Source organism: Micromonospora sp. NPDC051543, assembly GCF_044454415.1.
Classification (GTDB): Bacteria; Actinomycetota; Actinomycetes; order Mycobacteriales; family Micromonosporaceae; genus Micromonospora.
This window is the reverse complement of sequence record NZ_JBITDT010000009.1, coordinates 99,882-155,504: the sequence shown is the minus strand read 5'-3', so window position 1 is coordinate 155,504 and position 55,623 is coordinate 99,882. Positions and strand designations below refer to the sequence as shown.

General features: G+C 72.5%; 55 protein-coding genes and 1 riboswitch (2 of these 56 running past the window's edge). Of the genes, 44 read left to right on the top strand and 11 right to left on the bottom strand.

The features are described 5' to 3' along the window. The 5 genes from rpoZ to ACIA3K_RS18110 all read left to right on the top strand — a co-directional run. On the top strand, nucleotides 1–167 hold the 3' portion of the coding sequence (rpoZ, locus tag ACIA3K_RS18130) for a DNA-directed RNA polymerase subunit omega (RefSeq protein ID WP_074318577.1). It extends 97 nt beyond the left edge of the window; only the last 167 of its 264 coding nucleotides appear in the window; the start codon falls outside the window, past its left edge; the stop codon is at nucleotides 165–167. Nucleotides 168–181: 14 nt separating this feature from the next. Next, on the top strand, nucleotides 182–1,390 hold the full coding sequence (coaBC, locus tag ACIA3K_RS18125; RefSeq protein WP_396802325.1) for a bifunctional phosphopantothenoylcysteine decarboxylase/phosphopantothenate--cysteine ligase CoaBC: 1,209 nt from the start codon (nucleotides 182–184) through the stop codon (nucleotides 1,388–1,390). Between the two features lie 87 nt (nucleotides 1,391–1,477). Then, complete coding sequence (gene metK, locus ACIA3K_RS18120) at nucleotides 1,478–2,671, top strand: methionine adenosyltransferase (protein WP_396802323.1); 1,194 nt, start codon at nucleotides 1,478–1,480, stop codon at nucleotides 2,669–2,671. Nucleotides 2,672–2,730: 59 nt separating this feature from the next. Continuing rightward, a complete protein-coding gene (locus ACIA3K_RS18115; protein WP_396802321.1) occupies nucleotides 2,731–4,644 on the top strand; it encodes a primosomal protein N' in 1,914 nt (637 codons plus the stop codon). A gap of 147 nt (nucleotides 4,645–4,791) precedes the next feature. Further along, complete coding sequence (locus ACIA3K_RS18110) at nucleotides 4,792–5,775, top strand: AAA family ATPase (protein ID WP_357133425.1); 984 nt, start codon at nucleotides 4,792–4,794, stop codon at nucleotides 5,773–5,775. An 84-nt stretch (nucleotides 5,776–5,859) separates the two neighbouring features. Here the strand turns inward: ACIA3K_RS18110 and ACIA3K_RS18105 are convergent, their stop codons facing one another. Beyond that, nucleotides 5,860–7,140 (bottom strand): hypothetical protein, encoded by a 1,281-nt coding sequence (locus ACIA3K_RS18105; protein WP_396802319.1) that lies wholly within the window; start codon nucleotides 7,138–7,140, stop codon nucleotides 5,860–5,862. A 244-nt stretch (nucleotides 7,141–7,384) separates the two neighbouring features. Between ACIA3K_RS18105 and ACIA3K_RS18100 the strand changes: the two genes are divergently transcribed. The 4 genes from ACIA3K_RS18100 (at nucleotide 7,385) to ACIA3K_RS18085 (ending at nucleotide 12,907) form a co-directional block, all read left to right on the top strand. After that, nucleotides 7,385–9,874 (top strand): ATP-binding protein, encoded by a 2,490-nt coding sequence (locus ACIA3K_RS18100; protein WP_396802317.1) that lies wholly within the window; start codon nucleotides 7,385–7,387, stop codon nucleotides 9,872–9,874. 110 nt (nucleotides 9,875–9,984) lie between these two features. Next, nucleotides 9,985–10,542: a peptide deformylase gene (gene def, locus ACIA3K_RS18095; RefSeq protein WP_355243190.1), complete on the top strand. Its 558-nt coding sequence runs from the start codon at nucleotides 9,985–9,987 to the stop codon at nucleotides 10,540–10,542. Between the two features lie 5 nt (nucleotides 10,543–10,547). After that, nucleotides 10,548–11,474, top strand: coding sequence for a methionyl-tRNA formyltransferase (gene fmt, locus ACIA3K_RS18090; protein ID WP_396802315.1), 927 nt, complete (start codon nucleotides 10,548–10,550; stop codon nucleotides 11,472–11,474). After that, entirely contained in the window at nucleotides 11,429–12,907 is a 1,479-nt protein-coding gene (locus ACIA3K_RS18085) for an RsmB/NOP family class I SAM-dependent RNA methyltransferase (RefSeq protein WP_396802519.1), read from the top strand. The genes fmt and ACIA3K_RS18085 overlap by 46 nt, the downstream gene beginning before the upstream one ends. A 54-nt stretch (nucleotides 12,908–12,961) precedes the next feature. Here the strand turns inward: ACIA3K_RS18085 and ACIA3K_RS18080 are convergent, their stop codons facing one another. Continuing rightward, nucleotides 12,962–13,852 (bottom strand): septum formation family protein, encoded by an 891-nt coding sequence (locus ACIA3K_RS18080; protein ID WP_396802314.1) that lies wholly within the window; start codon nucleotides 13,850–13,852, stop codon nucleotides 12,962–12,964. An 84-nt stretch (nucleotides 13,853–13,936) separates the two neighbouring features. After that, a complete protein-coding gene (locus ACIA3K_RS18075) occupies nucleotides 13,937–14,827 on the bottom strand; it encodes a septum formation family protein (RefSeq protein WP_396802313.1) in 891 nt (296 codons plus the stop codon). A 254-nt stretch (nucleotides 14,828–15,081) separates the two neighbouring features. Here ACIA3K_RS18075 and rpe point away from each other — a divergent pair, with 254 nt between their 5' ends. The 7 genes from rpe to ribH all read left to right on the top strand — a co-directional run bounded on the left by rpe (nucleotide 15,082) and on the right by ribH (nucleotide 21,260). Then, on the top strand, nucleotides 15,082–15,762 hold the full coding sequence (rpe, locus tag ACIA3K_RS18070) for a ribulose-phosphate 3-epimerase (RefSeq protein WP_396802311.1): 681 nt from the start codon (nucleotides 15,082–15,084) through the stop codon (nucleotides 15,760–15,762). Between the two features lies 1 nt (nucleotide 15,763). After that, nucleotides 15,764–16,720, top strand: a complete 957-nt coding sequence (locus ACIA3K_RS18065; RefSeq protein ID WP_355053099.1) for a response regulator — start codon at nucleotides 15,764–15,766, stop codon at nucleotides 16,718–16,720. Between the two features lie 78 nt (nucleotides 16,721–16,798). After that, nucleotides 16,799–16,969: riboswitch (FMN riboswitch) on the top strand. Between the two features lie 159 nt (nucleotides 16,970–17,128). Continuing rightward, nucleotides 17,129–18,190 carry a bifunctional diaminohydroxyphosphoribosylaminopyrimidine deaminase/5-amino-6-(5-phosphoribosylamino)uracil reductase RibD gene (gene ribD, locus ACIA3K_RS18060; RefSeq protein WP_396802310.1) on the top strand — a complete coding sequence of 354 codons (1,062 nt, stop codon included), beginning with the start codon at nucleotides 17,129–17,131 and terminating at the stop codon, nucleotides 18,188–18,190. A gap of 1 nt (nucleotide 18,191) precedes the next feature. Next, nucleotides 18,192–18,809, top strand: coding sequence for a riboflavin synthase (locus tag ACIA3K_RS18055; RefSeq protein ID WP_396802309.1), 618 nt, complete (start codon nucleotides 18,192–18,194; stop codon nucleotides 18,807–18,809). Next, entirely contained in the window at nucleotides 18,809–19,498 is a 690-nt protein-coding gene (gene pnuC / locus ACIA3K_RS18050) for a nicotinamide riboside transporter PnuC (protein WP_396802308.1), read from the top strand. Before ACIA3K_RS18055 ends, pnuC begins: the two co-directional genes overlap by 1 nt. Further along, nucleotides 19,495–20,757: a bifunctional 3,4-dihydroxy-2-butanone-4-phosphate synthase/GTP cyclohydrolase II gene (locus ACIA3K_RS18045; RefSeq protein ID WP_396802307.1), complete on the top strand. Its 1,263-nt coding sequence runs from the start codon at nucleotides 19,495–19,497 to the stop codon at nucleotides 20,755–20,757. The genes pnuC and ACIA3K_RS18045 overlap by 4 nt, the downstream gene beginning before the upstream one ends. 2 nt (nucleotides 20,758–20,759) lie before the next feature. Then, nucleotides 20,760–21,260, top strand: a complete 501-nt coding sequence (gene ribH / locus ACIA3K_RS18040) for a 6,7-dimethyl-8-ribityllumazine synthase (RefSeq protein ID WP_355053145.1) — start codon at nucleotides 20,760–20,762, stop codon at nucleotides 21,258–21,260. Between the two features lie 87 nt (nucleotides 21,261–21,347). On the opposite strand, the gene ACIA3K_RS18035 is transcribed toward ribH, so the two are convergent. From ACIA3K_RS18035 to ACIA3K_RS18025, 3 genes are read right to left on the bottom strand one after another with little or no spacing between them, the layout of a single operon-like run. Further along, entirely contained in the window at nucleotides 21,348–22,091 is a 744-nt protein-coding gene (locus ACIA3K_RS18035; protein ID WP_396802306.1) for an amino acid ABC transporter ATP-binding protein, read from the bottom strand. Between the two features lie 2 nt (nucleotides 22,092–22,093). Next, nucleotides 22,094–22,966, bottom strand: a complete 873-nt coding sequence (locus ACIA3K_RS18030; RefSeq protein ID WP_396802304.1) for an amino acid ABC transporter permease — start codon at nucleotides 22,964–22,966, stop codon at nucleotides 22,094–22,096. Then, nucleotides 22,963–23,823, bottom strand: coding sequence for an ABC transporter substrate-binding protein (locus tag ACIA3K_RS18025; RefSeq protein ID WP_396802302.1), 861 nt, complete (start codon nucleotides 23,821–23,823; stop codon nucleotides 22,963–22,965). The genes ACIA3K_RS18030 and ACIA3K_RS18025 overlap by 4 nt, the downstream gene beginning before the upstream one ends. A 133-nt stretch (nucleotides 23,824–23,956) precedes the next feature. Here ACIA3K_RS18025 and ACIA3K_RS18020 point away from each other — a divergent pair, with 133 nt between their 5' ends. The 9 genes from ACIA3K_RS18020 to pheT all read left to right on the top strand — a co-directional run bounded on the left by ACIA3K_RS18020 (nucleotide 23,957) and on the right by pheT (nucleotide 32,700). After that, on the top strand, nucleotides 23,957–24,220 hold the full coding sequence (locus ACIA3K_RS18020) for a phosphoribosyl-ATP diphosphatase (protein WP_089016570.1): 264 nt from the start codon (nucleotides 23,957–23,959) through the stop codon (nucleotides 24,218–24,220). Between the two features lie 45 nt (nucleotides 24,221–24,265). Next, nucleotides 24,266–25,111 (top strand): ATP phosphoribosyltransferase, encoded by an 846-nt coding sequence (gene hisG, locus ACIA3K_RS18015; RefSeq protein ID WP_357133389.1) that lies wholly within the window; start codon nucleotides 24,266–24,268, stop codon nucleotides 25,109–25,111. Between the two features lie 297 nt (nucleotides 25,112–25,408). After that, a complete protein-coding gene (locus ACIA3K_RS18010) occupies nucleotides 25,409–25,882 on the top strand; it encodes a PH domain-containing protein (protein WP_396802300.1) in 474 nt (157 codons plus the stop codon). A gap of 774 nt (nucleotides 25,883–26,656) precedes the next feature. After that, on the top strand, nucleotides 26,657–27,304 hold the full coding sequence (gene infC, locus ACIA3K_RS18005; RefSeq protein WP_355053109.1) for a translation initiation factor IF-3: 648 nt from the start codon (nucleotides 26,657–26,659) through the stop codon (nucleotides 27,302–27,304). A gap of 20 nt (nucleotides 27,305–27,324) precedes the next feature. Continuing rightward, nucleotides 27,325–27,519, top strand: coding sequence for a 50S ribosomal protein L35 (rpmI, locus tag ACIA3K_RS18000; protein ID WP_355053110.1), 195 nt, complete (start codon nucleotides 27,325–27,327; stop codon nucleotides 27,517–27,519). 32 nt (nucleotides 27,520–27,551) lie between these two features. Further along, nucleotides 27,552–27,944: a 50S ribosomal protein L20 gene (gene rplT / locus ACIA3K_RS17995; protein ID WP_007458417.1), complete on the top strand. Its 393-nt coding sequence runs from the start codon at nucleotides 27,552–27,554 to the stop codon at nucleotides 27,942–27,944. A gap of 83 nt (nucleotides 27,945–28,027) precedes the next feature. Further along, complete coding sequence (locus ACIA3K_RS17990) at nucleotides 28,028–28,825, top strand: TrmH family RNA methyltransferase (protein WP_396802298.1); 798 nt, start codon at nucleotides 28,028–28,030, stop codon at nucleotides 28,823–28,825. 216 nt (nucleotides 28,826–29,041) lie between these two features. Then, complete coding sequence (gene pheS, locus ACIA3K_RS17985) at nucleotides 29,042–30,109, top strand: phenylalanine--tRNA ligase subunit alpha (RefSeq protein WP_355053112.1); 1,068 nt, start codon at nucleotides 29,042–29,044, stop codon at nucleotides 30,107–30,109. Between the two features lie 41 nt (nucleotides 30,110–30,150). Further along, entirely contained in the window at nucleotides 30,151–32,700 is a 2,550-nt protein-coding gene (pheT, locus tag ACIA3K_RS17980) for a phenylalanine--tRNA ligase subunit beta (RefSeq protein WP_396802296.1), read from the top strand. A gap of 45 nt (nucleotides 32,701–32,745) precedes the next feature. Here pheT and ACIA3K_RS17975 read toward each other — a convergent pair whose 3' ends face one another. Continuing rightward, complete coding sequence (locus tag ACIA3K_RS17975) at nucleotides 32,746–33,630, bottom strand: Crp/Fnr family transcriptional regulator (RefSeq protein WP_396802295.1); 885 nt, start codon at nucleotides 33,628–33,630, stop codon at nucleotides 32,746–32,748. Between the two features lie 175 nt (nucleotides 33,631–33,805). Between ACIA3K_RS17975 and ACIA3K_RS17970 the strand changes: the two genes are divergently transcribed. The 10 genes from ACIA3K_RS17970 (at nucleotide 33,806) to argH (ending at nucleotide 45,229) form a co-directional block, all read left to right on the top strand. Next, the gene (locus ACIA3K_RS17970; RefSeq protein WP_396802293.1) at nucleotides 33,806–34,591 is read left to right on the top strand and encodes a hypothetical protein; all 786 of its coding nucleotides are present in this window, start codon (nucleotides 33,806–33,808) and stop codon (nucleotides 34,589–34,591) included. Continuing rightward, nucleotides 34,588–36,891 carry a hypothetical protein gene (locus tag ACIA3K_RS17965; protein WP_396802291.1) on the top strand — a complete coding sequence of 768 codons (2,304 nt, stop codon included), beginning with the start codon at nucleotides 34,588–34,590 and terminating at the stop codon, nucleotides 36,889–36,891. The genes ACIA3K_RS17970 and ACIA3K_RS17965 overlap by 4 nt, the downstream gene beginning before the upstream one ends. Before the next feature lie 50 nt (nucleotides 36,892–36,941). Continuing rightward, nucleotides 36,942–37,715, top strand: a complete 774-nt coding sequence (locus tag ACIA3K_RS17960; protein WP_396802290.1) for a hypothetical protein — start codon at nucleotides 36,942–36,944, stop codon at nucleotides 37,713–37,715. A gap of 151 nt (nucleotides 37,716–37,866) precedes the next feature. After that, nucleotides 37,867–38,868: an N-acetyl-gamma-glutamyl-phosphate reductase gene (gene argC / locus ACIA3K_RS17955; RefSeq protein ID WP_396802288.1), complete on the top strand. Its 1,002-nt coding sequence runs from the start codon at nucleotides 37,867–37,869 to the stop codon at nucleotides 38,866–38,868. Next, nucleotides 38,865–40,037 (top strand): bifunctional glutamate N-acetyltransferase/amino-acid acetyltransferase ArgJ, encoded by a 1,173-nt coding sequence (gene argJ / locus ACIA3K_RS17950; RefSeq protein WP_396802287.1) that lies wholly within the window; start codon nucleotides 38,865–38,867, stop codon nucleotides 40,035–40,037. The genes argC and argJ overlap by 4 nt, the downstream gene beginning before the upstream one ends. 55 nt (nucleotides 40,038–40,092) lie before the next feature. Next, nucleotides 40,093–40,998 (top strand): acetylglutamate kinase, encoded by a 906-nt coding sequence (gene argB / locus ACIA3K_RS17945; protein WP_396802286.1) that lies wholly within the window; start codon nucleotides 40,093–40,095, stop codon nucleotides 40,996–40,998. After that, nucleotides 40,995–42,239 carry an acetylornithine transaminase gene (locus tag ACIA3K_RS17940; protein ID WP_396802285.1) on the top strand — a complete coding sequence of 415 codons (1,245 nt, stop codon included), beginning with the start codon at nucleotides 40,995–40,997 and terminating at the stop codon, nucleotides 42,237–42,239. The genes argB and ACIA3K_RS17940 overlap by 4 nt, the downstream gene beginning before the upstream one ends. Further along, entirely contained in the window at nucleotides 42,236–43,171 is a 936-nt protein-coding gene (gene argF, locus ACIA3K_RS17935; protein ID WP_396802284.1) for an ornithine carbamoyltransferase, read from the top strand. Before ACIA3K_RS17940 ends, argF begins: the two co-directional genes overlap by 4 nt. Further along, nucleotides 43,168–43,683 carry an arginine repressor gene (locus ACIA3K_RS17930; RefSeq protein ID WP_396802283.1) on the top strand — a complete coding sequence of 172 codons (516 nt, stop codon included), beginning with the start codon at nucleotides 43,168–43,170 and terminating at the stop codon, nucleotides 43,681–43,683. Before argF ends, ACIA3K_RS17930 begins: the two co-directional genes overlap by 4 nt. Before the next feature lie 82 nt (nucleotides 43,684–43,765). Next, the gene (gene argH / locus ACIA3K_RS17925; RefSeq protein WP_396802517.1) at nucleotides 43,766–45,229 is read left to right on the top strand and encodes an argininosuccinate lyase; all 1,464 of its coding nucleotides are present in this window, start codon (nucleotides 43,766–43,768) and stop codon (nucleotides 45,227–45,229) included. Between the two features lie 42 nt (nucleotides 45,230–45,271). On the opposite strand, the gene ACIA3K_RS17920 is transcribed toward argH, so the two are convergent. Next, nucleotides 45,272–45,625, bottom strand: coding sequence for an MmcQ/YjbR family DNA-binding protein (locus ACIA3K_RS17920; RefSeq protein ID WP_396802282.1), 354 nt, complete (start codon nucleotides 45,623–45,625; stop codon nucleotides 45,272–45,274). Nucleotides 45,626–45,823: 198 nt separating this feature from the next. Continuing rightward, the gene (locus ACIA3K_RS17915; protein WP_396802280.1) at nucleotides 45,824–46,249 is read right to left on the bottom strand and encodes a DNA-binding protein; all 426 of its coding nucleotides are present in this window, start codon (nucleotides 46,247–46,249) and stop codon (nucleotides 45,824–45,826) included. A 75-nt stretch (nucleotides 46,250–46,324) separates the two neighbouring features. On the opposite strand from ACIA3K_RS17915, the gene ACIA3K_RS17910 reads away from it, so the two are divergent. From ACIA3K_RS17910 to ACIA3K_RS17890, 5 genes are all read left to right on the top strand, one after another. Continuing rightward, nucleotides 46,325–46,966, top strand: a complete 642-nt coding sequence (locus ACIA3K_RS17910; RefSeq protein WP_396802279.1) for a DNA-3-methyladenine glycosylase — start codon at nucleotides 46,325–46,327, stop codon at nucleotides 46,964–46,966. Between the two features lie 75 nt (nucleotides 46,967–47,041). Beyond that, nucleotides 47,042–48,127, top strand: coding sequence for a WD40/YVTN/BNR-like repeat-containing protein (locus tag ACIA3K_RS17905; protein ID WP_396802278.1), 1,086 nt, complete (start codon nucleotides 47,042–47,044; stop codon nucleotides 48,125–48,127). 2 nt (nucleotides 48,128–48,129) lie between these two features. Then, nucleotides 48,130–48,405: a ubiquitin-like small modifier protein 1 gene (locus ACIA3K_RS17900; RefSeq protein ID WP_396802277.1), complete on the top strand. Its 276-nt coding sequence runs from the start codon at nucleotides 48,130–48,132 to the stop codon at nucleotides 48,403–48,405. Nucleotides 48,406–48,568: 163 nt separating this feature from the next. Further along, nucleotides 48,569–49,711, top strand: coding sequence for an LLM class flavin-dependent oxidoreductase (locus tag ACIA3K_RS17895; RefSeq protein ID WP_396802276.1), 1,143 nt, complete (start codon nucleotides 48,569–48,571; stop codon nucleotides 49,709–49,711). Then, a complete protein-coding gene (locus ACIA3K_RS17890; RefSeq protein WP_396802274.1) occupies nucleotides 49,708–50,343 on the top strand; it encodes an FMN reductase in 636 nt (211 codons plus the stop codon). The genes ACIA3K_RS17895 and ACIA3K_RS17890 overlap by 4 nt, the downstream gene beginning before the upstream one ends. On the opposite strand, the gene ACIA3K_RS17885 is transcribed toward ACIA3K_RS17890, so the two are convergent. Next, nucleotides 50,336–51,193 carry a universal stress protein gene (locus tag ACIA3K_RS17885; protein ID WP_396802272.1) on the bottom strand — a complete coding sequence of 286 codons (858 nt, stop codon included), beginning with the start codon at nucleotides 51,191–51,193 and terminating at the stop codon, nucleotides 50,336–50,338. The two genes, ACIA3K_RS17890 and ACIA3K_RS17885, sit on opposite strands and share 8 nt — an antisense overlap. A gap of 215 nt (nucleotides 51,194–51,408) precedes the next feature. On the opposite strand from ACIA3K_RS17885, the gene ACIA3K_RS17880 reads away from it, so the two are divergent. From ACIA3K_RS17880 to ACIA3K_RS17870, 3 genes are all read left to right on the top strand, one after another. Next, nucleotides 51,409–51,903 (top strand): GNAT family N-acetyltransferase, encoded by a 495-nt coding sequence (locus ACIA3K_RS17880; protein ID WP_396802270.1) that lies wholly within the window; start codon nucleotides 51,409–51,411, stop codon nucleotides 51,901–51,903. 15 nt (nucleotides 51,904–51,918) lie between these two features. Further along, the gene (locus ACIA3K_RS17875; RefSeq protein ID WP_396802269.1) at nucleotides 51,919–52,560 is read left to right on the top strand and encodes a hypothetical protein; all 642 of its coding nucleotides are present in this window, start codon (nucleotides 51,919–51,921) and stop codon (nucleotides 52,558–52,560) included. A 127-nt stretch (nucleotides 52,561–52,687) separates the two neighbouring features. Further along, nucleotides 52,688–54,031, top strand: coding sequence for a hemolysin family protein (locus tag ACIA3K_RS17870; protein WP_396802268.1), 1,344 nt, complete (start codon nucleotides 52,688–52,690; stop codon nucleotides 54,029–54,031). A 13-nt stretch (nucleotides 54,032–54,044) separates the two neighbouring features. On the opposite strand, the gene ACIA3K_RS17865 is transcribed toward ACIA3K_RS17870, so the two are convergent. Beyond that, the gene (locus ACIA3K_RS17865) at nucleotides 54,045–54,428 is read right to left on the bottom strand and encodes a PaaI family thioesterase (protein ID WP_396802516.1); all 384 of its coding nucleotides are present in this window, start codon (nucleotides 54,426–54,428) and stop codon (nucleotides 54,045–54,047) included. 106 nt (nucleotides 54,429–54,534) lie between these two features. On the opposite strand from ACIA3K_RS17865, the gene tyrS reads away from it, so the two are divergent. Beyond that, on the top strand, nucleotides 54,535–55,623 hold the 5' portion of the coding sequence (tyrS, locus tag ACIA3K_RS17860) for a tyrosine--tRNA ligase (RefSeq protein ID WP_396802515.1). The gene runs 204 nt beyond the window's last position; only the first 1,089 of its 1,293 coding nucleotides appear in the window; it begins with the start codon at nucleotides 54,535–54,537; the stop codon falls past the right edge of the window.

The following is a 55,623-nucleotide window of genomic DNA, read 5'->3' as shown; positions in this document are numbered from 1 at the left end:
CCAAGCGCGCGCGCCAGGTCAACGCCTACTACAGCCAGCTCGGTGAGGGCCTCCTGGAGTACGTCGGCCCGCTCGTCGAGACCACCCCGCAGGAGAAGCCGCTCTCCATCGCCATGCGCGAGATCAACGGTGGCCTGCTCACCGCCGAGCCGACCGACCAGCCGTAGGCCCGTCCCCGTCGATGTCCGCCTCGATCGTCCTCGGGGTCGGCGGCGGCATCGCTGCCTACAAGGCATGTGAGCTGCTGCGACTCTTCACCGAGTCGGGCCACCGGGTCCGAGTCGTGCCGACCGCGTCGGCGCTGAGATTCGTCGGCGCGCCGACCTGGGCGGCGCTCTCCGGCCAGCCGGTCGCCGACGACGTCTGGTCCGACGTGCACGAGGTGCCGCACGTCCGCCTCGGCAAGCAGGCCGACCTGGTGGTGGTCGCGCCGACCACGACCGACCTGCTCGCCAAGGCCGCCCACGGGCTCGCCGACGACCTGCTGACCAACACGTTGCTGACCGCCCGCTGCCCGGTGGTGCTGGCCCCGGCCATGCACACCGAGATGTGGGAGCACCCGGCCACCGTCGCCAACGTCGCCACGCTGCGCTCCCGGGGCGTCCGGGTGATCGAGCCGGCCGTCGGGCGGCTCACCGGCGCCGACACCGGCAAGGGCCGGCTGCCCGACCCGGCGGAGATCTTCGCGGTCGCCCGCCAGGTCCTCGCTCGAGGCGCCTCCGCCCCGGCGGACCTGACGGGTCGCCGGCTGGTCGTCACCGCCGGGGGCACCCGCGAGCCGCTGGACCCGGTCCGTTTCCTCGGCAACCGCTCCTCGGGCAAACAGGGCTACGCCTTCGCGCGTTCGGCGGTCGCCCGAGGCGCGCAGGTCACGCTGATCGCGGCCAACGTCTCGCTCGCCGACCCCGCCGGGGTCGACCTCGTCCGGGTCGGCACGACCGCCGAGCTGCGCGAGGCGACCCTGAAGGCCGCCGACGAGGCCGACGCGGTCGTGATGGCGGCGGCTCCGGCCGATTTCCGACCGGCGACGTACGCGCCTGGCAAAATCAAGAAGTCGGACGACGGTGTCGCTCCCACCATCGAGCTCGTCACGAATCCCGATATCGCGGCGGAGCTCGGCCAGCGCAAGCGACCGGGGCAGGTGCTGGTGGTGTTCGCCGCCGAGACCGGCGACGCGGAGGCCAACGGCCGGGCGAAGCTGGCCCGCAAGCGGGCTGACCTCATCGTGGTCAACGAGGTCGGTCCGGACCGGGTCTTCGGCGCCGACACCAACACGGTGACGGTCATCGGCGCGGACGGCTCGGTGAGTCGTCTGCCGGAGCAGGCCAAGGAAGCGGTGGCCGACACCGTGTGGGACCTCGTCGTGGCGCGGCTGGCCAATCGCTCCTGACGGGTGGAACAGGGCGCGACCGACCCCGACACCGACCGCAGCGGTGACTAGACTGCCGCGGAACGACCTCACACGCTTAGGAGTGCCGTGACACGCCGCCTCTTCACGTCCGAATCGGTCACGGAAGGCCACCCGGACAAGATCGCCGACCAGATCAGCGACGGCATCCTCGACGCGCTGCTCGCCGAGGACCCGCACAGCCGGGTCGCCGTCGAGACCATGATCACCACCGGCCAGGTGCACATCGCCGGCGAGGTCACCACCAAGGCGTACGCCGACATCCCCACCATCGTCCGCCGGACCATCCTCGACATCGGGTACGACTCGTCGAAGAAGGGTTTCGACGGCGCCTCCTGCGGGGTCAGCGTCTCGATCGGCGCGCAGTCCGAGGACATCGCGCAGGGCGTCGACAACGCCTTCGAGCTGCGGACCGGGGCTTCGGAGAGCGCGTTGGACGCCCAGGGCGCCGGCGACCAGGGCATGATGTTCGGCTTCGCCTGCTCCGAGACGCCGGAGCTGATGCCGCTGCCGATCGCCCTGGCCCACCGGCTGGCGCGTCGGCTCGCCGCGGTCCGTAAGGACGGCACGATTCCGTACCTGCGGCCGGACGGCAAGACCCAGGTCACCATCGAGTACGAGGGGCTGCGCCCGGTCCGGCTGAACACCGTCGTGGTGTCCAGCCAGCACGCCGCGGACATCTCGCTGGAGTCGCTGCTCACCCCCGACGTGCGCGACTCCGTCATCGCGCCCGAGCTGGAGAGCCTCGGCCTGGACACCGACGGCTACCGGCTGCTGGTCAACCCGACCGGCCGGTTCGAGATCGGCGGCCCGATGGGTGACGCCGGCCTGACCGGCCGCAAGATCATCGTCGACACCTACGGCGGGTACGCCCGGCACGGCGGCGGCGCGTTCTCCGGCAAGGACCCGTCCAAGGTGGACCGGTCGGCCGCGTACGCGATGCGCTGGGTGGCCAAGAACGTGGTCGCCGCCGGCCTCGCCGAGCGGTGCGAGGCGCAGGTCGCCTACGCCATCGGCAAGGCGCACCCGGTGAGCCTCTTCATCGAGACGTTCGGCACCGAGACCGTGCCGGTCGCCTCGATCGAGAGCGCCGTCTCCGAGGTGTTCGACCTGCGCCCGGCCGCGATCATCCGGGACCTCAACCTGCTCCGCCCGATCTACCAGCAGACCGCCGCGTACGGCCACTTCGGCCGGGAGCTGCCGGACCTGACCTGGGAGAACACCGACCGGGCCGCCGACCTCAAGTCGGCTGCGGGAGCCTGACCGCCACCAGGCCTAGCGACCGGCGACCCGCACCGGGGTCGCCGGTCGCGCGCGTCTGCGTGGACGTGCCGCTGGCGCATCTGGACCGCCCGTTCGACTACCTCGTGCCGGCCGAGCTGGACGACGTGGCGGTGCCCGGCACCCGGGTCAAGGTGCGTTTCGCGGGGCAGTTGGTCGACGGATGGCTGCTGTCCCGGGCGGACGACTCCGGGCACACCGGCCGCCTCGCCTACCTGGAGAAGGTCGTCTCGCCCGAGCCGGTGCTGACCCCCGAGGTCGCCCGTCTGGCCCGCGCGGTCGCCGACCGGTACGCGGGCAATCTCGCCGACGTCCTCCGGCTCGCCGTGCCACCCCGACACGCCCGTGTCGAGAAGGAGCCCCACGACGAGGAGTCCACGCCGGAGGCCGCGCCGGGGGAGCCGGTCGACCCGAGGGGATGGCGGGACTATCCGGCCGGGCCGGCGCTGTTGCGGGCGCTCACCGACGGCCGGCCCGCCCGTGCGGTCTGGTCCGCGCTGCCCGGCGAGGACTGGGCCGCCCGCTACGCCGACGCTGTGGCCGCCACCGTCGCCGGTGGCCGCGGCGGGGTGGTCGTCGTGCCGGACGCGCGCGACCTCGACCGTCTCGACGCGGCGCTGACCGACGTGCTGGGCCCGGGGCGGCACGTCGCTCTCTCCGCCGCCCTCGGGCCGGCCCGGCGCTACCGGGCGTTCCTCGCCGCCCGTCGCGGGCAGGTGCCGGTGGTCATCGGTACCCGGGCGGCGATGTTCGCCCCGGTGCGCCGGCTCGGTCTCGTCGCCGTCTGGGACGACGGGGACGACCTGCACTCCGAACCCCGCGCGCCCTACCCGCACGCCCGGGACGTGCTGCTCACCCGGGCGCGGCTCGGCGAGGCCGCAGCGCTGGTCGGCGGGTACGCGCGTACGGCCGAGGCGCAGTTGCTGGTGGAGACCGGCTGGGCCCGCGAGGTGGTCGCCGACCGGGCGACGGTGCGGGCGCGGATACCGGCCATCGCGCCGACCGGGGACGACCCGCAGCTCGCCCGTGATCCCGGTGCGGCCACCGCCCGGCTGCCCAGCCTGGCCTGGACGGCCGCCCGCGACGCGCTCCGGGCGGGTCTGCCGGTGCTCGTGCAGGTGCCCCGCCGCGGCTACCTGCCCTCGGTCTCCTGCGCCGACTGCCGCACCCCGGCCCGCTGCGCGCACTGCGCCGGCCCGCTCGCCCTGCCGTCGGCCGGCGGCACCCCGGTCTGTCGGTGGTGCGCCCGGGTCGCCGCCGCGTACGCCTGTCCCCAGTGTGGCGGTCGGCGGTTGCGGGCGGCGGTCACCGGCGCCCGGCGTACCGCCGAGGAGCTGGGCCGGGCGTTCCCCGACGTGCCGGTGCGGACCTCGGGACGCGAGGAGGTGTTGACCGACGTGCCCGGCACGGCCGCCCTGGTCGTCGCCACGCCCGGTGCCGAGCCGGTCGCGGCGGGCGGCTACGGCGCGGTGCTGCTGCTCGACTCGTGGGCCCTGCTGACCCGGGCCGACCTGCGTGCCGGCGAGGAGGCGCTGCGCCGCTGGCTGGCCGCGGCGGCTCTGGCCCGCCCGGCGCCGGCCGGCCGCGTGGTGGTCGTCGCCGACGGCGCGCTCGCCCCGGTGCAGGCGCTGCTGCGCTGGGACGCCGCCTGGTTCGCCGACCGGGAGCTGGCCGAGCGCCGCGAGCTGGGCTTCCCGCCGGCCGTCCGGATGGCGAGCGTCACCGGCCCGGCCGAGGCGGTGGCCGACCTGCTCGCCGAGGCCCGACTGCCCGCCGACGCCGAGGTGCTCGGGCCCGTGCCGGCCGACGAGGGGCGCGAGCGGATGCTGCTGCGGGTGCCCCGGGCGCGGGCCGCCGCGCTCGCCGAGGCCCTGCACTCGGCCGCCGGGGTGCGCGCCGCCCGCAAGGCCGCCGAGCCGGTTCGTCTCCAGGTCGATCCGCTGAGCCTGTTCTGACCGTTTTGCCGGCGGTGGCAGGCGGGCGCGGCGACCGGTGCCCGCACACCGCGTCCGGCAGAAGGCTGGTGACGAGGTGGTAGCATCGCCCGTCATGCTCGGGCTGTCGATGATGTCAGGAAGCCGGTTATCAGGGGTGGACCAGTCGTGACCGTTCGACAATCGATCGTCTTCAACGGCGACCTCGGCAGCGGCAAGAGCACCGTGTCGGTGGAGATCGCCAAGCGGCTCGGTATGCGCCGGGTCAGCGTGGGTGACCTCTATCGGGAGATGGCGCAGCAGCGGCAGATGACCGCCCTGCAACTCAACCTGCACGCCGAGCTGGACCAGGCTGTCGACGGGTACGTCGACCAGCTCCAGCGCGACATCGCCGCCTCCGGCGAACACCTGATCATGGATTCGCGGCTGGCCTGGCACTTCTTCACCGACGCGCTCAAGGTGCACATGATCACCGAGCCGGGTGAGGCGGCCCGCCGGGTGCTGGCCCGTCCGTCCGGCCCGGCGGAGAGCTACGCCTCGCACGAGGAGGCCAAGGCCAAGCTCCGCGAGCGCAGCGCCAGCGAGCGCAGCCGGTTCATCCTCCGCTACGGGGTGGACAAGGCGCGGTTGCGCAACTACGACCTGATCTGTGACACCACCCGGGCCTCCGCCGCCGAGGTGGTCGAGCACATCGTCGCCGCGTACGAGGGCACGCTCGGCGCCGAGGTGCTGCGCGACGGCCCGCCGCTGCTGCTGCTGGATCCGGCGCGGGTCTACCCGACCGAGGACATCGCCACCCTGCGTGGCCTCTGGGACAGCGAGTTCGTCGGCGACGTGGCCGAGGCCGGCGACGAGTCGTTGGAGCCGCTCAAGATCGGCTTCACGGGGGAGTACTTCTTCGTCGTCGACGGTCACCGGCGGCTCAGCGCCGCCCTGCAGAACGGCTTCTCCCTGGTGCCGGCCCAACTGGTCGCCGAGGTCGACGAGCCGGTGGTCGGCGGGATGAGCGCCGTGGACTACTTCGCCGCGCAGGTGCGGCCGGGCCTGGTCTACGACTGGGAGGCCGCTCACAAGATCCACCTGCCGTTGCCGGAGCCGGCGCTGCTCCGCGGCGACGCCGTGCTCGCCGCGGACACGGGCGTCGGCGCCTAGGCGCAGTCTGAGCGCGACGCCGGACCGGCGCGCGGGATGCGCGCCGGCCCGGGTGTCGGGTTGGACGATCGTGGTGCGAAGGCGTCAGCCCAGGACGACCCCGGAGGCGCCCACGCCGGCCATGCCGGAGAAGATGTCCTCGTAGTAGAACCGCCAGGCGCACACCCGGCCGTTGGGAACGTAGCCGGTGCACGCCGTCGACGTGTTGGTGTCGTCGATGGCGGTGTTGGTGCCGGTCGCCCAGACCTGGAGGGTGTTCGCCGCGTTCACGATCTCCACTGGGCCGCCGCTGTCACCCTGGCCGACCGCGTTGGTGTGGGCGGTGTTCTCCGCCTGCACCTGACCGCAGACCGTGCCGAAGTTGCGCACGTTGATGCACAGGTTGCGGGCCTTGACCTGGATCGAGCACCGGGTGCCGGAGTACGCGCCCGAGCTGCACACCCAGTTGCCGACCTGGCTGGCCTGCGCGCCGATCACCTGGTTGCTGAACTCGCTGACCACCGCGCCGGCCGCGTCCGTGCTGTTGTTGAAGACCCGCCCGCCGCCGCTGCCCGCGATGAGCAGGGTGTCGCTGCTGACGTTGCGGCTGATGACGGTGCCGATGGTCTGCCCGGTCGGGTCGGCCGCCACGACGTTGAGGTTGGCGCAGTGCGCGGCGGAGAGCACCCGCGACACCCCGCCCGCAAAGACGCCGAAGCCGGTCGAGCAGCCGCCACCGGTGGAGGTGTTGCGCCACGCGGCGCCACCCCACCAGGGCGGGCTGTCGTCCCACCGGGTGGCGGGAGCGGCGGCGACGCCGGTCTGGACGGTCACCGGAACGCCAGCGAGAGCCGTCGCCCCGAGCAGACCGCTCTGCGTACCGACCAACAGGCCCGCGCCGTCGGCGCGCGGCCCCACCGTCGTGATCTTGTCGCCGGCCGTGGCGCGCAGCTTGTCGGCCGCGACCATGAGTTCCCGCTGCGAGTACGCCGCGGGCAGCACCGTCGTCGCGACGGTGGCCCGGGCGTTGGCCACCAGTCGGGCCGGCGGCTCGCCCTTCCAGTAGACCTGGAGATGACGGGTGGCGGGATCGGCGACGATGCCGGCGAAGCCGGAGTTCGCGCTGCGCTGCGCGGCGTTGGTGATCTGGGTGGCGGCGGTGTTCATCCGCTGCTGCAACTGGAGCAGCTCCGACCAGGAGGCGAAGCCGCCCGGCACTGCGGTGCTGTCGACGAACGATCCGGTGGTGGTGGCCTTGCCCTTCGGCGCGGCGGTGGCCGACGTGGCGGTCACGCCCGTGACGAGCAGCGTGAGGCCGCAGGCGGCCACGGCGATGCGACGCAGCATCGACGCGGACCGTCGGGCGTTCGGGTGTGGACGGATCATCTGTACCCCTTCCCCAGGGTTCGTGGCGCGGGCCGGGCCCGCACCAGGGACGGTGGCACGCGACGTCCGATCCGAACGGCGATCCTGGACGGGATTGGACACGGTCGGACACCAACGGACGGCGAAAGGTCCGATGTGAACTGTCAAACATCGGCGATCTCCTATCTCACCGCTGGTAGCCGCGTCTAGCCTGCCCGTGTCGGCATCCGGGGCGCCGGGTGACCGCGAGGGGGGTGGGGGCCGCATGTCCGACCAGTGGATTCCTCCCGGCGTTCGTGCCGGGGCGCAGGAGTCGCCCGGGGCGTGCGACGTGGCACGCCGTGCCGTCGCGGCGCAGACCCTGCCGGATCTGGCCGGTCTGCTGCGCCAACTGCGCCGCCGCGAAGCACGGCAACAGGGCGAGACCCGGCTGACCTACCGGCAGTTGGCCGCGAAGACGGGCTGGTCACGCGGCATCATCGGGGAGTACTTCGCCGGCAACGTCCTGCCCCCGCCGGAGCGGTTCGACGCGCTCATCCGGTTGCTCGGCGCGAGCCCCACCGAGCAGGGCGTGCTGGCCACCGCGCGGGACCGGATCGAGGAGCGACGCCGACGTCCGACCGGTGACCACGCGACCGACGTACGGGCGGGCGCCGGGTCGGCGCGCCCCCAGGGCGGCGGCGCACGCGTCGCCGCGACGCCGAGCCGCCTCCCCGTACCCCGTCAACTGCCCCCGGCACTGCCCGGATTCGTCGGACGTACCGCCCAGCTCGCGCAGCTCGACGCCGCCTGTGCCAGTCCGGACGCCGCGGACGACGGCGGCCTGGCGCCGGCCGGGGTGGTGACCCTCTCCGGTACGGCCGGGGTCGGCAAGACCACCCTGGCGGTGCACTGGGCGCATCGCGTCGCCGACCGCTTCCCGGACGGTCAGCTCTACGTCGACCTGCGGGGATTCGACTCCACCGGCACGGTGGTGACGCCTGTCGAGGCGGTCCGGGGGTTTCTCGAGGCCCTCGAGGTACCGCCCGAACGGATCCCCACCCATCTGAGCGCGCAGGTGGGTCTGTACCGCAGCCTGCTCGCGGGCCGTCGGATGCTGGTGCTGCTGGACAACGCCCGCGACGCCGAGCAGGTCCGGCCGCTGCTGGCCGGCAGCCCGACCTGCCTGGTCCTGGTCACCAGCCGCAACCGCCTGTCCGGTCTGGTCGCCGCCGAGGGCGCCCGGCCGGTGGGGGTGGAGTTGCTCAGCGCCGCCGAGGCGTGGCAGCTGCTGGCCCGCCGACTCGGCGCGGACCGGCTGACCCTCGAGCCAGGGGCGGTGGACGAGATCATCGAGCGGTGCGCGCGGTTGCCGCTGGCGCTGGCGGTACTCGCCGCGCGGGGCGCGACGAATCCCGGGTTCCCCCTGGCCAGCCTCGCGGCCGAGCTGCGCGAGGCGCCTCGCCCGTTGGAATCGTTCGACGCCGGTGATGCCGGCACCGACGTGCAGGCCGTGTTCTCCTGGTCCTACCGGAGCCTGACGCCCCCGGCCGCACGGCTGTTCCGGCTGTTCGGCTGCCACCCGGGCCCGGACATCGGCGTGGCGGCGGCGGCCAGCCTGGCCGGGGTGCCCCGGGAGCAGGCGCCCCGACTGCTGGCGGAACTGGCCCACGCGCACCTCGTCACCGAGCACGCCCCCGGGCGGTTCAGCGCGCACGACCTGCTCCGGGCGTACGCCGTCCAGCAGGCCGAACGGTTCGAGCCGGCCGGCGCCCGACGGGCTGCGATCCGGCGCGGACTGGACCACTACCTGCACACCGCCCACGCGGCCGCGCTGCTGCTGCAACCGGGCCGGGATCCGGTCACCCTGGCCCCGGTCGCACCCGGTGTGCGGCCGGAGGAGATCGTCGACCACGGGCGGGCGCTCGCCTGGTTCACCACCGAGTACCCGGTGCTCCTGGCGGCGGTCGCGCACGCCCGGCACGTCGGGTTCGACGGCCACGCCTGGCAGCTGGCGTGGACGCTGGTGGACTTCCTGCAACGCCGGGGGCGCTGGCCCGACCTCGCCGACGCCCAGCGGACCGCCCTGGCCGGGGCCCGCCGGGCGGGCGACCGACTCGGGCAGGCCAACGCCCACCGGGACCTCGCCCGGGTGCTGTCCCGGCTGGGCCGGGTGGACGAGGCGGCGACCAACTACCGGGAGGCGCTGACGATCTTCGGGGCGTTGGGTGACCACACCGGGCAGGCGCGTACCCACCGGGCGTTCGGGGCGATGCTCGACGGTCTCGGCCGGCACGCCGAGGCGCTGGAGCACGGGCAGCGGGCGCTGGCGCTGTACCGCGACGCCGGCCACCTCGCCGGGGAGGCGAGCGCCCGCAACGCGGTCGGCTGGGCGCACGCCCAGCTCGGGCAGTACGCCCCGGCGCTCACGCACTGCGGGCAGGCGCTGACGTTGCTGCGCCGCACCGGTGACCGGCACGGTGAGGCGAACACCTGGGACAGCCTCGGCTTCATCCACGCCCGCCTGGGTGACCACGCCGAGGCGATCCGCTGCTACGGGCGCGCGCTCCGGCTCTACCGGCGGATCAGCGACCGGTACGACGAGGCGGACACCCTGTCCCGGCTCGGCGAGAGCCGGCAGGCGGCGGGGGACACCGTCGGCGCGGTCCGGACCTGGCGACGCGCCCTGCGCATCCTCGACGACCTCGGCCATCCCGACGCCGAGCGGGTCCGTGCCCTGCTGGCCGGGACCACGGTCGCGGAGGCCGGGCGGTGACGCTGGGCACACCGGCCCCGGCCGATCGAGGTACGCCGGTCGGCGCGCTGCCGGGCACTCCGTAGACTGGTACGGCACCGCCCGCCCGTCCGACGAAGGAGCCGTCCCGCGTGACCGTCCAGCCCATCCGTCTTTTTGGGGATCCGGTGCTGCGCACGCCGGCCGATCCGGTGGTCAATTTCGACGCCGAGCTACGTCGGCTCGTCGCCGACCTCACCGACACGATGCGGGAGCAGAACGGCGCCGGCCTGGCCGCGCCGCAGCTCGGCGTGAGCCTGCGGGTGTTCACCTTCGACGTCGACGACGTGCTCGGGCACCTGATCAACCCCGTGCTGGAGTTCCCCGACGAGGAGGAGCAGGACGGCCCGGAGGGCTGCCTGTCGATCCCCGGGCTCTACTTCGACACCAAGCGTCGGCAGAACGTCGTCGCCAAGGGCTTCAGCTCGTTCGGCGACCCGATGCAGATCGTCGGCAGCGGTCTGATGGCGCGCTGCGTGCAGCACGAGACCGACCACCTCGACGGCGTGCTCTTCCTGGACCGGCTGGACGCGCAGGGGCGCAAGGAGGCCATGAAGGCGATCCGCCAGGCCGAGTGGTACGACGGTTCGGCCCCGCCCACGGTCAAGCTGAGCCCGCACATCAGCGACCCCTTCGGTCTGGGTCGGTGACCCGGATGCGTGTGATCTTCGCCGGCACCCCGGCGGTGGCCGTACCGGCCCTGGCCGCCGTCGCGGCCTCCCGGCACGAGCTGGTCGCCGTCATCACCCGACCCGACGCGCCCGCCGGACGGGGGAGGGGCCTGTCCCGCTCCCCGGTCGGCGTGTGGGCCGACGAGCACGGCGTCGAGGTCCTCACGCCGGCCCGTCCCCGCGACCCGGAGTTCCTCGACCGGCTGCGCGCGCTCTCCCCGGACTGCGTGCCGGTGGTGGCCTACGGCGCGCTGGTGCCGCCGTCCGCGCTGGAGATCCCCCGTCACGGTTGGATCAACCTGCACTTCTCGCTGCTGCCGGCCTGGCGGGGTGCCGCGCCGGTGCAGCACGCGGTGCTGCACGGCGACGAGGTGACCGGGGCCAGCGTCTTCGAGCTGGAGCAGGGCCTGGACACCGGGCCCGTCTACGGCACCCTGACCGACGAGATCCGTCCCGGCGACACCTCCGGCGACCTGCTGGAGCGCCTCGCCGACAGTGGCGCGGGGCTGCTCGTGGCCGTGCTCGACGCGATCGCCGACGGCACCGCCCGCGCCGAGCCGCAGCCGGCCGACGGGGTGTCCCTCGCGCCGAAGCTGACCGTGGAGGACGCCCGGGTCCGCTGGTCCGACCCGGCCTTCGCGGTGGACCGGCGGATCCGCGCCTGCACCCCGGCGCCCGGCGCGTGGACGACCTTCCGCGACGAGCGGGTGAAGCTCGGTCCGGTCGTGACGGTGGCCGACGGCCCGGACCTGAAACCGGGGGAGTTGCTGGTGGAGAAGACCCGCGTATTGGCCGGCACGGCCACCGGGCCGGTGCGCCTCGGCGAGGTCCGCGCCGCGGGCAAGCGGGCCATGGCGGCCACCGACTGGGCGCGCGGCGTCCGCGTCAGCGCCGGCGAGGGACTCGCGTGACGGCCCCGGAGGGGACGCGTCCGTACCGGGGCGGTCCGTCGACCGGCCGTGGTGGCGACCGCCGGCCGGCGCGACCCCCGCTGGACCGGCCGCGCCGCGCGGCGTACGAGGCGGTGGCCGCCGTGCACCGCGACGACGCCTTCGCCAACCTGGTGCTGCCCACCATCCTGCGCGAGGAGGGGCTGTACGGCCGCGACGCCGCCTTCGCCACCGAGCTGACCTACGGCACGTTGCGTCACCTGGGCACGCTGGACGCGATCCTCAGCGACGCGGCCGGCCGGGACGTGGCCCGGATCGACCCGCCGGCACGCGACGCGTTGCGGATCGGGGCGTACCAGCTCCTGCACACGCGGGTGCCCCCGCACGCGGCCGTGTCGTCGACCGTGGACCTGGTCCGCTCGGTCGCGCCGGGCGCGGCCGGGTTCGCCAACGCGGTGCTGCGCGAGGTGTCGACCCGCGACATCGACGCGTGGGTGGCCAAGCTCGCCCCGCCCATGGAGACCGACCCGGTCGGGCATCTGGCGCTGGCGTACAGCCACCCGCAGTGGATCGTGCGGGCCTTCTCCGAGGCGCTCGGGGGTGACCTGGGCGAGACGGCCCGACTCCTGATCGAGGACAACGAGCGCCCCCCGGTGCACCTGTGTGCCCGGCCCGGGCTGATCGACCCGGTCGAGTTGGCCGACGAGGTCGGCGGAGCGCCCGGCGCCTTCTCGCCGTACGCCGTCTATCTGCCCGGCGGGGCGCCGGGCGACATCCCGGCGGTGGTCGACGGCCGCGCCCACGTCCAGGACGAGGGCTCCCAACTGGTGGCCACCGCGCTCGCCGACGCGCCGCTGGACGGCCCGGACGGGCGCTGGCTGGACCTGTGCGCCGGCCCCGGCGGAAAGGCCGGGCTGCTCGGCGCGATCGCCGCGCAGCGGGGTGCCCGCCTGACCGCCGTGGAGGTGGCCGAGCACCGGGCCCGGCTGGTGTCCCAGGCGACCCGGGGTCTGCCGGTCACCGTGCTCGCGATGGACGGTCGTGAGGTCGGCGCGGACCCGAAGCTGCCGGAGGGCCACTTCGACCGGGTGCTGGTGGACGCGCCGTGCACCGGGCTGGGCTCGCTGCGCCGGCGTCCCGAGTCGCGCTGGCGGCGGCAGCCGTCGGACCTGCCGCCGCTGACCCGGCTGCAACGCGAGCTGCTGGGCGCCGCGCTGCGGGCGGTTCGGCCGGGCGGGTTGGTCGCCTATGTGACCTGCTCGCCGCACACCGTGGAGACCCACGTGACGGTCACCGAGGCGGCCCGCCGCAGCGGTGTGGCGGTGGACTTCGTCGACGCCCGACCGTTGCTGCCGGCCGGTATGCCCGGCCTGGGTGACGGCCCCACCGTGCAGCTGTGGCCGCACCGGCACGGCACCGACGCGATGTTCCTCGCCGTCCTGCGCAAGGGCTGACCCCACACCGTTGTCCGGCCGCTCGGAACGTCGAGCGGCCGGAGCGGTGCGGGGTCAGGTGACCGGGAGGCCCTTGTCGCCGGCGTTGCGCATCGAGCGGGTCAGGTTCCGGTCGCTGATCCACAGGAAGCACTGCACCCCACGGTTGCCGTTCTTCCACTCCTGCTCGTACGGCTGGTAGTAGATCGTTCCGGCGCGGAAGTCGAGCTTGGAGTCGTCGGGCACCTTGGCGTACTTGGCGGTGACCGACTGGCACGCCCGGTGGGTGCGCTTGGTGGTGCGGTTGAACTCCGCGTAGCTGATGTCCGGGGCCCGCCAGATACCGACGAACTCGGCGTGGTGCTTCGCCGTGCAGGAGACCGGCACCATCGCCTCGATGTCGTCCTTGACCAGCTTCGGGTTGAAGCAGCGGTAGGCCAGTGGGGCCGCGCCGGCCAGCGCGCCGCGCAGACTGCCGGTGCGCAGGTCGACGGCGGTGTCGTCGATGCTGGCGATCTCGGTGACGTCGCAGCGGTACCAGCGGGCGCCGCCGGCCCAGGCGGGCGACGACGGCAGCACGACGCTCAGTCCCAGGCGTCCGGAGCGCCAGTCGCCGCCGACCGCCTTGGTGACCTCCTTCTCGCAGCCGGCCTGTGCGGCCCGCATGCCCTCGGAGCCCGGGGGTGGGGTGGTGCCGCGCTCCGCGCCGGGCCCGGTGAGCGTGCCGACGTGGATGGTCTCCACCCGGTGCGCCTCGCTGCACTCCATCGGGTTGTAGCCGCTGAGGAAGCCGACCTGCTGAAAGGAGTGGTGGCAGACGCCGGCCTCGGGAACGAACTGCTTCGCCGCCACGGGCGCCGGCCAGTCGTCGGTGAGGTTCCGGTCAACTCCGGTGGGCGTGCCGCAGCCGGTGAGGGCCAGGGCCAACGCCGCGCCCCCGGCAATCGCCGTCAACCACCGTCGCATCTTCGACCTCCCGCCGCCGGTGACCTCCGGTCGACCTCCAGCCGGCCGGTAACGCCACGGCGCAGCAGCATACGGCACCGTAGCTCAGATCGCGGGCAGTCCCTCGGGGCCGGCGCCGCGCATCGAACGGGTGAGTTTCCGGTCGTCGCTCCACAGGAAACAGCGCACCCCGCGGTCGCCCTCCTCCCACTCCCGTTGCGACGGTGGGTAGTAGATGGACCCGGCCCGGTACGGCAGCTCGCTGTTGTTGGGCACGGCCACGTACGTGGCGATCAGCGCCATGCAGCGCCGGTGCGCCTGCTCGCCAGAGCGGGTGAAGGCCGCCCAGCTCAGGTCCTTCTCCTCGTAGACGCCGACGAACTCGGCGCGGTGCGGCTCGGTGCAGAGCACCGGGGCCATGTAGTTGAGGTTGTCGCCGATCAGCTTGGGGTCGAAACAGCGGTGGGTCAGCGGGCTGTCGCCGATCAGCGCGCCACGCAGGCTGCCGACGCGGTTCACCGGGCGGGTGTTGTCGATGCTGTCGGTCTCGCTGAGGTCGCAGCGGAACCAGCGTGCGCCGCCGGTCCACGCCGGCGCCGTGGGCAGCGACAGCGTCAGGGTGAGCCGGGCCGTGTGCCAGTCGCCCCCGAGCACGTCCCGGGCCCGCTGGTCGCACTCGGCGCGGGCCGCGCGCAGCGCGGTCGAACCCGGGCCCGGCCGGGCGCCGGCCCGCGCGGCCGGCCCGGTGAACGTGCCGACGTGGATCGCCTCGGCGAGGTGGCTGCGGGCGCAGTCGACGGTTTCGTACGTGCTGGCCTGCACGACCGCGGTGATCCGGGGCAGGCAGGTGTCGGTGGCCGGGGTGAACGGTCGGGGAACCCGCAGTTCCGGCCAGTCGTCCGTGAGATCACCGTCCGCGCCGCGTGCCGGCGCGCAGCCGGCGAGCAGCGTCGTCGTGACGCCGACCAGCGCCAGCGCTGCAAGCCACCGTCGCATCGTCCGCCCTCCCGGGAGCTGGCGACCGGTCGCCGCGCCCCGTGGCGCGACCCCGGCGGGCGTGCAGCCTACGGCACCGTCCCGCTTGGAGTGTCGTCGCGTTTGGGTCGATCGGCCAGCCACTGATGTCTGTTCGTCCGGATTCGAGGATCCGGACCGGCTTATTCTGCACTACTGGTCACTGCTGGATCACAGCGTGTCGGAGTTGGTGCCGTGCTGCGGGCGGCGGGTGGCCGCGTTCGTACACTGGCCCCGTGACCGTACCGCCGCCAATCGTCGCGCCGAGCATCCTGGCCGCCGATTTCGCTCGCCTCGCCGAAGAGGTCCGTGCCGTCGAGGACGCCGCGGACTGGTTGCACGTGGACGTGATGGACAACCATTTCGTGCCCAACCTGACCATCGGGCTGCCCGTGGTGCAGAGCCTGCGGGCCGCCACCACGATGCCGTTCGACGTGCACCTGATGATCGACGATCCGCGTCGGTGGGCCCCGGGGTACGCCGACGCCGGGGCGTACAACGTCACGTTCCACGCCGAGGCGGCCGACGACCCGGTGGCCCTGGCCAAGGACCTGCGTTCGGCCGGCGCGAAGGCCGGACTGGCCATCGACCGGGACACCCCGATCGAGCCGTACCTGGACCTGCTGCCCAGCTTCGACACCCTGTTGATCATGACGATCAAGGCGGGCTTCGGCGGGCAGCGGTTCATCCCGCAGTTGTTGGACAAGGTCCGTGCCGCCCGCCGACACGTGAACGCCGGGCACCTGGAGCTGCGCATCGAGGTGGACGGCGGGATCGCCGCCGACACCATCGAGCAGGCGGCCGCGGCCGGCGCCGACGCGTTCGTGGCCGGCACCGCCGTCTACGGCGCCGCCGACCCGGCGGAGGCGGTACGGCACCTGCGGGCGCTGGCGGAACGCGCGGCGCCCGAGGCCTGAGATGGAGCCCGAGGCCGACCGCAAGGACGTCATCCTCGTCGTCGACGACGACGAGGACATCGCCCGGTTCGTCGAGTTCAACCTGCGGTTGCACGGCTTCGACGTGATCCACGCCAGCGACGGTCAGGAGGCCCTGGAGGTCATCGAGCGCCAGCGGCCCGACCTCGCCGTGGTCGACCTCATGATGCCCCGCATCGACGGGCTGGAGCTGACCCGGCGGCTGCGTGCCGACCCGATGACCTCCGCCCTGCCGGTGATCATGCTGACTGCCAAGGGGATGACCGTGGACAAGGTCCACGGGCTCAGCGCGGGTGCCGACGACTACCTGGTCAAGCCGTTCGACACCGCCGAGCTGGTGGCCCGGGTCTCCTCGACGCTGCGGCGCAACAAGGAGTTCCGGGAGGTGTCCCCGCTCACCGGACTGCCCGGCAACAGCCGCATCCGGCGGGAGATCAGCGATCGGGTCCGGCAGGGGGTGGACTACGCGGTCGGCTACATCGACATCGACCGGTTCAAGAGCGTCAACGACCGGTACGGCTTCGTCCGGGGCGACGACTTCATCTCCGCCCTGGCCCGCAGCCTGCACCGGGCCGTGGTGGCGGTGGGGCTGCCGCCGGCCTTCCTCGGCCACGTCGGCGGCGACGACTTCGTGATCGTCTGCGCGCCCGACCAGGTCCGTCCGCTCACCTCCCGGGCGGTGGTCGACTTCGAGAAGTCCGCCGACACGCTCTACGACGCGAACGACCGTGAGCGCGGCTTCGTCGAGCTGAAGGACCGGCGCGGCAACATCCGCCGGGCGGCCCTGGTCACGCTCTCGATCGGCGTCTCGCTGTCCGACGCCGGCAAGCGGTTCACCGACCCGCTCGAAGCCATCGCGGTGGCCTCGGAGATGAAGACGGTCGCCAAGAGCCAACCGGGGTCGTACGTCGCCGTGGACCGGCGGCGCGGCGTCACCTGACGCGTGATCCCGCTGTGAAGTAGCTCGCCTGGATAACGACACGCCGGGTTCGGCGTGTAAGACTGCGAAGTACCCACCACGCGCTGGCGGGACTCGGTGAAATTCCGAACCGGCGGTGATCCACGGTCCAACCGTGGTCAGCCCGCGACCCGGACGGCTCTGCCGCCCGGTGGACCTGGTGAAAATCCGGGGCCGACGGTTGGGGGCGGCTCGTCCGCGCCCAGACAGTCCGGATGGGAGACAGCGCGCGGGACGGACGGGTCTTCAGCCGGCCGCTGGCTTCAGCGTGCCGTGCCGCCCATCCGGGTCGGCTGTGCCGTACCCGGAATCCGCCGCCGCCTGCCTGCGGTCCATACCGCCTCCCTGACCGCCCGCGCGATGAGGCGAGTGAGAGGGCAGGACAGGGCGATGGCCAGCGTCTCCGTCGACGAGGCGATGCGGCGTGCGATCGAGTTGGCGGCGCGCGGGCTGGGCACCACCAGCCCCAACCCGGTGGTCGGGTGCGTGCTGCTCGACGCGGACGGCCAGGTTGTAGGCGAGGGCTTCCACGCGTACGCGGGCGGACCGCACGCCGAGATCGTCGCGCTGGCCCAGGCCGGCCGGCTGGCCAAGGGCGGCACGGCGGTCGTCACTCTGGAACCCTGCGACCACACCGGCCGCACCGGCCCCTGTAGCACCGCGCTGGTCCAGGCCGGCGTGGCCCGGGTGGTCATCGCCGTACCCGACCCGAACCCGGTGGCCTCCGGCGGCGCCGCCACGTTGCGCACCGCCGGGGTCCAGGTGGACCTGGGAGTACGCGGCGAGGAGGCCGAGGCCGGCAACGTGGCCTGGCTGACCTCGATGCGCCGGGGCTGGCCGTACGTCATCTGGAAGTACGCCGCCACCCTCGACGGCCGGTCCGCCGCCGCGGACGGCACCAGCATGTGGATCACCTCGGAGGCGGCCCGGATCGACGTGCACGCGCTGCGCGGCACCGTCGACGCGGTCATCGCCGGGGTGGGCACTGTGCTCGCCGACGATCCGCGCCTGACCGCCCGCAACCTGCGCGACGGCAGCCTGGCCATCCGGCAGCCGCTGCGGGTGGTGGTGGACAGCTCGGGGCGTACCCCGGAGGGCGCCCGGGTCCGCGACGGCGCCGCGCGGACGTGGATCGCGACCGCCGCCGAGGTCGGCGCGGGCAAGGACGGCCGGGTCGACCTGCCGGCGCTGCTCGCGGCGCTGCACCAGCGCGGCGTCCGCGCGGTGCTGCTCGAGGGTGGGCCCCGGCTGGCCGGCGCGTTTCTGGCCGCCGGCCTGGTGGACAAGATCGTCGGGTACGTCGCGCCGCGGCTGCTCGGCGCCGGCCCCACCGCCCTGGTCGACGCGGGAGTGACGACCATCGCTGAGGCCATCGATCTGGAGCTCGTCGACGTTACGCAGGTCGGTCCGGATCTCCGGATCACCGCTTTGCCCCGAAAGAGGGAGGGCTGACATGTTCACCGGCATTGTCGAGGAATTGGGCGAGATCGTGCGCGTCACGGCCACGGCGGGTGATTCCGCGCTGATCGCCGTACGGGGCCCGCTCGTCACCTCCGACGCCCGGCACGGTGATTCCATCGCCGTCAACGGTGTCTGCCTGACCGTGGTGGACGCGGCGGAAGGCGTCTTCACCGCCGACGTCATGGGCGAGACCCTGCGCCGCTCCGCGCTGGGCGCGCTGCACGCGGGCGACCCGGTCAACCTGGAGCGGGCCGCCGCGCTGGGCAGCCGCCTCGGTGGGCACCTCGTGCAGGGTCACGTCGACGGTGTCGGCGAGCTGATCTCCCGCGAACCGGCCGAGCAGTGGGAGACCGTGCGGTTCCGGCTCCCCGCCGACCTGTCGCGGTACGTGGTGGAGAAGGGCTCGATCACGATCGACGGCGTGTCGCTGACCGTGGCGGCCGTCGGCGTCGACGAATTCGCCGTCGGGCTCATCCCGACCACCCTCAAGCTGACCACCCTCGGCGCTAAAGGCGTCGGTGACCCGGTCAACCTCGAGGTCGACGTGGTGGCCAAGTACGTCGAGCGGCTGCTGGGCAGCCGGCTCACCGAGACCGGCGAGGTGGCCTGATGAGCGCCATCGGCTGGCTCCTCGACGCCCAGGTGCAGGTGGCCGGCTCGCCGGTGCTGGTCCGGGAGATCGTCGGCAACGCGTTCGGCCTGATCTCGGCGCTGCTCGGGCTGCGCCGGCTGGTCTGGGCGTGGCCGGTTGGCATGATCGGGAACGCGCTGCTGTTCACCGTCTTCCTCGGCGGCGTGTTCACCACCCCGCAGGCCCACGACCTGTACGGGCAGGCCGGCCGGCAGGTCTTCTTCTTCGCGGTGAGCGTCTACGGCTGGTGGCGCTGGCAGCGCAACCGTCGGGCCGACGCCCAGCACGCCGCGGTGCTGCCGCGCTGGGCCACCGGCCGGGAACGGCTCGCCCTGCTGCTGGCCGCCGTCGTCGGCACCGCCGCGGCGTACCCGCTGCTCACGGCGCTGGGCTCCTGGGGTCCGCTGCCGGACGCCTGGATCCTCACCGGCAGCCTGCTCGCCACCTACGGCATGGCCCGCGGCTGGGTCGAGTTCTGGCTGGTGTGGATCGCGGTGGACGCCGTCGGCGTGCCGCTGCTGCTGCGCGGCGGGTTCTACCCGTCGGCGGTCATGTACCTGATCTACGGCGCCCTCTGCGCCTGGGGCTTCGCCGCCTGGTGGCACACATCGCGCGCCACCCGCCCGGCCGCCGCGCTCCCGCCCACCTACACGGAGGCCGTCGCATGAGCTTCGCTGACATCGAGCAGGCGATCGCCGAGGTCGCGGCCGGACGGCCGGTCGTCGTGGTCGACGACGCCGACCGGGAGAACGAGGGCGACCTGATCTTCGCGGCCGAGCTGGCCACGCCGGAGCTGATGGCGTTCATGGTGCGCTACACCTCGGGGTACGTCTGCGTGCCGTTGACCGAGAGCGAGGCGGACCGGCTCGACCTGCCGCCCATGCACCACACCAACCAGGACCGGCGTGGCACCGCGTACACGGTGACCGTCGACGCCCGGGAGGGGGTCAGCACCGGCATCTCAGCGGCCGACCGCGCGCACACCATCCGACTGCTCGCCGACGCGGCCACCGACCCGACGGACCTGGCGCGTCCCGGGCACGTGGTGCCGCTGCGCGCCCGCGAGGGTGGGGTGCTGCGCCGGCCCGGGCACACCGAGGCCGCGATCGACCTGACCCGGCTCGCCGGGCTGCGTCCGGCGGGTGTGCTCTGCGAGCTGGTCAACGACGACGGCACCATGATGCGGTTGCCGGACCTGGAGAAGTTCGCTGCCGAACACGGTCTCGTGCTGATCACCATCGCCGACCTGATCGCCTACCGGCGGCGTACCGAGAAGCAGGTCGAGATGGTGGCCGAGGCCCGGATGCCCACCCGGCACGGGGTGTTCCGCGCGCTGGGCTACCGCGCCGAGCACGACCCGGCCGAGCACGTCGCCATGGTCATCGGAGACCTCGGCGACGGCCGGGACGTGCTGGTCCGGGTGCACTCCGAGTGCCTCACCGGGGACGTGTTCGGCTCGCTGCGCTGCGACTGCGGGCCGCAGTTGGACGCCGCGCTGGCCCGGGTCGCCCACGAGGGCCGGGGTGTGGTGCTCTACATGCGCGGCCACGAGGGGCGCGGCATCGGGCTGCTGCACAAGCTCCAGGCGTACCAGTTGCAGGACCAGGGCCGCGACACCGTCGACGCCAACCTCGACCTGGGCCTGCCGGCCGACGCCCGCGACTACGGCACCGGCGCGCAGATCCTCTACGACCTGGGCGTGCGCTCGATGCGACTGCTCACCAACAACCCGGCCAAACGGGCCGGGCTGGAGGGTTACGGGCTCACCATCACCGGCCGCGAGGGCCTGCCGGCCGGCGCGCACCCGGAGAACCTGCGCTACCTGCGCACCAAGCGGGACCGGATGGGTCACCTGCTGGACGAGTTGGACGAGGTGTCCGAGGCGCCGCTGGGGCGTCCGGTCGCCAACGACGAGATCGGAGCATGACGATGGCGGGTTTCGGTGAGCCGGGAGTCGACGCGGTGGACGCCGCGGGACTGACCGTCGGCGTGGTGGCCGCGCGCTGGCACGGCGACCTGACCGACCACATGCTGGAGCGCGCGGTCGCCGCCGCCGAGGCGTGCGGCGCGCGATCCGTGGTCGCCCGCGTCGCCGGCTCGGTCGAGCTGCCCGTCGTCGCCCAGGCCCTCGCCCGCCGCTGCGACGTGGTGGTCGCGCTCGGCGTGGTCGTGCGGGGCGCGACCGCCCACTTCGACTACGTGTGCCGATCGGTCACCGACGGGCTGACGCGGGTGGCGCTGGACGAGGGCAAGCCGGTCGCGCACGGTGTGCTCACCGTGGAGACCATCGAGCAGGCCCGGGACCGCGCCGGGCTGCCCGGCTCGGCGGAGGACAAGGGCTGGGCGGCGACCGTCGCGGCGCTCGACGCCGCGCTGGCCGTGCGGACGGTGGCGGCGGGCAACGCGCAGCGGGTCGGCTTCGCCGGCTGACCCGCTCGGCCCGTCCCCGGTGGCGACCGGGCCTGGTGGCGGCCGTCCGGTCTCAGAGCCGGCCGGGCCGGCGGCGGCCGTTCGGTCTCAGAGCCGGCCGGCCTCGATGATCCGGCGGAGGAACTGTCGGGTACGGGGCTGCGCCGGCTCGCCGAGCACCTGCTCCGGCGGGCCGCTCTCGACCACGCGCCCCGCGTCGAGGAAGCACACCTCGTCGGCGACCTCCCGGGCGAAGCCCATCTCGTGGGTGGCCAGCACCATGGTCATCCCGTCCGCCTTCAGATCCCGGATCATCGTCAGCACCTCGCCCACGAGTTCCGGGTCCAGCGCCGAGGTGACCTCGTCGAGCAGCATCAGCCGAGGCGAGTTCGCCAGTGCCCGGACGATCGCCACCCGCTGCTGCTGCCCGCCGGAAAGGGCGTCCGGGTAGGCGTGCGCCTTCGCGCCCAGACCCACCCGGTCGAGCAGGTCACGGGCCTGGGCCTCGGCCTCCGTGCGGGCCCGCCGGTGTACGCGCCGGGGCGCGAGAGTGATGTTGTCCAGCACGCTCAGGTGCGGAAACAGGTTGTACGCCTGGAACACCATGCCGATCCGCCGGCGTACCCGGTCGGGGTCGACCCGCGGGTCGGAGATGTCCTCCCCGTCCAGCTCGATCGTGCCGTCGTCCAGCTCGTCGAGGAGGTTCACGCAGCGCAGGAGCGTGGACTTGCCCGACCCGGACGCCCCGATCAGCGCCACCACCCGGTGCTCGGCGACCGTCAGGTCGAGCCCGTCCAGCACGACGTGGCCGGCGAACTCCTTGCGCAGCCCCCGGCAGCGCAGCAGCGTCATGGTCAGCCTCCCGACTGGCGGCGGGCCGAGCGCAGCGTCACCCAGTCGGTGACCGCGATCAGCGGGATCGCGAGCAGCACGAACAGCACGCCCGCCACGATGTACGGCGTGTAGTTGAACGTCTGGGCGGTGGCGATCTGGGCGGCCCGGACCGCGTCGATCGGACCGGCGAGCGAGACCAGCCCGACATCCTTCTGCAGAGCCACCACGTCGTTGAGCAGCGGTGGTGCCACCCGCCGGACGGCCTGCGGCAGCACCACGTGCCGCATCGTCTGCCGGTAGGTCAGGCCGAGTGACCGCGCCGCCGCGAGTTGGCTGGGATGCACCGACTCGATGCCGGCCCGGAACACCTCGGCGAGGTAGCCGCCGTAGGTGAGCACCAGCGCCAGCCCGCCCAGCACCAGCACCGACGGCATGCCCCGCAGCCGCAACCCGGGCACGCCGAGGGTGAGCAGGTAGAGCACGATGATCAGCGGTAGGCCGCGGAACGTGTAGGTGTAGCCGGCGGCCAGCGCCCGCACCGGGAAGAAGATCGGGCCGCGCAGCGTCCGCAGCACGGCGATCACCAGCCCGAGCAGCAGGGCCCCGGCCGCGCAGCAGACCAGCAGCCGTACGTTGAGCCAGAGCCCGTCCAGCACGGCCGGCAGCGCGTCGGCGGCGATCCCCGGGTCCAGGAACGACTCCCGTACCCGGTCCCAGCCCGGCGCGCCGGTCACCGCGACGACCAGCAACGTGCCCAGCGCCGCCGTGGAGGAGGCCGCGACCAGCACGCTGTAGACGGTCTGTCGACGCCGGTACGCCGTTCGCCGCGCCTGGGCCGCCGAGGGGGTGTGCTCCCGTGGCGCTGCGGCGGGGGTGGTTTCCCGCGGCGTCACGTCAGCTCGGCCGCGCCCGCCACCTGCGCGAGCCACTTCTGCTCCAGCTCCTTCAGCGTGCCGGCCTCGCTGAGCTGACCGACCGCTCCGCTCACACAGCGGGTCAGCGGCGAGTTCTTGTCCAGCAGCAGCCCGAACACCTCCGGCACGCCGACCCGCGGCACCTGGCCGACGATCACCGCGTCGGTGACCTCCGCGCCGGTGATGTAGAAGGCCGTCGGCAGATCCACCACGAGACCGTCGATCTGGCCGTTCTGCAGGGCCTTCTTGGCGTCGTCGTTGCTGTTGTAGACCTGCGGCTTCACGGTGGGCTTGATGACGTCGGTGATCGCCTGGTAGCTGGTCGTACCGACCTGGGCCCCGAGCTTGGCACCCTTCAGGTCGGCCACGGTCTTCTTGCCGGCGATCTTCGACGACTTGAGCGCGATGACCGTCTGCCGCACCAGGTAGTACGGCGCGGAGAAGTCCACCGCCTGCTTGCGCTCCTCGGTGACCGAGAACTGGTTGATGTCGAAGTCGAAGGTCTTCGCCCCGGGCGCGATCGCGGTGTCGAACTTCACCCGCGTCCAGGTGACGTCCCCCCGCGCGTAGCCCAGCTTCTCGGCCACGGCGTACGCGACGGCGGCCTCGAAGCCCTCGCCGCTCTCTGGCTTGTCCTGCCGGAACCACGGCTCGTACGCCGGCTGGTCGGTGGCGATGGTGAGCTTGCCCGGCGTACGGGTGGGCAGGCTGTCCTTGACGCAGGACGGCGCGGCGGTGACGGTGGGGGTCGGTTCGTCCTGCGGCGCGCAGGCGGCGACGGCGCCGACGACGGCGCCGACGAGGGTGAGCGCGAGAAGACGCGAGCGGCTGGCCATGGCGGACAGCGTAAAGCTCCACGGGCATCGATCGAAGATCTTCCCACCGTGACGATAGGGAATTGTCCGCCTGCTGGGTTCGGCCGGACCCGGACGTCCGGTGGCGGCCCGGCGGCTGGAAGAATCGTTCCCCGTGAAGACGTTCGAGGAGTTGTTCGCCGAGCTGCAGGCCAAGGCCGCCGCCGGCACCCCGGGCTCGGGCACCGTCGCCGCTCTGGACAAGGGTGTGCACTTCATCGGCAAGAAGGTCGTCGAGGAGGCGGCCGAGTCGTGGATGGCCGCCGAGCACGAGGGGCCCCAGCGCACCGCCGAGGAGATCTCCCAACTGCTCTACCAGGTCCAGGTGCTGATGCTCGCCAGCGGTCTCGAGCTCAAGGACGTCTACCGACATCTGTGAGTGCGCCCCGTCGTTGATCAGACCCGATCGAAGGAGCACTCCGTCATGCTGCGTGTCGCCATCCCCAACAAGGGCACCCTGGCCGAGCCGGCCGCCCAGATGCTGCGCGAGGCGGGCTACCGCCAGCGCACCGACCCCAAGGACCTCGTCTGCCGGGACGAGGCCAACGACGTCGAATTCTTCTACCTGCGTCCCAAGGACATCGCCACCTACGTCGGCTCCGGTGATCTCGACCTCGGCATCACCGGCCGTGACCTGCTGATCGACTCGGCCGCGCCCGCCGAGGAGGTCGTCGACCTCGCCTTCGGTCGGGCCACCTTCCGGTTTGCCGCCCGCCCCGACGACATCGACTCCGTCCAGGAGTTGGGCGGGCACAAGATCGCCACCGCGTACCCGGGGCTGGTGGAGCGGCACCTCGACGAGGCGGGCGTCAAGGCCGAGGTGATCCGCCTCGACGGCGCGGTGGAGAACGCCGTACGCCTCGGGGTGGCCGACGTGATCGCGGACGTGGTGGAGACCGGGGCGACGCTGCGTCAGGCGGGCCTCGTCGTGTTCGGCGAGCCGCTGCTGCGCTCGTCGGCGGTGCTGGTGCGCCGCGCCGGCGCGCCGGCCCACACGCAGGCCGAGCAGCTCCTGCGCCGCCTGCACGGCGTGCTGGTGGCCCGCCGTTACGTGATGCTCGCCTACGACGTGCCGGCCGGTCTGCTGGACCGGGCCAGCGGGTTGACCCCCGGCATCGAGTCGCCCACGGTCTCGCCGTTGCACCGCGAGGGCTGGGTGGCCGTGCAGGCCATGGTGCTCAGCGACGACGTGCACCGGATCATGGACGAGCTGTACGACCTGGGCGCCCGTGCCATCCTGGTCACCAACATCCACGCCTGCCGCCTCTGACGGCTGGTTGATCCACCCGACATCGCGAAAGTGGGGGTGTCCGCCCGCGCGGGTCACCCCCACTTCGCCGACCTCGGGTGCATCACCGCTGTCCTGCGCCGGTGCGGTGCACGGAGGTCCGCCCGGCGCGACGGCGTCCGGCTTCCCGGAGGCAAGATCACGCTCGATCCAGGATGTAGTGGCGTCAACCCACCACCGATACCACTACATCGTGGATCGAGCACGATCTTGCGGCGGCGGGTGGCGCCTCGGCGGGTGGTGCGCGGGTGGGGCGGACGTGAGTGGCAGACTGGGGGAGTGAGTGACACCGAGCTGGTCCGCCTCAAGCCCCGCCGCATCCGGGTGGTGTGCTGGTCCGCGGCGATCGTGCTGGTGGTGGTGTTCGCCCTGGTCGCCACCTCGCTGACCGGGCCGACCGGCGACGGGTACGGCAGCTTCCAGCGCGGTGACCAGATCGCCATGATCGGCCTCGGCATCTTCGGGGCACTGGGCTTCCTGCTGTTCACCCGCCCGCGCATCGAAGCGGACGAGCGGCGCATCCGGGTGCGTAACGTGATCAGCTCCTACGAGCTGCCCTGGGAGGTCGTCCGGGGTGTCCGCTTCGATCGCGGGGCGCCCTGGGCCAGCCTGGAACTGCACGACGACGACCTGCTGCCCTTGATCGCGCTCCAGGCCGCCGACAAGGAGTTGGCCGTCGACGGGGTGCGCGCCCTGCGCCGGCTACACGAGGCCCACCAGGCCCGCCTCGCCGAACGTGCCGTCGGCAGCTAAGCACCCGCCCACCACCTCCCGCCTGCCTCCCCGACGCGATCCCCACGCCAGCTCGCTGACTCGGTGCGGTGATCAAGAGGTTCGCGTCACGTGGCACGGCGTGTCGTGACGCAAACCTCTTGATCACCCCGCACATCACCCTCGCGTGCCCCGGCCACGTTTCTCGGGACCGCGCCGCCCGTATGCCCCACGCCGAGGCAGCAACTTCCCCGAAACTGCTGCCTCCCAGCGGCCAGATGCGGCAACTTCCCTGAAAGTGCGCGGATCTTGAGGCCCGTCGAGCCCCCAGCGAGCGCCGACGCGGGCGATGGCCTCGCCGGCCGAACGAGCCCGCCGGCCGAACGAGCCCGCCGGCCGAACGAGCCCGCCGGCCGAACGAGCCCGCCGGCCGAACGAGCCCGCCGGCCGCACGGTCCGCCGCCCACGCGGCACCATCGGCGGCGCGACCGCAGGTCGTGCCCGGTTTGGGGGTGAGCGGGGCGGCGGTGTAGTGTTGTCGAGTCGACCAGGCTGTCTCCGCATGCGAGCAGACAGCCTTGAAAGCGGAGCGCCTGCTCCCACCCGAGTCGCCGCTTCGGTGGCCGGGTCCGGTCACCGGTTCCGGGCATGTCCCGGTCTCGGATGCGCGATCCTGTGATCGTGCCGACCGGTCGAGCGGGCCCTGGCATACGCCGGGGCCTTCTGTTTTCCCAAGTCGGGTCCCATCCGGGAGCCGCCGGGGTCGGCACCTGAGCAGAAACGACTCGAGGAGGCCCCATCAGCGTCGAACCACGCGTGAACGAGCAGATCCGGGCACGTGAGGTCCGACTGGTCGGCCCAGAGGGTGAGCAGGTGGGCATTGTCCCGCTGGAGCGCGCCCTTCAGCTGGCCGCGGACGTCGATCTGGACCTGGTCGAGGTTGCGCCGATGGCGCGCCCGCCGGTGTGCAAGCTCATGGACTTCGGCAAGTTCAAGTACGAGAGCGCACTGAAGGCGCGCGAAGCGCGGCGTAACCAGCAGCAGACCGTCATCAAGGAAATGAAGCTTCGGCCGAAGATCGACCCGCACGACTACGAGACCAAGAAGGGTCACGTGGTGCGGTTCCTCAAGGCGGGCGACAAGGTCAAGGTGACGATCATGTTCCGCGGTCGCGAGCAGAGCCGCCCGGAGCTGGGTTACCGGCTCCTGCGCCGGCTCGAGTCCGAGATCACGGATCTGGGATACGTCGAAGCCGCTCCCAAGCAGGACGGCCGAAACATGATCATGGTTCTCGCTCCGCACCGGGCCGTCAAGGCCTCCGCGGTCGCCGCCACGGCGTCGCGCGGTGGTCCTCGGGACCGGGTCGGGGACGAGTCCGCCGCTCCGGCAGCCGATGAGACCGCGGCGGTCGGCGAGACCGCAGCAGCCGGCGACACCGGCACCGCCGCCACCAGCGGCGAGTAACAGGGGAGAAGACGTTCCACATGCCGAAGATGAAGAGCCACACGGGTATGGGTAAGCGGGTCAAGCTGACCGGCAAGGGCAAGGTCGTTGCCCAGCAGGCCGGCCTGCGCCACAACCTGGAGAAGAAGCCCTCCACCCAGACCCGCCGGCTGACCGGCACGGTCGTGCTGGCCAAGGCCGACGTCAAGCGCATCAAGAAGCTGCTCGGCCGCTGACGCGCGCCACCTTTACGTAAGAAGGAGTTGAGATGGCACGCGTCAAGCGGGCTGTAAACGCCCAGAAGAAGCGTCGTACCCTGCTGGAGACCGCGAGTGGTTACCGCGGCCAGCGCTCCCGGCTGTACCGCAAGGCCAAGGAGCAGGTGCTGCACTCGATGCAGTACGCCTACCGGGACCGTCGTGACCGCAAGGGCGACTTCCGGCAGCTGTGGATCCAGCGGATCAACGCGGGCGCCCGGGCCAACGGGATGACCTACAACCGCCTGATCCAGGGCCTGCGTCTGGCCGGCATCGAGGTCGACCGCAAGATCCTGGCCGACATGGCTGTCAACGACGCCGCCTCGTTCGCGGCGATCGTCGAGCTGGCCCGGGCCGCGGTCACGGCCGAGGGCACCGGCGGCGCGGCGGCTCAGGCCGCCTGATCCCCACGCACCAGAGAGAGGCGTCTCCCGCGTCGGCACCGCCGTCCGGGGGGCGCCTCGATCGTGCCGAAGGAGCAAACCCCATGGCCTTCACCCCGCGTACCCCCAGGGTTGTCGCCGCCCGCCGACTGCAACGCCGCCGGGACCGCGACACGGCCGGCCGGTTCCTGGCCGAGGGTCCGCAGGCGGTCCGCGAGGCCCTGGCGCGGCCGGGGGTGGTCACCGAGCTTTTTGGTACGACCACCGCGCTGGACCGGTACCCGGAGCTGGCCGCCACGGCGGCCCGGGCCGACGTGCCGGTCTCCGAGGTGACCGACGACGCCCTCGCGGCCCTGGCCGAGACGGTCGCCCCGCAGGGGCTCGTCGCCGTCTGCCGGCACCTGGACGTGCCGCTGGAGCAGGCCCTCGCGGGTGCTCCCCGGCTGGTGGCGGTGCTCGCCGAGATCCGTGACCCCGGTAACGCCGGCACCGTGCTGCGCACCGCCGACGCGGCCGGCGCGAGCGCGGTGATCTTCGCCGGCGACGCCGTCGACCCGTACAACGGCAAGTGTGTCCGCGCCTCCGCCGGCAGCCTGTTCCACGTCGACGTGGTCCGCGCGCCCGATCCGGTCGCGGTGGTCGACGCGCTGCGCGCCGCCGGGCTGTCGATCTTCGCCACCACGGGGTACGGCGACGACGACCTGGACGACCTGACCGACTACGGCCGGCTCGTCGGGCCCACCGCCTGGCTGTTCGGTTCCGAGGCGCACGGGCTGCCCGAGGCGTTGACCGCCGCGGCCGACGCCCGGGTGCGGGTGCCGCTGTACGGGCGCGCGGAGAGCCTGAACCTGGCTGCCGCGGCGGCCGTCTGCCTGTACGCTTCAGCGAGAGCACAGCGCTGAGGTGACCCTCGGCGCGACTGACAGCAGGGGAGAGCGTCCGTCCATGAACGCGCCACGGCGTTCGTTTAGCCAGCCCGCCGGTGTCGGCGGGCGGCGGGCCTGACCTGCTCCCTGCGCAACTCCTACCGGCGGGCTGCGGCACAGCCGCGCGTCCGTAGACTCGCTTCGCCGCCCCGATGACGGGCTGGCGCCGCCGTGAGGGAGTGCCCGTACGCCATGAGCTACCGCAACGATCCGTACGACCCGAAGCAGGTTGCCCTGCTCGACCCGGCCGCCCTGGCCGAGGCCGTCGCCGACGCCACGAAGGCGTTCGACGCCGCCGCCGATCCGGACGCGCTGACCGCGCTGCGCCCCGCCCACCTCGGTGACCGGTCTCCGGTGTCCCTCGCGCGCCGGGAGATCGGCGCGTTGCCGCCGGCGGCGAAGTCCGACGCTGGCAAGCGGGTCAACGAGGCCCGCCGGGCGATCGAGTCCGCGTACGCCGAGCGCGCCGAGGTGGTGGAGCGCGAGCAGGCCGCGCGGGTGCTCGTTGAGGAGCGGGTGGACGTCACCCTGCCGTACGCCCGGCGTCCCCGTGGTGCCCGGCACCCGCTGAGCACGCTGATGGAGTCGATCAGCGACCTGTTCGTCGGGATGGGCTACGAGGTGGCCGAGGGCCCCGAGGTCGACCTGGAGTGGGTCAACTTCGACGCGTTGAACATCCCCGCCGACCACCCGGCGCGCGGTCTGATGGACACGTTCCACATCGCGCCGGAGGGCTCGGGCCTCGTTCTACGAACCCACACCTCGACGGTGCAGACCCGCACCATGCTCAGCCGCAAGCCGCCGATCTACGTGATCGTCCCCGGCCGGGTCTACCGCACCGACGAGATCGACGCCACCCACAGCCCGGTGTTCCACCAGGCCGAAGGCCTCGTGGTCGACAAGGGCATCACGATGGCGCACCTGCGGGGCACCCTCGACCACTTCGCGCGGGCGATGTTCGGCCCCGAGGCGAAGACCCGGTGGCGGCCGCACTACTTCCCGTTCACCGAGCCGTCGGCGGAGTTCGACGTGTGGTTCCCGGAGCACCGCGACGGTCCGCAGTGGGTCGAGTGGGGTGGCTGCGGGATGGTCAACCCCCGGGTGCTGCGCGCCTGCGGGGTCGACCCGGAGGTCTACTCCGGCTTCGCCTTCGGCATGGGCATCGACCGGACCCTGATGGTCCGGCACGGGGTCAGCGACATCCGCCATCTCTTCGAGGGCGACGTGCGGTTCAGCCGCGCGCTCGGGACCGGGGCGTAGGGCGATGCGGGTACGAGACACGGGAACGGTGGTCTGAAGTCATGCGAGTTTCTGTCAGTTGGCTGCGGGAGTACGTCGACCTCCCCGCCGACCTGCCCACCGGCGACCTGGAGCAGGCCCTGGTCGACCTCGGCATCGAGGTCGAGTCCGTGCAGGACCTGCGCGCGAGCGTCACCGGTCAGCTCGTCGTCGGCGAGGTACGCGAGATCGAGGAGCTGACCGGCTTCAAGAAGCCGATCCGGTTCTGCCGGGTGGACGTGGGCGCCGCCAACGGCACCGGCGAGCCGCAGGAGATCGTCTGCGGGGCGCGCAACTTCGCCGTCGGCGACCGGGTCGTGGTGATCCTGCCCGGCGGCGTGCTGCCCGGCGGGTTCGCGATCGGCGCCCGCAAGACGTACGGGCACAACTCGGCCGGCATGATCTGCTCGGCCAAGGAGCTGGGCCTGGGCGACGACCACTCGGGCATCATCGTGCTGCCGCCGGAGGTGGCCGCCAAGCCGGGCGACGACGCGCGGTCCGTCGTGGGCCTCGACGACGTCGTGTTCGAGCTGGAGATCACCCCGGACCGGGGGTACGCGCTGAGCCTGCGCGGCCTGGCCCGGGAGCTGTCGCACGCGTTCGACGTGCCGCTGCGTGACCCGGCCCTGGCGCCCGCCCCGAGCGCAACGGTGACGCCGGCGTACCCGGTCGAGGTCCGCGACACGGTCGGCTGTGACCGGTTCACCGCCCGCCTGGTGCGTGGCGTCGACCCGGCCGCGCCCACGCCGTCGTGGATGGCTCAGCGGCTCGTCACCGCCGGCATCCGCAGCATCTCGCTGCCCGTCGACATCACCAATTACGTGATGTTGGAGCTGGGCCAGCCGATGCACGCCTTCGACGCCGACCGGATCGCCGGCCCGCTGGTGGTCCGTCGCGCCGAGCCGGGGGAGAAACTGACCACCCTGGACGGTGTCAGCCGGGTGCTCACCGCCGACGACATGGTCATCTGCGACGACACCGGTCCCATCTCCCTCGCGGCGGTGATGGGCGGCGAGACCAGCGAGGTCGACACGGGAAAGACCACAAACGTGCTCTTCGAGGCCGCCCACTGGGATCCGGCCATGGTGGGGCGCACGGCCCGCCGGCACAAGCTGTTCAGCGAGGCCGCGAAGCGCTGGGAGCGGGGCGTCGACCCGGCCGTGCCGCTGGTCGCGCTGGAGCGGGCCGTGCGGCTGCTCACCGAGCACGGCGGCGGTGCTCCGAGCGCCGAGATCCTGGACATCGACCACGTCCGGCCGCGTACCCCCATCACCCTGCCGGCGGACCTGCCGACCCGGCGGGTCGGCGTCGAGTACCCGCCAGCGCGGGTCGTCGCGCTGCTGGAGCAGGTGGGATGCACGGTCGCGCAGGGCGCGGACCGGCTCTCCGAGGACCCGGGCGCGGTCGGCACGGCCAGCGGCGCCGGGTCGGTGCTGAGCGTCACCCCGCCGAGCTGGCGGCCCGACCTGACCGACCCGGCCGACCTGGTCGAGGAGGTCGTGCGTCTCGACGGGTACGACAAGGTGCCGTCGGTGCTGCCGACCGCGCCGCCCGGGAACGGCCTGACCCCGCGCCAGCGTCGCCGCCGGGCCGTGGCGTGGTCGCTGGCCGAGCGGGGGTACGTGGAGGTGCTCGCGCACCCCTTCGTCTCCCCGGAGCTGGCCGACCAGCTCGGCCTGCCGGCCGACGACCCGCGCCGACCCGCGGTGCGCCTCGCCAACCCGCTGTCCGAGGAGGAGCCGCTGCTGCGCACCACGCTGCTCGGCCCGCTGCTCGGCATCCTCAAGCGCAACCTCGGCCGGGGGCAGCGCGACCTCGCCCTCTACGAGATCGGCGCGGTCTTCCACCCGCGCCCCGACGCCGGCAGCCCGCCGGCGATGGGCGTGGACCGGCGACCCACCGACGAGGAGTTCGCCGCCGCCGACGCGGTCGTGCCGGCCCAACCGGTGCACGTCGCGGCGGTGCTCGCCGGTGACCTGGACCCGGCCGGCTGGTGGGGCGCGGGCCGCCCGGCCGGGTGGGCGGACGCCATCGAGGCGGCCCGGGACGTGCTGGCCGCCGCCGGCATCCCCGACGAGCGGGTCGAGGTACGCGCCGCCGAGTACGCGCCGTGGCACCCGGGCCGCTGCGCCGAGCTGCGGGTCGACGACACCGTCGTCGGATACGCCGGTGAGCTGCACCCGTCGGCGGTGGCGGCCCTGGAGCTGCCCCGCCGCACCTGCGCCATGGAGCTGGATCTGGACGTGCTGCCGCCGGTGCCGGTGGTTCCCGCACCGACGGTGTCCGGGTTCCCGCCGGCGTTGATCGACGTGGCGCTGGTGCTTGACGAGTCGGTCCCGGCCGAGCAGGTGCGTCGGGCGCTGGAGGCGGGGGCCGGTGAGCTGCTGGAGGACGTGCGACTGTTCGACGTGTACTCCGGCGCGCAGCTCGGCGAGGGTCGCCGGTCCCTGGCGTACAAGCTGACGTTCCGCGCCCCGGACCGGACGCTGACCGTCGAGGAGGCGCTGGCCGCCCGGGACGCGGCGGTCGCCGTCGCGGCCGAGCGCTTCGGCGCGACCCTGCGCGGCGCCTGACACAGCGGACGGGCCCTCTCCCCCTGCGCGGGGGAGAGGGGCCCGTCAGCCGTCGTCGGACTCCAGCTCGCCGAGTTCGCGTAGGCCCGGTAGATCACAGACGGTGATCCGACGGTAGTCGGTGTCGACCAATCCGTCCGATCGCAGCTCTCGCAGGGCCTTCTGAATGGCGGTCTCGGAGGCGCCGCAGATGGTCGCCAGGTCGGGCTGCGTAAGCCGAACGTCGATGATGACGCCGTCCGGTCCCTGTCGACCGTGGCTGCGGCAGAGGTCGGCGATCACCCGGGCCACCCGCAGTTTCACCGGGTACGAGGTGAAGTCGATCCGCCGCCGGTTGGACCAGCGCAGCCGGTCGGAGACCATCGCGGCGAGTTCGAGAGCGGCGTCCGGGTGCTCCTTGAGGAACCGTTTGAATCGGTCCGGCTGGATCACGCTGTAGATCGCCGGCCCGCAGGTCGTCACGGTGGCGGAGCGGGGTTCGTTGTTGAGCGCGGACATCTCGCCCACGAGGTCGCCCCCAACGCGGAGCGACAGGAGAGCTGGCCGGCCATCCGGCAGCGTGGCGGTGACCTTGGTAAGGCCCTCTTCGAGGAGTACGAGGTGGGTCTCCCGTACGCCCTCGTGGATCACGATCTGCCCGGCGGGGACCTGACGACGGACACCCAACCGCAGTAGTGCCGTCCGCTCCCGTGGAGCGAGCCGTTGCAGGAACGTGCCGTAGGGCCACGTCTCGCCGGCCAGGTCGCGTGGTCGTAGCACCCGCAGCCTCCTTCTCCAGGGACAGCTGCCGAAGCGTAGCGGTTCCTGCGCGTAGCGCGATGCCCCAGCTTCGGCTATCACGTCGATCAGCAGGCGAACCGCTGTCAGGGCCAACACCACCGTCGGGGGTAACCCGAGGCTGAGCAGCAGGTCGAGCAGATCCGTCCTCATGCGACAAGCACAGCGCGTGGCTGGCTGGGTGATCCCTCAGCAGGACGGGATGACGGGTTCTCGACTTCCACCTGGGATGCCGTAGTTCTACGGGATCCCGGCCCGCGCATACCGGTTCGATGGCTCCTGCGGTGCTCGCCCGCGGGGCGAGCGGATGAAGAAGGGCGGAAGTTGGATGCGACATCCCGAGCGGCGGCTGTTGATCTCGGTGGATATGGAGCGGTACAGCAGACGTAGCAACGTCCAACAGTACGAGGCGCAGCGGCACTTCCGAGAGCTGCTGCACGAGGCCGCCGAAGCTGTCGGTCTCGACCGGGTGGCCTGGACGACTCAGCAGGCGGGCGACGGCGAGCTGGCGATCGTGCCTCGTGAGGTCTTCGAGTCACGGGTGATCGGCAGGTTCGTTCCGGAGCTGAACCGGCGGCTACGCCACCACAACAGCAGCCGTCTCCCGGCTGCGCGGATCCGGCTCAGGGTGGCGGTGCACCAGGGGTTGGTACATCTCGACGGTGCGAACGGCTTCCCGGGCAACGCCGTGGTGTTCGTCTGCCGGTTGTGCGAGGCCGCTCCGGTCAAGCAGGCGCTGGCCGCCTTCCCTGATGCCGGCGTCGCGCTTGTCGTCTCGACCGAGATCTTTCGTGATGTGGTCACCGAGTACCCGGAGGAGATGCGGCCGGAGCGGTTCGTTCGGATCGAGGTGGCCCACCCGGACAAGGAATTCCGCGAGGACGCCTGGCTCTGCGTGGTGGACGAGGACATCAACGGCGCCGCGATCCAGGTCGTCCCGCCGCCCACCGAGCAGGATCCTGGGCAGACTGCACGGAGGCCCACGGAGCACGTCGGGATTCGTACCGGGGACATCCGGGTCGAGGGGCAGAACGCGATCGGTCAGGGCGCGACGGCGATCGGCTCGGTCGGCCGCGACACGAACTTCGGTACGGGTAGAGGCGATCCCCGATGAGCGGTCGGTACGCCCCGGTCTCCGCCGACAGTCCGGGGGACCTGGACGATCCTTGGCACGACGTGTTGGAGGATGCCTCCGGCGATGGCCCACACGGTGACGTCGGGTATGGCGCGGTTCGCGGACCCCGGGACGGCTCGCCGGTCGCGGTGGAGTCCCTCGACGGCGAGGATGAGCCGGCCTCTCCTGCGGAGCCGGCCGAGGAACCACCGGAGGAGGACGATCCGGACGACCTCCTGGATCCCGGGGACGTGCTGCGCAGGCTGGCTGGCCTGCTGGGCGGTTCGACGATCGATGTCGGCGATGTTCGGGTGCAGGGACAGAACGCCACCGGCCCTGGCGCCGTCGCCATCGGAACGGTCAACGTCACCGCCGGACGATCCGACGGCGCAGGGCGCGTGTGGTTCCAGACCCTTGTCGAGGCCGGTCTTCGTGAGACTGCGGGCAGGTACGCCGACGCGCCGAGCGATCGGCGGCTCGACCACCAACTCCAGCATCACCACCTGGTCTGCCTCTCCGGCCCGGTCGGAAGCGGACGGTTCACCTCAGCCACCCTGGCGGTGGCCCGGAGACACGGGTTCGAGCGGGTCCGCGTACTCGGTGTCGACCAGTTGGCCGACCTGCTCGGCGTGGACGCACCGTTGCCCGCCGGGCACGGTTACGTGCTCCGGCTGAACGAGGTGGCTGTTCGCGAGGTGGACGGGTTCACGCTGGTGGCGTTGGCGGCCCGGGCCGAGACCTCCGGCAGCACGCTCATTCTGGTCGGGGACTTCTCCCGACGAAGGCACGATCTCGTCGGCCACATCGTCGAACACCGTTCGGCCCCGGCGGCCGAGGTGTTCAGGGCGCAGCTTCGCCAACAGCTCACCGGGCAGTGCGTCGGCTGGTGCACAGGCACGTGCGAGGGGCGTTGCGTAGAGCGATACGTGGATGAGGACTGCGTCGGGCATCCACTGCTGTCGGCCTACCTGGCCGGCGAACCTCGACCTGGCGACGTCGTCGCGATCGTCGCGACGATCGCTCGGACGGTTCCGAAGGGCGGCGCACTGGCTGAGCGGCTGGAGCAGTTTCTGCCGCTCCAACTACGGGAGCGCGCGGCCGAGATCCTCGACGTGCGACGCCGCGGCGAGGAGGTCGACGCGTTCCCTCACGACGAGGTGCGGGCCTTCCGCCTGTCCTGCGCCGTCCTTGCCGGGCAGCCCGTGACCGAGATACACCAGGCAGCTCAGCGTCTGGCCCGGTTCGACTTCCAGGAACCCGCATCGACCGGCGCCCCTTTTCGGGGTTCGATGCTCGACGCACTGCTGGGGTCGACACTGGGCCAGGCCGTCACACGGCTGACCGACCCGCGCGTACCAGGCGGGTGCCGGATCGACTTCCCGCCCGGCGCCCAGCCACTCCGGTCGGTGTTACTGGACGTCGCGTGGACAGAGTGGTGGTCGCCCAAGCAGTTGCTCGACTGGTTGGCAGACCTGATCCGCGGAGACTCTCCGGCGGTCCGACAGGCCGCAGCGGGCGCCATCGGTTGGTCTGCGACACGCGATGTGCAGTCGGCCCTCGACGCCGTGGGGGAACTGGCCCGGGAACGGCGGGCAGGGGTCCGGCAGGCCGCAGCGATCGTCCTGGTCGCCATGGCGATGCAGCCTGGGTTGCGTACTCGGATTCGGGCCGAACTCGATCAGTGGGTAGCCGGTTCAGCAGCTCACCTACGGGACACCGTGGCCCGTGCGTACAGCCTTGGGCTGGCCCGGCTCTGGCCGGAGTCGGCGCTGGCCCAACTGCGTCAGGTTGCGCAGGCCCGGATGCAGCGGCGGAACAACTCGGTCGTCCGAGGGTTGGTCGAGGTGTACCGCAGCGGTCACGCGTCGAGTGTCGTGCCGGCGCTCGTGGACTGGACCGCATCCGTCGACCCCGAGGTGCAGCTCCACGCGGCGCGGACCCTGCGGGTACTCGCGGACCGCTGGGCGGAACCGCCCCGAGAGCACTGGCCGGAGCTGCTGCACCTGGTGGACCAGCGAACGATCGAACTGGCCGACCTTGCCGTCGTCTGGGCGACCGCCCTCAGCCTGCCAAGAACGGCGTACCGATCGTGGCGCACCCTCGGCTTCTGGCTGGACCGGGCGGACCAGCAGCCGGTCGTCGCCGGCCACTGCCTTGAACTGCTGCGACACGTGATCGCCGGACAGCCCGCTCTGCGTCATCGCCTGAACCACCAGCTCCACCACGTGTGGCGTCCGGTGATGCCGCACCACGACCTGCTCGACGACGTACAACGACTGATCGATGAGGAGACGCGATGAGCACAGGCCCTGTCGGTGGCCCCGGCACGAGAGCACCCATACCTGGGCAGGTGGAACGCCGCCGCTGGTGGCATGCGTTCTTCCCGCCGACCGAGCCCCCGCTTCCCCCGGCCCCACCTGCGCCGATCGTTCCCGCCACCGTGACATTCCGTCAGGACGTCCCGGCGCCGATCCTGGTGCCGGCGAAGGGGGACGCATACGACTTCCGCTTGCACGCCGTCTACAACTGGACGGCGCAGAACATGACCTACGAGGAGCTTCGGTTTCGCGCCGAGCGGTATCTGGGGTGGGCTGGCGGGATAGTCCGGGAACGGGCGGTGGATCTGGCACGTGAACACGAGCCCCACCGTTCGCACGACCTCGAACGAGCGCTGAACAGTCTGCTCGGTGGCCAGCGCTGGCCGCGTGAGGGTTCGCCGCACTTCGGGGTGCTCGTCCGCGTCAGCCCCGACGAGCGAGTGCGTGAGCGGCTCCGGCCCTACTGGGAGGATCGGATTCGGCTTGAGTGTGATCATGAGTTGCAGAAGATCCGGGCGGCCCAGGCGGATGAGCTGACTCGTCGCTGGTGTGCCGTGCTGCAGAATCTCGAGGACGATCCCGTCACGTCGCACGCGGCGCGGTTGACAGGCGAGCAGTTCGCCGAGGTTTTCGGTCGGTACGTCCAGGAGCGCCGGGAGGCCGTGCCCGACCTCGTGAAACTGCTGCGCGAGGCAGTTCGGGGGCACGGGGATCTCGGTATGGGGCCGAGCGAGTACACGGAGGCGTGGGACGTCGCCCTGCGGACGTACGAGCGCCAGCACGGGTTGTCCGAGCAGGCGAGCTGACAGCGGGGCGTCCTCTGCTGGAATATCCAGGTGGAGGACGCCACCCTGCGCCGATCGACACCGGCGTTCATCACCATGCAGTAGGCTGTATTAACTTGCAGGAAACAATCGCTCTTGCTAGTCTCCTCTGCATAGTCATGCGGAGGTGGGTATGGGAATTCGAGTCGCGGTCGCGGGCGCGAGCGGGTACGCGGGCGGTGAGCTGCTGCGTCTGGTCGCCGGGCACCCGGAGTTCGAGCTGGTCGCCGCCACCGCGCACCGCCAGGCCGGGCACCGCGTCGACATGGCGCATCCGCAGCTCACCGGGCTCGACCTGGTGTTCGGCGAGACCGACCCGTCGATCCTCGCCGACGCCGACCTGGTCTTCCTGGCGCTGCCGCACGGCGAGTCGGCGACTCTCGCGGCCCAGCTCCCTCCCGAGGTACGCGTCGTCGATCTGGGTGCCGACCACCGGCTCGCCGACCCCTACGCCTGGGCGCAGTACTACGGCGGCACGCACGCCGGCCAGTGGACGTACGGCCTGCCCGAGCTGCCCGGCCAGCGGGAGCTGATCGCCGGCTCCACCCGGGTCGCGAACACCGGCTGCTACGCCGCCGCGATCACCCTCGCGCTCGCGCCGTTGATCGCCGACGGCGCGGCCAGCCCCGCCGACGTGGTGGTGGTCGCCGCCTCGGGCACCTCCGGCGCGGGCCGGGCGGCGAAGCCGCACCTGCTCGGCAGCGAGGTGATGGGCGACCTGTCGCCGTACCGGGTCGGCACCCACCAGCACGTGCCCGAGATCAAGCAGGCCTCCGGGGCGACCGGCCTGTCGTTCACCCCGGTCCTCGCGCCGATGCCACGCGGCATCCTCGCCACGGTCACCGCCGTGCCGGCCCGCGGCGTCGACCCGCAGGAGGTGCTGGCGCAGGCGTACGCCGACGCGCCGTTCGTGCACGTGCTGCCGGAGGGGCGCTGGCCGCACACGGCCGCCACGCTGGGCTCCAACTCGTGTCATCTGCAGGCGACCGTCGACGTCGACTCGGGTCGGCTGATCGTGGTCAGCGCGCTGGACAACCTCGGCAAGGGCGCCGCCGGCCAGGCCGTGCAGAACGCCAACCTGATGCTCGGCCTGCCGGAGACGACGGGCCTGTCGATCTGGGGAGTAGCGCCATGAGTGTCACCACCCCTCGGGGGTTCCGGGCGGCCGGAGTGACCGCCGGACTGAAGACCAGCGGTGGCCCGGACGTCGCGCTGGTGGTCAACGACGGCCCGGACGCCGGTGTCGCCGGTGTCTTCACCACCAACCGGGTCAAGGCCGCGCCGGTGCTCTGGAGCCAGCAGGTCGTGCAGGGCGGCGTGGTCCGCGCCGTGGTGCTCAACTCCGGTGGCGCGAACGCCTGCACCGGCCCGGCCGGTTTCCAGGACACGCACGCCACGGCCGAGCACACCGCCTCGGCGCTGAGCGCGGTCAGTCCGCGGCTGCTCCTCGGGGCCGGCGAGGTGGCCGTCTGCTCCACCGGGCTGATCGGTGAGCGGTTGCCGATGGACAAACTGCTGCCGGGCGTCCGTACGGCCATCCGGCAGTTGTCGCGTGACGGCGGCCTGGCCGCCGCCGAGGCCATCATGACCACCGACACCCGGCCGAAGACCACGGTGGCCCGGGGCAGTGGATGGACGGTCGGCGGCATGGCCAAGGGTTCCGGCATGCTCGCGCCGGGCATGGCCACCATGCTCTGCGTGCTCACCACCGACGCGGTGGCCGGGCCGGCGGTCCTGGACGAGGCTCTGCGCGCCGCGACCCGGGTGACCTTCGACCGGGTCGATTCCGACGGCTGCATGTCCACCAATGACACGGTGCTGCTGCTGTCCAGCGGCGCCAGCGGGATCGAGCCGACCCCGGCCGAGTTGGCCGCCGCGGTCACCACGGCCTGCCACGACCTGGCGCAGCAGCTCATCGGCGACGCGGAGGGCGCCACCAAGCAGGTCGCCATCGACGTCGTGGGAGCCGCGACCGAGGACGACGCGGTGGAGGTGGGCCGCTCGGTCGCTCGCAGCAACCTGGTCAAGACCGCCCTGTTCGGCAACGACCCGAACTGGGGTCGGATCCTCGCCTCGGTCGGCACCACCACGGCCGCCTTCGAGCCGGACGAGGTGGACGTGGCCGTCAACGGGGTGTGGCTGTGCCGGGGCGGCGCCGCTGCCGAGGACCGTTCGAAGGCCGACCTCAGCGCACGGGACGTCACCATCCGGATCGACCTGCACGCGGGCGATTCGACGGCCACGATCTGGACCAACGACCTGTCCCACGCGTACGTGCACGAGAACTCGGCGTATTCAACGTGAGCGCGAGGAACGCAGCGAAGCGGAGTCCCGCAGTCGCGAACGAAAGGCCGGCACTGTGAGCCTCAGCAGTGATCTCACCCGGGCGCAGGTGAAGGCGGAGACGCTGATCGAGGCGCTGCCCTGGCTGGCGCGTTTCTCCGGCGCCACCGTCGTGGTCAAGTACGGCGGCAACGCCATGACCGAGCCGGAGTTGCAGCGGGCGTTCGCGGCCGACATGGTGTTCCTGCGCTACGCCGGTCTGAAGCCCGTGGTGGTGCACGGCGGCGGTCCGCAGATCTCGGCCATGCTGGGCCGGCTCGGCATCGAGAGCGAGTTCCGGGGCGGCCTGCGGGTGACGACCGCCGAGGCGATGGACGTGGTCCGGATGGTGCTCGTCGGGCAGGTCGGGCGGGAGTTGGTCGGGCTGATCAACTCGCACGGCCCGTACGCCGTCGGCCTCTCCGGCGAGGACGCGCGGCTGTTCACCGCGGTGCGCCGCCCGGCGTACGTGGACGGGCTGCCGGTCGACGTGGGCCAGGTCGGCGACGTCGAGTCGGTGGACACCTCGGCGGTGACCGACCTGATCGACGCCGGCCGGATTCCGGTGATCTCGACGGTCGCGCCGGACGCCGACGGTGTCCTGCACAACCTCAACGCGGACACCGCCGCCGCCGCGCTCGCCGTCGCCCTACGGGCCCGCAAGCTGGTCGTCCTCACCGACGTGGCCGGCCTGTACGCCGACTGGCCGGACACCAACAGCCTGGTCTCCGAGATCACCGCGGATGACCTGGCCAAGCTGCTGCCCCGCCTGGAGTCGGGGATGGTGCCGAAGATGGAGGCCTGCCTGCGGGCCGTGCGCGGGGGCGTGCCGGCCGCGCACGTGGTCGACGGCCGGGTGGCGCACTCCACGTTGCTCGAGGTGTTCACGTCGGAAGGGTTCGGAACGATGGTGGTGCCGCAGGACGGGACGGACGGGGCATGAGCAGTCTGGTGCAACGGTGGACGCAGTCCATGATGGACAACTACGGCACGCCGCAGCTGGCGCTGGTCTCCGGCGCGGGCGCCGTGGTGGTCGACGAGGCGGGCCGCGAGTACGTGGACCTGCTGGGCGGGATCGCGGTGAACGCCCTCGGCCACGCCCATCCGGCGGTGGTGGCAGCCGTGTCGAAGCAGGTGGCCACGCTGGGGCACGTCTCCAACCTCTTCGTCGCCGAGCCGCCGGTGGCTCTCGCGGAGCTGTTGCTGGCGCTCGCCGGCAGCCGACCCGGCCGGGTCTTCTTCGCCAATTCCGGCGCGGAGGCGAACGAGACCGCCTTCAAGCTGTCCCGGCGCACCGGGCGCAGCCACGTGGTCGCCACCAACGGCGGCTTCCACGGTCGCACCATGGGCGCCCTCGCCCTGACCGGTCAGCCCGCCAAGGCGGACCCGTTCCGGCCGTTGCCCGGCGAGGTGACCCACGTCGACTACGGCGACGTGAGCGCCCTGGAGGCGGCGGTCACCGACGCCACCGCCATGGTGATCCTGGAGCCCATCCAGGGCGAGAACGGCGTGGTCGTGCCGCCGACCGGCTACCTGACGGCGGCCCGGGGGATCACCGCCCGGCACGGGGCGCTGCTGGTGCTCGACGAGGTGCAGACCGGCATCGGCCGTACCGGCCACTGGTTCGCCCACCAGGCCGAGGGCGTGGAGCCCGACGTGGTGACCCTGGCGAAGGGCCTGGGTGGCGGGCTGCCGCTGGGCGCGACGCTCGCCTTCGGCCGGGCCGCCGACCTGCTCACCCCCGGCTCGCACGGTACGACCTTCGGCGGCAACCCGGTGAGCTGCGCCGCCGCGCTCGCCGTGGTGGCGACCATCGCCAACGAAGGGCTGCTCGACCACGTCAAGCGCGTCGGCGAACGGCTGCGTCGGGGCATCGAGGCGCTGGACCACCCGCTCGTCGCGGGCGTACGCGGGGCCGGGTTGCTGCTCGGCGTGGTGCTCACCGCGCCGGTGTCGACGGTCCTGGCCGAGGCGCTGCGGGAGGCCGGCTTCCTGACCAACCCGGTGCAGCCGGGCGTACTCCGGCTCGCCCCGCCGTTGATCCTCACCACCGAGCAGGTCGACGCGTTCCTCGCCGCGCTCCCGGCGGCCCTGGACGCGACGGCCCCGGCGACGGCCGGCACGAGCGCTCCCGTGACCACCGAATCCTCCACCCAGCCCACCACGACGGGGACGACCGCATGATCCGGCACTTCCTGCGCGACGACGATCTCTCGCCCGCCGAACAGTCAAGCGTGCTCGACCTGGCGGCCCGGATGAAGGTCGACCGGTTCGGCCACCAACCGCTGGCCGGCCCCCGCTCGGTGGCGGTGCTCTTCGACAAGCAGAGTCTGCGGACCCGGATCTCGTTCGACGCCGGCATCGCCGAGCTGGGCGGCCATCCGCTGGTCGTGGACACCCAGGTCACCCACTTCGGGCGGGGCGAGACGCTCGCCGACGCGGGCCGGGTGCTGTCCCGCTACGTCGCGGCGATCGTGCTGCGTACCCACGGTGACGACCGGATCGCCGAGGTCGCCGGCGGCGCGACCGTTCCGGTGGTCAACGCGCTCACCGACGGGTTCCACCCCTGTCAACTGCTGGCCGACCTGCTGACCATCCGGGAGCGGTGCGGCGGCACGTCCGGCCGGACCCTGACCTACGTGGGCGACGGCGCGAACAACATGGCGCAGTCGTACCTGCTGGCCGGGGCCACGGCCGGGATGCACGTGCGGATCGCCGGCCCGGCCGGGTTCGCGCCGGACGCGGCCGTGGTGCGTCGGGCCAGCGAGATCGCCGCCGGGACCGGCGGGTCGGTACGGGTGCTGACCGACCCGGCGCAGGCGGCCCGCGACGCCGACGTGCTGGCCACCGACACCTGGACCTCGATGGGTCAGGAGGCCGACGGGTTGGACCGGGTCACCCCGTTCCTGCCGTACCAGGTCAACAAGGAGCTGCTCGACCACGCCGCGCCGGACGCGATCGTGCTGCACTGCCTGCCGGCGCACCGGGGCGAGGAGATCACCGACGAGGTGTTCGACGGTCCGCAGAGCGCGGTGTTCGACCAGGCCGAGAACCGGCTGCACGCCCAGAAGGCGCTGCTGACGTTCCTGCTGGCGGCTGCCGGGGAGCGACGATGACCGCCCCCCTGACCCGCGCCGCCCGGCACGCCCGGATCGTCGAGCTGATCCGGGACCGGCCGGTACGCTCGCAGACCGAACTGGCCGACCTGCTCGCCGCCGACGGCGTCGGGGTCACCCAGGCGACCCTCTCGCGCGACCTGGAGGAGCTGGGCGCGGTCAAGGTGCGCGGCGGCGACGGCCCGGCCGTCTACCTGATCCCCGAGGACGGGAAACGACCGCTGCGCGACGCCGAGGCCGCACCGGCCCGGCTGGTGCGGCTGCTGCGCGAGCTGCTCAACGGGGTGGACGCCAGCGGCAACATCGCGGTGCTGCGTACCCCGCCGGGCGCGGCCCAGTACCTGGCCAGCGCGTTGGACCGGGCGGGCCTGCCCGAGATCGTCGGCACCATCGCCGGCGACGACACCATTCTCGTCGTGGCCCGGGAGACCGTCGGTGGGGCCGCGCTCGGCGACAAGCTCGCCGGTTGGTCCCGCCGGGAAGACAGCGTCGAAGGGAACAGCGCACCGTGACCGCGCACAGGTGGAGCACGCCGAGCCGGATGGCTGCGGCCCGTGCCGCCCGGATGGGTGGCTGACGAACATGGGGACCACAATGGGCGGCGTGGACGACAAGAGCCTCACCGAGAACAGCGCCGGCACCAACCGGACGAGCCTGTGGGGTGGCCGGTTCGCCGGCGGCCCCGCCGAGGCGCTCGCCCGGCTGTCGGTGAGCGTGCAGTTCGACTGGCGTCTGGCCCCGTACGACATCGCGGGTTCCCGGGCGCACGCCCGGGTCCTGGCCGGCGCCGGCCTGCTCGACCCGGAGGAGCTGGGCCGCATCCTGGCGGCCCTGGACGACCTGGAGGCGGCCTGCGCGTCGGGGGCGTTCCGGCCCACCGTCGACGACGAGGACGTGCACACCGCGCTGGAGCGGGGGCTGCTGGAGCGTCTGGGGAGCCTGGGCGGCAAGCTGCGTGCCGGTCGGTCCCGCAACGACCAGGTCGCCACCGACCTGCGGCTCTACCTGCGGGACCACGCGCGGGGTGTGGCCAGCCGCGTCGTCGAGCTGGCCGAGGCGCTCGTCGAGCAGGCCGAGCGGCACGTCGACACGGCCGCGCCCGGCATGACCCACCTCCAGCACGCCCAGCCGGTCACCTTCGGGCACTGGTTGCTGGCCCACGTGCAGCCGCTGCTGCGTGACCTCGAGCGGCTGCGCGACTGGGACCACCGGGCGGCGATCAGCCCGCTCGGCGCGGGCGCGCTCGCCGGCTCGGGGCTTCCGCTGGACCCGGTGGCGGTCGCCAAGGAGCTGGGTTTCCGGACGTCGTTCGCCAACTCGATGGACGCGGTCGCCGACCGGGACTTCGTGGCCGAGTTCCTCTTCACCACCGCGCTGATCGGGGTGCACCTGTCCCGTCTGGGCGAGGAGGTGGTGCTGTGGACGTCGCACGAGTTCGGCTGGGTGGAGCTGGACGACGCGTTCGCCACCGGTTCGTCGATCATGCCGCAGAAGAAGAACGCGGACATCGCCGAGCTGGCCCGGGGTAAGTCCGGCCGGTTGGTCGGCGGCCTGATGACGGTGCTGACCATGCTCAAGGGCCTGCCCATGACGTACGACCGGGACATGCAGGAGGACAAGGAGCCCGCGTTCGACGCCGTCGACACGCTGGAGCTGCTGCTTCCGGCCCTGGCCGGGATGATCTCCACGATGACCGTCCGGGTGGACCGGCTCGTCGCCGCCGCCCCGGTGGGCTTCTCCCTCGCCACCGAGGTCGCCGACTGGCTGGTCCGGCGCAACGTGCCGTTCCGGGACGCGCACGAGATCACCGGTCGGTTGGTGGCACTCTGTGCGGCCCGCGACTGCGAGCTGGAGGACGTCTCCGACGCCGACCTGGCCGCGGTCAGCGAGCACCTCGACCCGTCCGTGCGTGACGTGCTCTCGGTGCGCTCGGCCCTCGCGGCCCGCACCACCCCCGGCTCGACCGGCCCCGGTCCGGTCGCCGACCAGCTCGCCGCCGCGGCGGACCGGCTGGCCGGCTGGCGGGAGTGGGCCACCGAGCGGGTCGTACCCCGCTGACCTGACCGTGGCGTCGGCGCGGGCCGCCGGCGCCACGGTGGTTCAGGCCGTCGGGCGCTCCCGCTTCGGGAGCTTGGCCACCACCATGTCGTACGACGAGTCGACCGCCTCGGTCAGCTCCTCGGTGTCGATCCCGCCGTCGAGGCGCAGCGTGTTCCAGCCGGACCGGCCGATGTACGGCATTGGTCGCGCGTCAGCGGGATGACGGTGCAGCCACTCGTCGGCGATCTCGCGGGTGGCGCCGCACTTGACGCCGACCGTGGGCGCCCGGTCCCCATTGCCGAGGAACGCGAAGATCCGGCTGCCCACCTTCACCACCTCGTCGTCCTCCCACGGCCGGTCCAACCACGCCCCCGGCTTGGCCAAGCAGTACGACAACATCTCCCCACGTTCCACAACCCCTCCTAGTCATAACCCCGCCCCGCCCCGCCCCCGCCCCCCGCGCCCCGCCCGCCCGCCCCCCGCGCCGATCTTGCAGTTTGTGTTGTCGATACGCGACCGATGTCCCGTTCTGTCGGGACAGAAAGTGCAAGATCGGCGTGGATGACGGGTGGTGGGGTGACGGGTGGCGGGGGTGGGGGTGGGGGTGGGGGGTCAGGGGGTTTGGTCGGTGGAGCGGGCGGCGACGCGTTCGTAGCGTTGGCGGGCTGCCTGTGCGCTGCCCAGGCCCAGCCCATACGCGATGGACTGCCAGGTCAGGCCCCGGTCGCGGGCTAGCGTGAGCAGCCCGGCCTCCAGGGCGTCCAGTTCGGCGCGTACGTGTGGGAGCAGGGTCAGCGCGGCCGTCAGGTCGGCGGCGTCGACCGGCTCCTCGGTGGGCTCCCGCTCGGCGCCGCCGGCGGCGAGGGCGGTGACCAGGGCGACCGCCTCCCACGGGTCCAGCACGTACGGGTGGGCCCAGCGCCCCCGCCGCGCGTCGGAGCCGGCGTGCCGCTCGCTGATCCGTTGCAGCGCCTCGTAGGTGCGGTGGGCGCGGGCCCGACCCGGGTCGGGCACCGTGAAGAGGTCCGAGGTCGTCATGTACCGAGCACACCTCATCAACTAGATGTTGTCAACAGAATGTTGAAACGTCGACGGGTGGGTACCGTTCGGCCCATGGATCTCGCGCCGGACGACCGCACCGCCGACGCCAGCCTGACCGAGTTGGCGGACCTGCTCGCCGGCCCGCTGCTGCCGGCGGCGCGTGGCCTGCTGGGCTGCCGCCTGACCGCCGGGGGCGTCACCGTCCGGATCACCGAGGTCGAGGCGTACGCGGGCACGGCCGGTGACCCCGCCTCGCACGCCCACCGGGGCCGCACGCCCCGCAACGCGGTGATGTTCGGTCCCGCCGGGCACGCCTACGTCTACTTCACCTACGGGATGCACTGGTGCGTGAACGTCGTCACGGGTGACGAGGGGGAGGCCGCCGCGGTGCTGCTGCGCGCCGGCGCGGTCGTCGACGGGCTGGACACGGCACGGGAGCGCCGGCCGGCCGTGCGGCGCGACGTGGACCTCGCCCGTGGGCCGGCCCGGCTCTGCGCCACGCTCGGCATCGACCGCGCGGCGTACGGCGCGTACCTGCTCGGCGACGGGCCGGTGCGGTTGCGACCGCCGGTCGAGCCGGTGCCGTCGGCGTCGGTGGTGGCGGGGCCCCGGGTCGGCGTGACGGGCGCGCACGACCTGCCCTGGCGGTTCTGGCTCGACGGCGATCCGACGGTCAGCGCCTACCGGCGGCACGTGCCCCGCGTCCGTCGCTGAGCGCGCCGCGACGGAGGCTGTCGGAGGGTGTGGCCATAATCACCGAACCTGCTCACCGACGGTTCGGAGGACGTCATGGCAACCCTGCTCGCGATCGGCACCGCGAAAGGATTGTTTCTCGCCACCAGCGCCGACGACCGGCGCAGTTGGGAGATCACCGGCCCGCACTTCCCGATGACGGGTGTCTACGCGGTCGCGATCGACACCCGTGGCATCACCCCGCGGCTGCTCGCCGGCATGACCAGCTCGCACTTCGGCCCCAGTGTCGCCACCAGCGACGACCTCGGCGCCACCTGGGACGAGCCAGACCAGGCGCCGGTCGCGTTCCCGGCCGACACCGGCGTCTCCCTCGGGCGGGTCTGGCAGCTGATGCCGGCCGGCCCCGACGAGCCGGACGTCATCTGGGCCGGCACCGAGCCCTCGGCGTTGTTCAAGTCCACCGACGGCGGCCGCAGTTTCGAGCTGGTCCGTTCCCTCTGGGACCACCCGCACCGCCCCCATTGGGAGGCCGGGTTCGGCGGTCAGGCCGTGCACACCGTGCTGCCCCACCCGCGTGACCCGGCTCGACTGCTGGTCGCCATGTCCACCGGTGGGGTCTACCGCTCGGAGGACGCCGGCGCGAGTTGGGTGCCGGGTAACACGGGCATCCGCGCCTACTTCATGCCGGACGAGTGGCCGGAGTTCGGCCAGTGCGTGCACAAGGTCGCCCGCGACGCCGACAACCCCGAGCGGCTGTACGCGCAGAACCACCACGGCGTCTACCGTTCCGATGACGACGGCCGCACCTGGTCCTCGATCGCTGACGGGCTGCCCAGCGACTTCGGCTTCCCGATGGTGGCTCACCCCGGGCGCGGCGGCACGGTGTGGACCTTCCCGCTGGTGGCCGACAGTGAGCGGTTTCCGGCCGATCACCGCTGCCGGGTGTTCCTTTCCGTCGACGCCGGCGGCAAGTGGGAGGCGCAGTCGGTGGGGCTGCCCGAGGGGCCGTTCTATCCGGCGGTGCTGCGCGACGCCATGTGCGCCGATGACGCGACCCCGGGCGGGGTCTACTTCGGCACCCGCTCCGGCTCGGTCTTCGCCAGCCGCGACGAGGGCGACTCCTGGTCGTCGGTCGCCGCACACCTGCCCGACGTGCTCTGCGTCCGCGCCGCGCAGGTCTGAGCGTGGTCACCGTGCTGCTGCCCGGCCCGTTGCGCGGCGAGGCCGGGGGTGCGAGTCGGCTGAACGTCAGCGCCGCCGGGACGCTGCGGGCGGTCCTCGACGAGGTTGCCGTCGCGCATCCCCGGCTGGCCCGGCGCATCCGCGACGAGCGCGGTGAGCTGCGCCGCTATGTGAACGTCTTCGTCGACGGGGAAGACTGCCGGCATTCCGGAGGTCTGGCCACGACGGTCGTGGACGGCGCGGAGGTGCAGGTGCTGCCCTCTGTGGCGGGCGGCTGAGCGAGCCGCCACGAGGGGCGTCCTCGACCCGATTGTCGGGTCCGCGAGGGTGACCGGTGCCACTGCCGGGCAAGCTGCCGACGGAATAGTTGACTCGTCAAATAAGTTGTGAGCTGCGTCCGGGTACCACGACGGCATCCGGTTGACACGCGAGGAGCTGGTCATGCAGTTCGGAGTCTTCACCGTCGGTGACGTCACGGTCGATCCGACCACCGGTCGGGAGCCGACCGAGCATGAGCGGATCAAGGCGATGGTCGCCATCGCACTCAAGGCCGAAGAGGTCGGGCTCGACGTCTTCGCCGCCGGTGAGCACCACAACCCGCCGTTCGTCCCGTCGTCCCCCACCACCATGCTCGGTCACATCGCGGCCCGCACCGAGCGGCTGTTACTGTCCACCGCGACCACGCTGATCACCACCAACGACCCGGTGAAGATCGCCGAGGACTACGCGATGCTCCAGCACCTGAGCGACGGCCGCGTGGACCTGATGATGGGCCGTGGCAACACCGGCCCGGTGTACCCGTGGTTCGGCAAGGACATCCGCGCCGGCATCCCCCTGGCCATCGAGAACTACGACCTGCTGCACCGGCTCTGGCGCGAGGACGTGGTCGACTGGAAGGGCAAGTACCGCACGCCGTTGCAGTCCTTCACCTCGACGCCGCGCCCGCTCGACGGGGTGCCGCCGTTCGTCTGGCACGGCTCGATCCGCAGCCCCGAGATCGCCGAGCAGGCCGCGTACTACGGCGACGGTTTCTTCGCCAACCACATCTTCTGGCCCAAGGAGCACACCCAGCGGATGGTCGGCCTCTACCGCGAGCGGTACGCCCACTACGGCCACGGCTCCGCCGACCAGGCCATCGTCGGCCTCGGCGGCCAGGTGTTCATGCGCCGCAACTCGCAGGACGCCGTCCGGGAGTTCCGGCCGTACTTCGACAACGCCCCGGTGTACGGGCACGGGCCGTCGCTGGAGGAGTTCACCCGGGAGACCCCGCTGACCGTGGGCAGCCCGCAGCAGGTCATCGACCGCACCCTCGGCTTCCGTGAGTACGTCGGCGACTACCAGCGCCAGCTCTTCCTGATCGACCACGCGGGCCTGCCGCTCAAGACCGTGCTGGAGCAGCTCGACCTGCTCGGCGAGGAGGTCGTGCCGGTGCTGCGCAAGGAGTTCGCCGCCCTGCGTCCGGTGCACGTCCCCGAGGCGCCCACGCACGCCTCGATGGTCGCCGCGGCCGGTGGCGCGAAGGACAGCACCGTGCACGCCGTCGACGACGTGACGGGCAAGGCGCCGGAGGGGGCGACCCGATGACCCGCCGTACGCTGGCCGTGGTGTCGGCGGGGCTGAGCCAGCCCTCGTCCACCCGGCTGCTCGCCGACCAGCTCGCCGGGGCGACCCGCGACGAGCTGGTCCGGCGGGGCCACGACGCGGAGTTGCGCGCGATCGACCTGCGCGAGTACGCCCACGACGTCGTCAACAACATGCTCACCGGGTTCCCGCCGGCCGCGCTGCGCGCGGCCATCGACACGGTGACCGGTGCGGACGGCATCATCGCCGTCACCCCGATCTTCAGTGCCTCGTACAACGGTCTGTTCAAGTCGTTCTTCGACGTCCTCGACGCGGACTCGCTGGTCGGCCGGCCGGTGCTCATCGCCGCCACCGGTGGCACCGCCCGGCACTCCCTCGCGCTGGAGCACGCGGTCCGTCCGATGTTCAGCTACCTGCGGGCGGTGGTGGTCCCCACGGCGGTCTTCGCCGCGCCGGAGGACTGGTCCGACGGGACCGCCGACGGCGCGTTGCGGGGCCGGATCCGGCGCGCGGCCGGCGAGCTGGCCGACCAGGTCGAGCGCCGGCCGCCCACCAGCGGCCCGGCGGACCCGTTCGCCCTCACCACCGACTTCCTCCAGATGCTCGGCCGAGGTGGCGACGCCCCGGTCAGTTGACCGGGTGGGCCACCAGCACCGGGCAGTGCGCGTGGTGGACGGCGGCCTGACTGACCGAGCCGAGCAGCAGCCCGGCGAATCCGGCCCGACCCCGGGTGCCGACGACCAGCAGCGACGCCGCGCCGCTGGCCTCGATGAGCCCCTGGGCCGGGCTGGACGCCCGGACCGGGTGCTCCCGTACCACCAGATCGGGATGCTCGGCCCGGACCACGGCGGACGCGTCGGCGAGCAACCGCACCGCCTCGGCCTGCTCGGCGGCCTGGGCCTCCTCGATCTCGTCCGGCACCGGCCGGTCGCCGCCCGACGGGCCGACGTGCGCGAGGACCAGCGGGACGTCGCGTAGCGCCGCCTCGACGGCTCCGTAGCCGACGGCGAGCTGGGACGACTCGGACCCGTCCACGCCGACGAGCACCGGCCCGTCCACGTCGATCGGCCGCCCCTCGGGACGCACCACCAGCACCGGGCAGCGCGCGTGCGCGGCGACCTGCGCGCCGACCGAGCCGAGCAGCAGGCCGGTGAACCCGCCCAACCCGCGACTGCCCACCACGACGAGTTCCGCCTGGCGGGACTCCTCGACCATCGTCGCGCCGGGCCCGCCGGCGACCTGGCGTACCTCGACGGCGAGGCCGGGAAACCGCTCGGTGAGGTCGGCCGCCACGCCCTCCACCATCCGCTGCGCCTCCTCGGACGGCGGCGGCATCGTCAGGTCGTACGGGTTGAGGGGCGCGTGCAGGTAGCCGTGCACCACCAGCAACGGGCGGGACCGCAGCTGGGCGGCTCGGGCCGCGTGCTCCGCGGCGACGAGACTGGACGGCGAGCCGTCCACACCCACCACGACCTGTCGGTTCATCAGCTCTCCCTGCATCGGCCCCCCATTGTCATTGCCCCGCCCCCGCCCACCCCCACGCCGCGCCGCCCCACCCCGCCCCACCCCGCCCCGCGCCAGCCCCGCGCCGATCTTGCAGATTCTGTTGGCGAAATGTCGTGTTAGTAATCTTATGTCGCGACAGAAAGTGCAAGATCGGCGAGGGAGGGGGCGTCGGGGGTGGGGCTTACCCTCGCTTGATGAGCTCTGATGTGCGGTTGCGGCAGGTGCGCGAGGACGATCTCGTGGAGTTCTTCCTGCACCAGCAGGATCCCGAAGCGAACCGGATGGCCGCGTTCGGTCCCGCCGACCCGTCCGACCATCGCGAGTTCGCCCGCCACTGGGCGCGGGTGCTCACCAACCCCGCGAACCGGGTCCGCACCGTCGAGGCCGATGGCGAGGTGGTCGGCTACGTGAGCGCCTTCCCGGTCGACGACCAGACCGAGGTCAGCTACTGGATCGACCCGACCCGCTGGGGTCGCGGCTACGCCACCGCGGCCCTGGCCGCGCTGCTGCGCGAGCTGCCCCGCCCGGTGCACGCCCGGGCCGCGAAGGACAACGCCGCCTCCCTCGCGGTGCTGCGCAAGTGCGGGTTCGTCGTGGTCGGTGCGGACTCGGGGTACGCCAACGGGCGCGGCACGGAGGTCGAGGAATGGCTGCTGGAGCTGCCCGCCGACGCCCCTGACCTGGGCTAGCACTAGTCTCGCGGGGTGAATTGGTTGGATCTGGTCGGCTGGGCCGGCTCCGCGGTGCTGGTCTGGTCGCTGCTGCAGTCGCGCATCCTGCGCCTGCGCGCCCTGAACCTGGTCGGCTGCGCCGTGCTGATCGGCTACAACGCCGCCATCGAGGTGTGGCCCATGGTCGGGCTCAACATCGTCCTCGCGGTGATCAACATCTGGTACCTGCGGGGAATGCTCGCCACCCGCCATGACGAGCAGACCTACCAGGTGGTCCAGGTCGGGGTCGACGACCAGTTCCTCGCCCACACGCTGCGGGTGCACGGATCGGACATCGCCCGCTTCAACCCCGACTTCCACTGGGATCCGGCCGCCGCCGACCGCTCGGCCTTCCTCGTGGTCACCGCCGACGAGGTGGTGGGGGTGGTGCTGTCGCACGCCGAGGCACGCGGGGTCGCCCAGATCGACCTGGACTACGTGACCCCGAAGTTCCGGGACTTCACGCCCGGCGAGTTCGTCTACCGGCGCAGCCGCCTCTTCACCGAACGCGGCTTCCACCGGGTCGTCAGCCCGCCCGGCATGATCTCCCCGTACTACCACCGGCTCGGGTTCCGCCCCGAGGGCGACTCGTACGTCCTCGACCTACCCGCGTCACCCGCAGCCGAATCGGCGTAGCGTCACCCCGGCAGGATTCGGCCGACCCCGCACGGGGCACAGAAGCGCGTACGCCGGGCGGGCTCGTCGACCGGCGGGCGCCGTGCGTACCGGCCGGCGTCACCATCGCAGAGGGAGCGAACCGGGCGTGCAGAGCTACGGGAGCCAACTGGCCCTGGTCGGAATCCTGATCGTGATCAACGCGCTCTTCGCCGGCAGCGAGATGGCGTTGGTGTCACTACGGGACAGCCAGATCCAGCGCCTCGAACGCACCAGCCGGGCCGGAGGGGTACTGGCCCGGCTCGCCAAGGACCCGAACCGCTTCCTCGCCACCATCCAGATCGGCATCACCCTCGCCGGCTTCCTGGCCTCCGCCGCGGCGGCGGTCTCCCTCGCCAAGCCCCTCGTGCCGCTGCTCGGGGTGTTCGGCAACGCCGCCGAGACGGTGGCGATCGTGGTGGTGACCCTCGCGCTGACCTTCGTCACCCTGGTCTTCGGCGAGCTGGCCCCCAAGCGGATCGCCATGCAGTCCGCCGAGCGGTGGGCGCTGCTGGTGGCCCGCCCGCTCGATGTGCTCGCCAGCCTCACCCGCCCGGCCGTCTGGGCCCTCGGCGCGACCAGCGACCTGGTCGTCCGCCTGTTCGGGCTCAACCCGAAGCACGAACCCGAGGAGATCGGCCCGGACGAGCTTCGCGAGATCGTCGCCGGCAACCACGGCTTCACCAAGGAACAGCGCACGATCATCGCCGGCGCGGTGGAGATCGCCGACCGGCGGTTGCGGGCTGTGCTCGTACCCCGGTTGCAGGTCTTCACGCTCGACAGCGGGACCACGGCGGAGGCCGCGCGGCTCGTGCTGGCCGCCACCGGGCACTCCCGGGCGCCCGTGGTGCGCCACGGCGGCCTGGACGACACCGCCGGCGTGATCCACCTGCGTGACCTGGTCGGCGTGCCCGACGACCGACCGATCGACGAGATCGCCCGCCCCCCGATGCTGCTGCCCGACTCGCTACCGGTGGTCGACGCGCTGCGCCAGTTCAAGGCCGAGCGCCAGCACATCGCGCTCGTCGTGGACGAGCGCGGCGCCGTCGACGGCATCGTGACGTTGGAGGACATCCTGGAGGAGATCGTCGGGGAGATCTACGACGAGACCGACCGGGACGGCTACTCGGTGCGCCGCGAGCCGGACGGGGCGATGGTGCTGCCCGGCACCTTCCCGGTGCACGACCTTCCGGACATCGGCGTCGAGCTGCCCTCGCGCCCGGCCGGCGACTACACCACCGTCGCCGGGCTGGTGCTGGCCCGCCTCGGGCACATCCCGACCGTCGCCGGGGAGGACGTCACCCTGGACGGCTGGGTGCTGACGGTGGCCGACATCGACCACCGGGCCATCACCGAGGTACGCCTACGGCAGGTCCCCGCCGACGACGACGCCGATGGCGGGGACGCCGCCGACGAGGCTGTCGAGCCGGTGCTGGACGAGGCCCGGAGCTGACCGGGCCCGCCGATCAGTCGCGCGAGAGGTTCTGCAACCGGACCTGACCGCGGGCGACCAGGCGGTCCTTGGCGTCGCTGATCTCCACCTGCCAGAGCTGCTGGCTGCGCCCCCGGTGCACCGGCGTGCCGACCGCCCGCAGCTCGCCCTCGGGCACCGCCCGCAGGAAGTCGGTCTGGTTCGACACCCCGACCACGGTGCCCCGGTCGCCCAGCCAGAGCGAACCTCCGACGCTGCCCGCCGTCTCCACGACCGAGCAGTACACCCCGCCGTGCTGGATGCCGAACGGCTGGTGCAGCTCCGGACGGACCTGCCAGCTGATGACGACGCGGTCGGCGGTCGCCTCCACGAAATTCAGGCCGAGCAGGTTGACGAAACCACCCGTCAGATCCGGCATCTCCACGGCAGAACCCTCCTGTAAACAGCGGGGCGCAAGCGTAACCGGGCGCGTCGCTCCAAACCCGGTACGGGTCGATGCCGGCGATGGGGGAGAATCGGTGACCGTGACCGACAGCAACCCCCTGCCGACCGGGCGGGAATCTCTGATCGACGACCTGCTCTGGCGTGGCCTCATCCAGGACTCGACCGGCCTCGACGAGCTGCGTGAGCTGCTCGACGGAGGGACGGCCACCACCTACTACGTGGGCTTCGACCCCACCGCGCAGAGCCTGCACGTCGGCTCGCTCATGCAGGTCACCACGGCCCGGCGGCTGCAACTCGGGGGTCACCGCCCCCTGTTGCTGGTGGGCGGGGCGACCGGGCAGATCGGTGACCCGAAGGAGAGCGCCGAGCGGACGCTCAACCCGCCCGAGGTGATCGCCGGCTGGGTCGAGCGGATCCGCGAGCAGCTCGCGCCCTTCGTGTCGTACACCGGCGCGAACGCGGCCCAGCTCGTCAACAACCTGGAATGGACCGGCGAGATGTCCGTGGTCGAGTTCCTGCGCGACGTGGGCAAGCACTTCCCCGTGAACAAGATGCTCGCGCGGGAGGTGGTGCGGGCGCGGTTGGAGACCGGCATCAGCTTCACCGAGTTCAGCTACCAGCTGTTGCAGGCGAACGACTTCTTCGAGCTGCACCGTCGACACGGCTGCCAACTCCAGTTCGGTGGCTCCGACCAGTGGGGCAACATCACGGCGGGCGTCGACTACGTGCGGCGGCGCGGCGCGGGGCCGGTACAGGCCTTCACCACGCCGTTGGTCACCAAGGCCGACGGTACGAAGTTCGGCAAGACCGAGGGCGGGGCGGTCTGGCTCGACCCCACGCTGACGAGTCCGTACGCGTTCTACCAGTTCTGGCTCAACGTCGACGACCGCGAGGTCGACCGCTACCTGCGGTACTTCAGCTTCCGTACGCGCGACGAGCTGGAGGAGCTGGCGAAGGCGACGGCCGAACGGCCGGCGGCCCGGCTGGCCCAGCGGGCGTTGGCCGAGGAGCTGACCACGTTGGTGCACGGCCCCGAGGAGACCCGGCAGGCGGTCGCCGCCAGCCAGGCGCTGTTCGGCCGTGGCTCGCTCGACGACCTGGCCCCGGAGACGCTGCGCGCGGCGCTCACCGAGGCCGGGCTGGTACGGCTCTCCGGAGACCTGCCGGAC

Coding starts and splice junctions, on each gene's coding strand:
- coaBC (WP_396802325.1), top strand. CDS start 182: ATGTCCGCCTCGATCGTCCTCGGGGTCGGCGGCGGCATCGCTGCCTAC.
- ACIA3K_RS18105 (WP_396802319.1), bottom strand. CDS start 7,140: ATGATCCGTCCACACCCGAACGCCCGACGGTCCGCGTCGATGCTGCGT.
- ACIA3K_RS18100 (WP_396802317.1), top strand. CDS start 7,385: ATGTCCGACCAGTGGATTCCTCCCGGCGTTCGTGCCGGGGCGCAGGAG.
- fmt (WP_396802315.1), top strand. CDS start 10,548: ATGCGTGTGATCTTCGCCGGCACCCCGGCGGTGGCCGTACCGGCCCTG.
- ACIA3K_RS18080 (WP_396802314.1), bottom strand. CDS start 13,852: ATGCGACGGTGGTTGACGGCGATTGCCGGGGGCGCGGCGTTGGCCCTG.
- ACIA3K_RS18075 (WP_396802313.1), bottom strand. CDS start 14,827: ATGCGACGGTGGCTTGCAGCGCTGGCGCTGGTCGGCGTCACGACGACG.
- ACIA3K_RS18065 (WP_355053099.1), top strand. CDS start 15,764: ATGGAGCCCGAGGCCGACCGCAAGGACGTCATCCTCGTCGTCGACGAC.
- ribD (WP_396802310.1), top strand. CDS start 17,129: ATGGCCAGCGTCTCCGTCGACGAGGCGATGCGGCGTGCGATCGAGTTG.
- ACIA3K_RS18055 (WP_396802309.1), top strand. CDS start 18,192: ATGTTCACCGGCATTGTCGAGGAATTGGGCGAGATCGTGCGCGTCACG.
- pnuC (WP_396802308.1), top strand. CDS start 18,809: ATGAGCGCCATCGGCTGGCTCCTCGACGCCCAGGTGCAGGTGGCCGGC.
- ACIA3K_RS18045 (WP_396802307.1), top strand. CDS start 19,495: ATGAGCTTCGCTGACATCGAGCAGGCGATCGCCGAGGTCGCGGCCGGA.
- ribH (WP_355053145.1), top strand. CDS start 20,760: ATGGCGGGTTTCGGTGAGCCGGGAGTCGACGCGGTGGACGCCGCGGGA.
- ACIA3K_RS18035 (WP_396802306.1), bottom strand. CDS start 22,091: ATGACGCTGCTGCGCTGCCGGGGGCTGCGCAAGGAGTTCGCCGGCCAC.
- ACIA3K_RS18025 (WP_396802302.1), bottom strand. CDS start 23,823: ATGGCCAGCCGCTCGCGTCTTCTCGCGCTCACCCTCGTCGGCGCCGTC.
- hisG (WP_357133389.1), top strand. CDS start 24,266: ATGCTGCGTGTCGCCATCCCCAACAAGGGCACCCTGGCCGAGCCGGCC.
- rpmI (WP_355053110.1), top strand. CDS start 27,325: ATGCCGAAGATGAAGAGCCACACGGGTATGGGTAAGCGGGTCAAGCTG.
- rplT (WP_007458417.1), top strand. CDS start 27,552: ATGGCACGCGTCAAGCGGGCTGTAAACGCCCAGAAGAAGCGTCGTACC.
- ACIA3K_RS17990 (WP_396802298.1), top strand. CDS start 28,028: ATGGCCTTCACCCCGCGTACCCCCAGGGTTGTCGCCGCCCGCCGACTG.
- pheS (WP_355053112.1), top strand. CDS start 29,042: ATGAGCTACCGCAACGATCCGTACGACCCGAAGCAGGTTGCCCTGCTC.
- pheT (WP_396802296.1), top strand. CDS start 30,151: ATGCGAGTTTCTGTCAGTTGGCTGCGGGAGTACGTCGACCTCCCCGCC.
- ACIA3K_RS17975 (WP_396802295.1), bottom strand. CDS start 33,630: ATGAGGACGGATCTGCTCGACCTGCTGCTCAGCCTCGGGTTACCCCCG.
- ACIA3K_RS17970 (WP_396802293.1), top strand. CDS start 33,806: ATGCGACATCCCGAGCGGCGGCTGTTGATCTCGGTGGATATGGAGCGG.
- ACIA3K_RS17965 (WP_396802291.1), top strand. CDS start 34,588: ATGAGCGGTCGGTACGCCCCGGTCTCCGCCGACAGTCCGGGGGACCTG.
- argC (WP_396802288.1), top strand. CDS start 37,867: ATGGGAATTCGAGTCGCGGTCGCGGGCGCGAGCGGGTACGCGGGCGGT.
- argJ (WP_396802287.1), top strand. CDS start 38,865: ATGAGTGTCACCACCCCTCGGGGGTTCCGGGCGGCCGGAGTGACCGCC.
- ACIA3K_RS17940 (WP_396802285.1), top strand. CDS start 40,995: ATGAGCAGTCTGGTGCAACGGTGGACGCAGTCCATGATGGACAACTAC.
- argF (WP_396802284.1), top strand. CDS start 42,236: ATGATCCGGCACTTCCTGCGCGACGACGATCTCTCGCCCGCCGAACAG.
- ACIA3K_RS17930 (WP_396802283.1), top strand. CDS start 43,168: ATGACCGCCCCCCTGACCCGCGCCGCCCGGCACGCCCGGATCGTCGAG.
- argH (WP_396802517.1), top strand. CDS start 43,766: ATGGGCGGCGTGGACGACAAGAGCCTCACCGAGAACAGCGCCGGCACC.
- ACIA3K_RS17915 (WP_396802280.1), bottom strand. CDS start 46,249: ATGACGACCTCGGACCTCTTCACGGTGCCCGACCCGGGTCGGGCCCGC.
- ACIA3K_RS17910 (WP_396802279.1), top strand. CDS start 46,325: ATGGATCTCGCGCCGGACGACCGCACCGCCGACGCCAGCCTGACCGAG.
- ACIA3K_RS17905 (WP_396802278.1), top strand. CDS start 47,042: ATGGCAACCCTGCTCGCGATCGGCACCGCGAAAGGATTGTTTCTCGCC.
- ACIA3K_RS17895 (WP_396802276.1), top strand. CDS start 48,569: ATGCAGTTCGGAGTCTTCACCGTCGGTGACGTCACGGTCGATCCGACC.
- ACIA3K_RS17890 (WP_396802274.1), top strand. CDS start 49,708: ATGACCCGCCGTACGCTGGCCGTGGTGTCGGCGGGGCTGAGCCAGCCC.
- ACIA3K_RS17885 (WP_396802272.1), bottom strand. CDS start 51,193: ATGAACCGACAGGTCGTGGTGGGTGTGGACGGCTCGCCGTCCAGTCTC.
- ACIA3K_RS17880 (WP_396802270.1), top strand. CDS start 51,409: ATGAGCTCTGATGTGCGGTTGCGGCAGGTGCGCGAGGACGATCTCGTG.
- ACIA3K_RS17865 (WP_396802516.1), bottom strand. CDS start 54,428: ATGCCGGATCTGACGGGTGGTTTCGTCAACCTGCTCGGCCTGAATTTC.